The organism is Streptomyces sp. NPDC058663, from assembly GCF_042716745.1.
Lineage (GTDB): Bacteria > Actinomycetota > Actinomycetes > Streptomycetales > Streptomycetaceae > Streptomyces.
Window position 1 is genome coordinate 1 of record NZ_JBHXRV010000064.1, and the last position, 44,741, is coordinate 44,741.

The 44,741-nt window shown below is 71.5% G+C and carries 39 protein-coding genes; 20 read left to right on the forward strand and 19 right to left on the reverse strand.

Annotation, left to right across the window (positions count from 1 at the left end):
• Positions 1-386: 386 nt before the first annotated feature.
• From ACFWVV_RS33475 to ACFWVV_RS33500, 6 genes are all read left to right on the forward strand, one after another.
• Positions 387-1,238 (forward strand): hypothetical protein, encoded by an 852-nt coding sequence (locus tag ACFWVV_RS33475; RefSeq protein WP_384346342.1) that lies wholly within the window; start codon positions 387-389, stop codon positions 1,236-1,238.
• Positions 1,238-3,205 carry a fumarate reductase/succinate dehydrogenase flavoprotein subunit gene (locus tag ACFWVV_RS33480; RefSeq protein ID WP_384346345.1) on the forward strand — a complete coding sequence of 656 codons (1,968 nt, stop codon included), beginning with the start codon at positions 1,238-1,240 and terminating at the stop codon, positions 3,203-3,205. Before ACFWVV_RS33475 ends, ACFWVV_RS33480 begins: the two co-directional genes overlap by 1 nt.
• Positions 3,202-3,987 (forward strand): succinate dehydrogenase/fumarate reductase iron-sulfur subunit, encoded by a 786-nt coding sequence (locus ACFWVV_RS33485; protein WP_384346348.1) that lies wholly within the window; start codon positions 3,202-3,204, stop codon positions 3,985-3,987. Before ACFWVV_RS33480 ends, ACFWVV_RS33485 begins: the two co-directional genes overlap by 4 nt.
• A gap of 90 nt (positions 3,988-4,077) precedes the next feature.
• Positions 4,078-4,956, forward strand: a complete 879-nt coding sequence (locus ACFWVV_RS33490; RefSeq protein WP_384346351.1) for an arylamine N-acetyltransferase — start codon at positions 4,078-4,080, stop codon at positions 4,954-4,956.
• A gap of 333 nt (positions 4,957-5,289) precedes the next feature.
• Entirely contained in the window at positions 5,290-7,338 is a 2,049-nt protein-coding gene (locus tag ACFWVV_RS33495; protein WP_384346465.1) for a TPM domain-containing protein, read from the forward strand.
• Between the two features lie 54 nt (positions 7,339-7,392).
• Positions 7,393-8,103, forward strand: coding sequence for a PspA/IM30 family protein (locus ACFWVV_RS33500; RefSeq protein ID WP_384346354.1), 711 nt, complete (start codon positions 7,393-7,395; stop codon positions 8,101-8,103).
• A 227-nt stretch (positions 8,104-8,330) separates the two neighbouring features.
• Here the strand turns inward: ACFWVV_RS33500 and ACFWVV_RS33505 are convergent, their stop codons facing one another.
• The 6 genes from ACFWVV_RS33505 to ACFWVV_RS33530 form a co-directional block, all read right to left on the reverse strand.
• Positions 8,331-10,853, reverse strand: a complete 2,523-nt coding sequence (locus ACFWVV_RS33505; RefSeq protein WP_384346468.1) for a SpoIIE family protein phosphatase — start codon at positions 10,851-10,853, stop codon at positions 8,331-8,333.
• Between the two features lie 387 nt (positions 10,854-11,240).
• A complete protein-coding gene (locus tag ACFWVV_RS33510; RefSeq protein ID WP_384346471.1) occupies positions 11,241-11,678 on the reverse strand; it encodes an ATP-binding protein in 438 nt (145 codons plus the stop codon).
• Between the two features lie 155 nt (positions 11,679-11,833).
• Entirely contained in the window at positions 11,834-12,226 is a 393-nt protein-coding gene (locus ACFWVV_RS33515; RefSeq protein ID WP_384346357.1) for a (deoxy)nucleoside triphosphate pyrophosphohydrolase, read from the reverse strand.
• A 43-nt stretch (positions 12,227-12,269) separates the two neighbouring features.
• Positions 12,270-12,449, reverse strand: coding sequence for an SPOR domain-containing protein (locus ACFWVV_RS33520; protein WP_384346360.1), 180 nt, complete (start codon positions 12,447-12,449; stop codon positions 12,270-12,272).
• Positions 12,450-12,760: 311 nt separating this feature from the next.
• Positions 12,761-13,513 (reverse strand): GntR family transcriptional regulator, encoded by a 753-nt coding sequence (locus ACFWVV_RS33525; RefSeq protein ID WP_384346363.1) that lies wholly within the window; start codon positions 13,511-13,513, stop codon positions 12,761-12,763.
• A 139-nt stretch (positions 13,514-13,652) separates the two neighbouring features.
• Positions 13,653-14,588, reverse strand: coding sequence for a DUF4190 domain-containing protein (locus ACFWVV_RS33530; protein WP_384346365.1), 936 nt, complete (start codon positions 14,586-14,588; stop codon positions 13,653-13,655).
• 317 nt (positions 14,589-14,905) lie between these two features.
• On the opposite strand from ACFWVV_RS33530, the gene ACFWVV_RS33535 reads away from it, so the two are divergent.
• On the forward strand, positions 14,906-15,727 hold the full coding sequence (locus ACFWVV_RS33535) for an isocitrate lyase/phosphoenolpyruvate mutase family protein (RefSeq protein WP_384346368.1): 822 nt from the start codon (positions 14,906-14,908) through the stop codon (positions 15,725-15,727).
• Positions 15,728-15,882: 155 nt separating this feature from the next.
• Here the strand turns inward: ACFWVV_RS33535 and ACFWVV_RS33540 are convergent, their stop codons facing one another.
• From ACFWVV_RS33540 to ACFWVV_RS33555, 4 genes are all read right to left on the reverse strand, one after another.
• Entirely contained in the window at positions 15,883-17,634 is a 1,752-nt protein-coding gene (locus tag ACFWVV_RS33540; RefSeq protein WP_384346371.1) for a sigma-70 family RNA polymerase sigma factor, read from the reverse strand.
• 120 nt (positions 17,635-17,754) lie between these two features.
• The gene (locus tag ACFWVV_RS33545) at positions 17,755-17,985 is read right to left on the reverse strand and encodes an exodeoxyribonuclease VII small subunit (protein WP_384346373.1); all 231 of its coding nucleotides are present in this window, start codon (positions 17,983-17,985) and stop codon (positions 17,755-17,757) included.
• Positions 17,986-18,094: 109 nt separating this feature from the next.
• Positions 18,095-19,306, reverse strand: coding sequence for an exodeoxyribonuclease VII large subunit (xseA, locus tag ACFWVV_RS33550; RefSeq protein ID WP_384346376.1), 1,212 nt, complete (start codon positions 19,304-19,306; stop codon positions 18,095-18,097).
• A 9-nt stretch (positions 19,307-19,315) separates the two neighbouring features.
• Positions 19,316-20,869, reverse strand: coding sequence for an APC family permease (locus tag ACFWVV_RS33555; protein WP_384346379.1), 1,554 nt, complete (start codon positions 20,867-20,869; stop codon positions 19,316-19,318).
• Between the two features lie 79 nt (positions 20,870-20,948).
• On the opposite strand from ACFWVV_RS33555, the gene ACFWVV_RS33560 reads away from it, so the two are divergent.
• Positions 20,949-21,950, forward strand: coding sequence for a 4-hydroxy-3-methylbut-2-enyl diphosphate reductase (locus tag ACFWVV_RS33560; protein ID WP_384346382.1), 1,002 nt, complete (start codon positions 20,949-20,951; stop codon positions 21,948-21,950).
• Positions 21,951-22,006: 56 nt separating this feature from the next.
• Positions 22,007-22,744 carry a polyphosphate--glucose phosphotransferase gene (ppgK, locus tag ACFWVV_RS33565; protein WP_384346385.1) on the forward strand — a complete coding sequence of 246 codons (738 nt, stop codon included), beginning with the start codon at positions 22,007-22,009 and terminating at the stop codon, positions 22,742-22,744.
• A gap of 113 nt (positions 22,745-22,857) precedes the next feature.
• Here ppgK and ACFWVV_RS33570 read toward each other — a convergent pair whose 3' ends face one another.
• Complete coding sequence (locus ACFWVV_RS33570) at positions 22,858-23,505, reverse strand: DUF6542 domain-containing protein (protein ID WP_384346387.1); 648 nt, start codon at positions 23,503-23,505, stop codon at positions 22,858-22,860.
• Between the two features lie 299 nt (positions 23,506-23,804).
• Here ACFWVV_RS33570 and ychF point away from each other — a divergent pair, with 299 nt between their 5' ends.
• On the forward strand, positions 23,805-24,893 hold the full coding sequence (gene ychF / locus ACFWVV_RS33575; RefSeq protein ID WP_384346390.1) for a redox-regulated ATPase YchF: 1,089 nt from the start codon (positions 23,805-23,807) through the stop codon (positions 24,891-24,893).
• 333 nt (positions 24,894-25,226) lie between these two features.
• On the opposite strand, the gene ACFWVV_RS33580 is transcribed toward ychF, so the two are convergent.
• Together ACFWVV_RS33580 and ACFWVV_RS33585 are read right to left on the reverse strand one after the other, a co-directional pair.
• The gene (locus tag ACFWVV_RS33580; RefSeq protein WP_384346393.1) at positions 25,227-25,643 is read right to left on the reverse strand and encodes a PIN domain nuclease; all 417 of its coding nucleotides are present in this window, start codon (positions 25,641-25,643) and stop codon (positions 25,227-25,229) included.
• Positions 25,644-25,871: a type II toxin-antitoxin system VapB family antitoxin gene (locus ACFWVV_RS33585; protein WP_384346396.1), complete on the reverse strand. Its 228-nt coding sequence runs from the start codon at positions 25,869-25,871 to the stop codon at positions 25,644-25,646.
• Positions 25,872-26,284: 413 nt separating this feature from the next.
• Between ACFWVV_RS33585 and ACFWVV_RS33590 the strand changes: the two genes are divergently transcribed.
• Together ACFWVV_RS33590 and ACFWVV_RS33595 are read left to right on the forward strand one after the other, a co-directional pair.
• Entirely contained in the window at positions 26,285-26,566 is a 282-nt protein-coding gene (locus ACFWVV_RS33590; RefSeq protein WP_384346399.1) for a type II toxin-antitoxin system Phd/YefM family antitoxin, read from the forward strand.
• On the forward strand, positions 26,563-26,817 hold the full coding sequence (locus ACFWVV_RS33595; RefSeq protein ID WP_384346402.1) for a Txe/YoeB family addiction module toxin: 255 nt from the start codon (positions 26,563-26,565) through the stop codon (positions 26,815-26,817). The genes ACFWVV_RS33590 and ACFWVV_RS33595 overlap by 4 nt, the downstream gene beginning before the upstream one ends.
• Positions 26,818-26,967: 150 nt before the next feature.
• On the opposite strand, the gene ACFWVV_RS33600 is transcribed toward ACFWVV_RS33595, so the two are convergent.
• Complete coding sequence (locus tag ACFWVV_RS33600; protein ID WP_384346405.1) at positions 26,968-28,131, reverse strand: hypothetical protein; 1,164 nt, start codon at positions 28,129-28,131, stop codon at positions 26,968-26,970.
• Positions 28,132-28,664: 533 nt separating this feature from the next.
• Between ACFWVV_RS33600 and ACFWVV_RS33605 the strand changes: the two genes are divergently transcribed.
• A complete protein-coding gene (locus tag ACFWVV_RS33605; RefSeq protein WP_384346408.1) occupies positions 28,665-30,617 on the forward strand; it encodes a transglycosylase domain-containing protein in 1,953 nt (650 codons plus the stop codon).
• A 137-nt stretch (positions 30,618-30,754) separates the two neighbouring features.
• A complete protein-coding gene (locus ACFWVV_RS33610) occupies positions 30,755-31,345 on the forward strand; it encodes a malonic semialdehyde reductase (RefSeq protein ID WP_384346411.1) in 591 nt (196 codons plus the stop codon).
• A gap of 77 nt (positions 31,346-31,422) precedes the next feature.
• Here ACFWVV_RS33610 and ACFWVV_RS33615 read toward each other — a convergent pair whose 3' ends face one another.
• On the reverse strand, positions 31,423-32,037 hold the full coding sequence (locus ACFWVV_RS33615) for a DUF4245 domain-containing protein (protein ID WP_384346414.1): 615 nt from the start codon (positions 32,035-32,037) through the stop codon (positions 31,423-31,425).
• Between the two features lie 237 nt (positions 32,038-32,274).
• On the opposite strand from ACFWVV_RS33615, the gene glpX reads away from it, so the two are divergent.
• Positions 32,275-33,306 carry a class II fructose-bisphosphatase gene (glpX, locus tag ACFWVV_RS33620; protein ID WP_384346417.1) on the forward strand — a complete coding sequence of 344 codons (1,032 nt, stop codon included), beginning with the start codon at positions 32,275-32,277 and terminating at the stop codon, positions 33,304-33,306.
• Positions 33,307-33,423: 117 nt separating this feature from the next.
• On the opposite strand, the gene ACFWVV_RS33625 is transcribed toward glpX, so the two are convergent.
• Both ACFWVV_RS33625 and ACFWVV_RS33630 read right to left on the reverse strand, forming a co-directional pair.
• Positions 33,424-33,807, reverse strand: a complete 384-nt coding sequence (locus tag ACFWVV_RS33625; RefSeq protein WP_384346420.1) for a WhiB family transcriptional regulator — start codon at positions 33,805-33,807, stop codon at positions 33,424-33,426.
• A 137-nt stretch (positions 33,808-33,944) separates the two neighbouring features.
• Entirely contained in the window at positions 33,945-34,625 is a 681-nt protein-coding gene (locus ACFWVV_RS33630; RefSeq protein ID WP_384346423.1) for a DUF1707 domain-containing protein, read from the reverse strand.
• A gap of 224 nt (positions 34,626-34,849) precedes the next feature.
• Here ACFWVV_RS33630 and ACFWVV_RS33635 point away from each other — a divergent pair, with 224 nt between their 5' ends.
• Positions 34,850-36,517, forward strand: a complete 1,668-nt coding sequence (locus ACFWVV_RS33635; protein WP_384346426.1) for a fumarate hydratase — start codon at positions 34,850-34,852, stop codon at positions 36,515-36,517.
• 21 nt (positions 36,518-36,538) lie between these two features.
• On the opposite strand, the gene ACFWVV_RS33640 is transcribed toward ACFWVV_RS33635, so the two are convergent.
• Positions 36,539-37,432, reverse strand: a complete 894-nt coding sequence (locus ACFWVV_RS33640; protein ID WP_384346429.1) for an NAD(P)-dependent oxidoreductase — start codon at positions 37,430-37,432, stop codon at positions 36,539-36,541.
• 118 nt (positions 37,433-37,550) lie between these two features.
• Between ACFWVV_RS33640 and ACFWVV_RS33645 the strand changes: the two genes are divergently transcribed.
• Positions 37,551-37,892 carry a winged helix-turn-helix transcriptional regulator gene (locus tag ACFWVV_RS33645; RefSeq protein WP_384346431.1) on the forward strand — a complete coding sequence of 114 codons (342 nt, stop codon included), beginning with the start codon at positions 37,551-37,553 and terminating at the stop codon, positions 37,890-37,892.
• Positions 37,893-38,567: 675 nt separating this feature from the next.
• Here the strand turns inward: ACFWVV_RS33645 and ACFWVV_RS33650 are convergent.
• Positions 38,568-40,115, reverse strand: a complete 1,548-nt coding sequence (locus ACFWVV_RS33650) for a ricin-type beta-trefoil lectin domain protein (RefSeq protein WP_384346434.1) — start codon at positions 40,113-40,115, stop codon at positions 38,568-38,570.
• A gap of 107 nt (positions 40,116-40,222) precedes the next feature.
• Between ACFWVV_RS33650 and ACFWVV_RS33655 the strand changes: the two genes are divergently transcribed.
• The 3 genes from ACFWVV_RS33655 to ACFWVV_RS33665 all read left to right on the forward strand — a co-directional run bounded on the left by ACFWVV_RS33655 (position 40,223) and on the right by ACFWVV_RS33665 (position 44,700).
• The gene (locus tag ACFWVV_RS33655) at positions 40,223-41,614 is read left to right on the forward strand and encodes a class II fumarate hydratase (protein WP_384346437.1); all 1,392 of its coding nucleotides are present in this window, start codon (positions 40,223-40,225) and stop codon (positions 41,612-41,614) included.
• A gap of 218 nt (positions 41,615-41,832) precedes the next feature.
• On the forward strand, positions 41,833-42,537 hold the full coding sequence (locus ACFWVV_RS33660; protein ID WP_384346440.1) for a DUF402 domain-containing protein: 705 nt from the start codon (positions 41,833-41,835) through the stop codon (positions 42,535-42,537).
• Between the two features lie 285 nt (positions 42,538-42,822).
• Entirely contained in the window at positions 42,823-44,700 is a 1,878-nt protein-coding gene (locus ACFWVV_RS33665) for a SpoIIE family protein phosphatase (RefSeq protein WP_384346444.1), read from the forward strand.
• The last annotated feature ends 41 nt before the right edge of the window (positions 44,701-44,741 follow it).

The following is a 44,741-nucleotide window of genomic DNA, read 5'->3' on the forward strand; positions in this document are numbered from 1 at the left end:
CGCCCCGCCCCGCCCCCCCCCGGCCCCCGCGCCAGGGTCCCGCTCCGTCCCCGGGGTGGTCCGCTGCGCGGGGCCTCCCCCCCCCCCGCCCCTCCCCGAAACCGGGGCTCCGCCCCGGACCCCGAGGTGGCAGCCCGGCCACCGCCAGAGGCCATGTGCGGCTCGTACGTGGCTGGCCGCGCAGTTCCCCGCGCCCCTAAAGGGGCACGGAGTGGCAGGCCGCGCCCACGCGGCGGAGCCGCACAGTGACACAGCCCCGCGCCCCTGACGGGGCGCACCTCAGCCGCCCGCGCCCACGCGGCGCAGCCGCACAAAGACACAGCCCCGCACCCCTGAAAGCGCACCCGCACCCACCCCCTCCGACCCCCGTCCCGCTGGAGCCCACGTTGGCCACAGGCACCGACCCCTCTCCCCGCGCCGCAAGCAACGGCACCGGCACCGGCACCGGCACCGGCGTGCACGGCCCCACCCGTGCCGCCATCCCCGCCCGCCACCTCCGTACCGACCGCTGGTGGCTCTCGCCCGCCCTCACCGCCGCCGGGCTCCTCGCCTTCGTCGTCTACTCGACCTGGCGCGCCTTCTCGAATTCGGACTACTACGCGGCCCCGTACGTCTCGCCGTTCTACTCGCCGTGCCTGGCGGAGAACTGCGTCCCGATGAAGGGCGGCCCCAACTGGGAGATCTTCGGTAGCTGGTGGGGCCTCTCCCCCGCCCTGCTGGTCCTGATCTTCCCGCTCGGCTTCCGGCTGACCTGCTACTACTACCGCAAGGCCTACTACCGGGGCTTCTGGGCCTCGCCCCCGGCCTGTGCGGTCGCCGAGCCGCACAAGAAGTACAGCGGCGAGACCCGCTTCCCGCTCGTCCTGCAGAACATCCACCGCTACTTCTTCTATGCGGCGCTGCCGGTCGCCGGAATCCTCACCTACGACACCGTCCTGGCCTTCCGGGACCAGGACTACGAGTGGGGCCACATGGGTCTCGGCACCCTGGTCTTCCTGCTCAACATCACCTTGATCTGGGTGTACACCCTCTCCTGCCACTCCTGCCGGCACATCATCGGCGGCCGCCTCAAGCACTTCTCCAAGCACCCGGTGCGCTATCGCCTCTGGGGCTGGGTCGGCAAGCTGAATGACCGTCACATGCTGCTCGCCTGGGCGTCGTTGATCAGCGTGGCGCTCGCCGACTTCTACGTGTACCTGATCGCGTCCGGCGCTTTCGACGACCCGAGGTTCTTCTGATGACGCAACTGGAACGGCAGGACTGGGACGTCGTCGTGGTCGGCGCGGGCGGCGCCGGGCTGCGCGCGGCGATCGAGGCCCGCGAGCAGGGCGCCCGTACCGCGGTGATCTGCAAGTCGCTGTTCGGCAAGGCCCACACGGTGATGGCCGAGGGCGGCATCGCGGCCTCCATGGGCAACGCCAACGCGGGCGACAACTGGCAGGTGCACTTCCGCGACACCATGCGCGGCGGCAAGTTCCTCAACCAGTGGAGGATGGCGGAGCTGCACGCCCGTGAGGCCCCGGACCGGGTGTGGGAGCTGGAGACCTGGGGCGCCCTCTTCGACCGCACCCCCGACGGCCGCATCTCCCAGCGCAACTTCGGCGGGCACGAGTACCCGCGCCTCGCCCACGTCGGCGACCGTACGGGCCTGGAGCTGATCCGTACGCTCCAGCAGAAGATCGTGCAGCTCCAGCAGGAGGACTTCGCGGCCACCGGCGACTACGAGTCGCGGCTGAAGGTCTTCCAGGAGTGCACCGTGACGCGGGTGCTCAAGGACGGTGACCGCGTCTCGGGGACCTTCTGCTACGAGCGCGAGTCGGGCCGCTTCTTCATCCTGCGGGCCCCCGCCGTCGTGCTCGCCACGGGCGGCATCGGCAAGTCCTTCAAGGTGACGTCGAACTCGTGGGAGTACACCGGGGACGGACACGCGCTGGCCCTGCTCGCGGGGGCGCCGCTGCTGAACATGGAGTTCGTGCAGTTCCATCCGACGGGAATGGTCTGGCCCCCGTCCGTGAAGGGGATCCTGGTCACCGAGTCGGTGCGCGGCGACGGCGGGGTGCTGCGCAACTCCGACGGCAAGCGGTTCATGTTCGACTACGTCCCCGACGTCTTCAAGGAGAAGTACGCGGAGTCCGAGGCGGAGGGCGACCGCTGGTACGAGGACCCGGACAACAACCGTCGGCCGCCCGAGCTGCTTCCCCGCGACGAGGTCGCCCGCGCCATCAACTCCGAGGTCAAGGCCGGCCGCGGCACCCCGCACGGCGGCGTCTACCTGGATGTGTCCACCCGGATGCCGGCGGAGACGATCCGCCGCCGGCTCCCTTCGATGTACCACCAGTTCAAGGAGCTGGCGGACGTCGACATCACGGCGGAGGCGATGGAGGTCGGCCCGACCTGTCACTACGTGATGGGCGGCATCGCCGTCGACTCCGACACCGCCGCCACACGCGGGGTGCCGGGACTGTTCGCGGCCGGGGAGGTGGCGGGGGGCATGCACGGCTCCAACCGGCTCGGCGGCAACTCCCTCTCCGACCTCCTGGTCTTCGGCCGCCGCGCCGGACTCCACGCCGCCCAGTACGCCGCCGGGCTCGCCGGGCCGCTCCGGCCGGAGGTCGAGGAGGCCCAGGTGGACGCCGCCGCCGCGGAGGCCCTGCGTCCGTTCAGCGCGGAGGGCCCCTTCAGCGCACAGGACACCGCGCAGGACTCGGTCACTCCGGGCCGCCCGCCGGAGAACCCGTACACCCTCCACCAGGAGCTCCAGCAGACCATGAACGACCTGGTCGGCATCATCCGCCGGGAGGCGGAGATGACGCTGGCCCTGGAGAAGCTGGCCGAGCTGCGGGTGCGGGCACGGCGCGCCGGAGTGGAGGGCCACCGCCAGTTCAACCCGGGCTGGCACCTCGCCCTGGACCTGCGGAACATGCTGCTGGTCAGCGAGTGCATCGCCCGGGCCGCCCTGGAGCGCACCGAGAGCCGCGGCGGCCACACCCGGGAGGACTTCCCCGCCATGGACTCCGCGTGGCGCCCGGTGAACCTGCTCTGCCGCCCGGCCGATCCGACCGGCGGTCTGGCCGCCACCGACCCGGTGCGCGGTCAGATCGAACTGGTGCGGACGACCACCGAACGCATCCGCCCGGACCTGCTCGCCCTCTTCGAGAAGGAGGAGCTGGTCAAGTACCTCGCCGAAGAGGAGCTGCACGAGTGACCACGTCGTCGTCTGCCAAGTACGTCGCCCATTTCAAGGTCTGGCGCGGAAGTCCGGAGGGCGGCGGCCTGGCGGACTACGAGGTGGCGGTGAACGAGGGCGAGGTCGTCCTCGACATCATCCACCGCCTCCAGGCCACCCAGGCGCCCGACCTCGCCGTCCGCTGGAACTGCAAGGCGGGCAAGTGCGGATCGTGCAGTGCGGAGATCAACGGCCGCCCCCGGCTGCTGTGCATGACCCGCATGTCGACCTTCACGCCCGCCGACACGATCACCGTGACCCCGCTGCGCGCCTTCCCGGTCATACGGGACCTGGTGACGGACGTGTCCTTCAACTACGAGAAGGCCCGGGAGGTGCCCGCGTTCGTGCCGCCGGAAGGGGTCGCGGCGGGCGAGTACCGGATGCAGCAGGTGGACGTGGAGCGGTCGCAGGAGTTCCGCAAGTGCATCGAGTGCTTCCTGTGCCAGGACACCTGCCACGTGGTGCGCGACCACGAGGAGAACAAGGCGTCCTTCGCCGGGCCGCGCTTCCTGATGCGGATCGCCGAGCTGGACATGCATCCGCTGGACGCGGCGGCGGAGGTCGGGCTCGACCGGAAACGGACCGCCCAGGAGGAGCACGGACTCGGCTACTGCAACATCACCAAGTGCTGTACGGAGGTCTGCCCGGAGCACATCCGGATCACCGACAACGCGCTGATCCCGCTGAAGGAGAGGGCGGTCGACCGCAAGTACGACCCGCTGGTCTGGCTCGGCAACAAGATCCGGCGGCGGACGGAGTAGCGGGCGGAGCGGGAGGGCGGCTCGGCGGCGGGGGGAAGGTGACCGCGGTGCGGACGGAATAGCTCCGGGGCCCGGTGCGCTGCTCTCTGCATGACCATGTGGAGCAGTGCAGAACTCGACCTCGGCAGCTATCTCTCCCGGATCGGGTACGAGGGGGACCGCGCCCCCACCCTGGCCAGTCTCCGGTCCCTGCATCGCGGGCACGTCCTGTCCATGGGCTGGCACAACCTCGCCTCGTACCTCTACGGCGAGGCCCCCCTCGACCTCCCCTCCCTCCAGGCCAAGATGATCACCGGCCGGGGCGGTGGTTACTGCTACGAGCACGTGACCCTGTTCGCGGCGCTCCTGGAGGCGTTCGGCTACCGCTTCTTCGCCGTGCAGGGGCGGGTCGTGATGGGTGCCCCTGCGGACAAGCTGCTGCCGGAGACGCACGCGATGCTGGTGGTGGAGTCCGAGGACGGACGGCGCTGGCTGTGCGACGTCGGGTTCGGCATGAGCATGCTGGAGCCGATGGAGCTGGTGGAGGGACCGGAGGGCGTCGAGGTCCGCCAGGACAGCGGGACGTACTGGCTCCGCCACCAGGAGGTCACCCCGGGCGCGAGGGGCTGGGCCCTGCTCCAGCCCGCGACGGACCCGGACACCGACCGCGAGGGGAACGGCTGGATGGTCCGGCACACCACGACGCTCACCCCCCAGTACCCGGTCGACTTCCGCACCGCCAACCACTACATCGCGACCAGCCCCCACTCCCCCTTCACCAACCGGCTGTTCGCCCAGCGCATGCGGCTCGACCGGATGCACGTCCTGGACGGGCTGAAGCACTCGACCTTCCGCCACCACACGGGGCAGCCGCCGGAGACCCGCGAGCTGGCGCCGCAGGAGGTGCCCGGAGTGCTGGCGGAGGTGTTCGGCATCGAGCTGAGCGAGCAGGAGGCGAAGCTGCTCGTCGACCGGCTGTCGGAGCGCTGAAGGGTACGTCCCCCGGAGCGCGTGCGGGCGGGCCGAGTGCGGGCGGACTGAGCCGCCGGGGAGGTGTGGGGCCCGGGAGAGGGGCGGCCCCACCGCAGGTGCGGGAGCCCCCAGGGGCCACCCGGGGTGCGGCTCGCCCATACCGGACATAGCCTCCCCCATGTGACGCCTCCCGAGAGTCGTACCCGGATATCCGGTCCCGCCAGGTCCCGGCCCGCCGCCCTCGCGGCCGCCCTCTGTGCCGTCGCCGCCGTCTGGTCCCTCCCCGGGGCCCAGGTCACCCACGCCGCACAGGTCACCCAGGGCGCACAGGCCTCCCAGACCGTCCACGCCGTGCCGCGTGCCGTCCCCGCCGAGGAACCCGGGCCCCTCTCCACCGACGGGCAGATCACCGACCGGGCCGGTGCCCTCGGCAACGCGCGCGGGGAAGTCGCCGAGGCGCTCGACCGGCTGTACGCCACCCACCGCCTCCAGCTCTTCGTCGTGTACGTCCGTGACTTCTCCGGACGTACCGCCAGGAGCTGGGCCGATGCCACCGCTTCCCGCAACGGACTCGGCCGTGACGACGTCCTGCTGGCGATCGCCACCCGCGACCGGCAGTTCGCCTATTCGGTGGACGACGCGTCCCGCCTCACCGACGCCCAGCTCGCCGAGGTCTCCGGTACCGCCGTGAAGCCCGCCCTGCGTGAGAACGACTGGGCGGGCGCCGCCATCGGTGCCGCGAACGGGTACGCCGCCGTCCTCTCCGGCAGCCCCGTCCCCACCCCGACGATCACCCCGGGCCCCCGGGACCCGGACTCGGGAGCCGAGACCGAGCGGGGCTTCGCGGGCGACCTGGTGCTCCCCGTCGTCGTGGTCGGCGGCGGCGGAGCGCTCGCGGTCTACGCGTTCGGCCGCAGGAAGCGCCGGGCCGGCGCCGCCCCCGGTCCCGGCCGCCCGCCCGGACCTGCCACGCCCGCCCCCACCCCGCTGCCCGAGCTCGACGGCCGGGCCAGGAAGGCCCTCGTCGGGACCGATGACGCGGTACGCACCAGCGAGGAGGAGCTGGGCTTCGCGACGGCCCAGTTCGGCGAGGAGGCCGCGCGGCCGTTCAGCGAGGCGCTCGCCGCCGCGAAGAGCGAGCTGACCGCGGCCTTCCGCATCCGTCAGCAGCTCGACGACGCCTTCCCCGAGGACGATCCCACCAAGCGGCGGATGCTGGAGGAGATCCTCGCCCGGTGCGCGGAGGCCAATGCCCGTCTCGACGCGGAGTCGGCGAACTTCGACCGGCTGCGCGAGCTGGAGCGCAACGCGCCCGCCGCCGTGGAGGCGGCGGAAGTCTCCTTCCGGGAGCTGACCGGCCGTACGAGCACCGCCGAGGCCACCCTCACCGCGATGACCGGCCGCTACGCGGACTCCGCCGCGGCCCCCGTGGCCGGGCACGTCGAGCAGGCCAAGGACCGCCTCGTCTTCGCGACGGCCGCCCTCAACCAGGCCCGGCAGGCCCTGGTGGCCGGGGACAACAGCCAGGCCGCCGTCTTCGTACGCGCCGCCGAGGGGGCCGTCGACCAGGCGGGCACCCTGGTCGACGCGGTGGAGCGCAGGGCGCTCGAGCTGGCCCGGGCGGCCGGGCAGCTGGAGGGTGCGCTGACCGAGACCGAGACGGATCTCGCCGATGCCGGCGGGCTGCTCGGCGGTACGACGCCGGGCACGAGCACCGCGGACCTCCAGGGCCGTATCGCGCGTGCCGAGGCCGTCGTACGCGACGTTCGGGAGGAGGTGCGGGCGGGGCGGTACGACCCGATCGACGCGCTGCGCCGGGTCGAGGAGGCGGACGCCGCGCTCGACGAGGCGCTGGCGGGGACGCGGGAGCGGGAGAGTTCCGCGCGGCGCGCCCGGGACCTGCTCGGGCAGGCCACGCTGACCGCCCGGTCCGCGATCGGCGCGGCCGCCGACTACATCACCACCCACCGCGGTGCCGTCGGCAGCCAGGCGCGCACCCGCCTCGCCGAGGCCCAGCGCCGGCTGGAGCAGTCCGCCGACCTGGCCGGGCGCGACGACGCCCAGGGCGCCCTGGCCGAGGCCCAGCAGGCGGACGCGCTGGCCCGGCAGGCCCAGGACCTGGCGGAGCAGGACGTGCGCGGATTCGGCGGCCCGTACGACGGAGGCGGCATTTCCGGCGGCCGGGGCGGTGGCCTGAACGGTGCGGTCCTGGGCGGCATCATCCTCGGCGGCCTCCTCAACGGGGGCCGGGGTGGCGGAGGTTACGGCGGCGGTTTCGGGGGCGGTTTCGGGGACGGCGGTTTCGGGGGCGGCGGTCCCGGTGGCGGTTCCGGCGGTGGCCCCGGCAGTTTCGGCGGCGGCGGCACCCGGGAGCGGCGGGGCGGCGGCGGCCGGTTCTGACCACACACCCACACACCCACGCACCCCCCACCCCCCACCCCCCAAGGAGCCCCGATGTCCAAGCAGTCCATCCTCGGCCGCGTCACCCAGCTCGCCAAGGCCAACATCAACGCCCTCATCGACCAGGCCGAGGACCCGCAGAAGATGCTCGACCAGTTGATCCGCGACTACTCGGCCCACATCACCGAGGCGGAGGAGGCCGTCGCCACCACCATCGGCAATCTGCGCCTGCTGGAACAGGACCACCGCGAGGACGTCGACGCCGCCCACGAATGGGGCGGAAAAGCCATGGCGGCCAGCAGGAAGGCGGACGAGCTGCGGGCGGGCGGTGCGGGCGAGGAGGCCGACAAGTTCGACTCGCTGGCCAAGGTGGCCCTCCAGCGGCAGCTCCAGGCGGAGAAGGAGGCGAAGACCGCCGAGCCGACGATCGCCGCGCAGAGCGAGGTGGTCGCGGGCCTCAAGGACGGGCTGACCAAGATGAAGGGCAAGCTCACCGAGCTGACCTCGAAGCGCGACGAGCTGGTGGCACGGGCGAAGTCCGCCCAGGCGCAGAACACGATGATGGACGCCGTCAAGAACATCAACGTCCTCGATCCGACCAGCGAGTTGAGCCGTTTCGAGGACAAGGTGCGGCGCGAGGAGGCACGGGCGATGGGCAAGCAGGAGCTGGCGGCCTCCTCGCTGGACGCGCAGTTCGAGGAGCTGGACGGCCTGGGCGACACCGCGGAGATCGAGGCCAGGCTGGCGGCACTCAAGAACAGGTGACCCCGCCGATTGGACGCCGGGGCCGCCCCAGCCCCCTTGGGCGCCGGCGCCGCTCTCACCCCTACCCCCCAGCCCCCTTGGGCGCCGGGGCCGCCCCCCGGGGGCGGAACGGGCGGGCAAGGGGGCGGCCCCCCGGCGGAGCCGCGCCCGCGGAGGGAGGCCCTGCGGGGTGCCCGGCCGCAGGGTCAGCCGGGCGGGCCCGGCATCACGCACGGCCCCCCGCCACCTCAGTACATGCTCAGCAGCTGCTCCACGCTCAGCTCGGCAGGGCCCGTCGGCTCCCCGTCGGGCAGGGCCAGTTCGAACCACACCGTCTTGCCCCGGGGCGTGCGCCTGGCTCCCCAGGCCGCGCTGAGCAGACCGACCAGCTGGAGTCCGCGGCCACCCTCGTCGGTGTCGCGGGCACGCCGCCGCCTCGGCTGGACGAGGCCGGCGTCCCACACCTCGCAGACCAGGGTGCGGTCGCGCAGCAGCCGGAGCCTGACCTCGCCCTCGCCGTACCGCAGGGCGTTCGTCACCAGCTCGCTGACCAGCAGCTCCGTGGTGTCCACGAGCTCTTCGAGGTCCCAGGAGACCAGCTGGGCGCGGGCCAGTTCGCGGGCCCTGCCCACCGAGCGGGGTTCGCGCGGCAGCCGCCAGTCGCCGACCGCCTCGGCGGGCAGGCCCTGGATGCGGGCCATCAGGAGGGCGATGTCGTCCTCACCGTGCCGGGTGTCGAGCGTGGTCAGGACGTGGTCGCAGGCGTCCTCCAGGGGCCGCACGGGGCCGCTCATCGCGGTCCGCAGGTCGCTCAGGCCCTCGTCCAGCGGGTGTTCGCGGGACTCGACCAGGCCGTCGGTGTAGAGCGCGAGGAGCGAGCCCTCGGCCAGCTCGACCTCGACCTCCTCGAAGGGCTCGCCGCCCACCCCCAGGGGCATCCCTGGCGGTACGTCGAGGAGCAGGGGCTCCTCCCCCGGCTCGACCACTATCGGCGGCAGGTGGCCGGCGTTGGCGAACGTACATCGGCGGGTGACCGGGTCGTAGACCGCGTAGACGCAGGTCGCGAGGTACACCTCGGACAGGTCGGCGTCCCGGGACTTGTGGGCGGCCCGGGAGGCGTGCTGTGCGCCGCTGGGGGTGCCGAGGCCCCGGGCGATCTCGTCGAGCGCGGAGAGCACCTCGGCCGGTTCGAGGTCGAGCAGGGCCAGGGTCCGTACGGCGGTGCGCAGTTCGCCCATCGCGACGGCGGCGCGCAGACCGCGTCCCATCACGTCGCCGACGACCAGTGCCGTGCGGTGGCCGGGCAGCTCGATGACGTCGAACCAGTCGCCGCCGACCTCGGTGGCGGTGTTGCCGGGGAGGTAGCGGCAGGCGATGTCGAGTCCCGCCGCCTCGGGGTCGCCGGGCGGCAGCAGGCTGCGCTGGAGGATCAGTGCGCGCTCGTGCTCGCGGCGGTAGAGGCGGGCGTTGTCCATGCAGACGGCGGCCCGGGAGGCCAGCTCGGTGGCCAGCGCCCGGTCACGCTCGCCGAAGGTCTCGCTGCCCTTGGTACGGGAGAACTGGACGAGTCCGATGACGGTGTCGTGCGCCACCATCGGCACGGCGAGCGTGGTGTGCACCAGCTCTCCGTCCTCGCCGGTCACCACCCTGGCCCGCCCGGTGCGCAGCGCCTTCGCGCACGGGGTGCCGAACGGGTAGCGGTGGACGGCTCCGACGGTGATCTCCGCCGGGTCCTCGCCGGGCCCCACACAGCCGGGCGCGGCCAGCGGTGCGTCGGAGACGGCGCTGGCGAAGGCAACCCTGCGCAGTTCGGCACTGCCGTCGGTGACGCCGGGCGGCGCCTCGTCGCCGGTCAGCAGCCCCTGGTAGAGGTCGACGGAGGCGAGGTCGCAGAAGCCGGGGACGGCCACGCCGAGGAGTTCGCGGGCGGTGGTCTCCAGGTCGAGGGAGTTCCCTATCCGGGCGCCCGCCTCGTTCAGCAGGGCGAGGTTGCGCCGGGCGTCGGCGGCCTCGCGGGCGGCCCGGTGGCGCCGGGTGACGTCGGTGGCCAGGCCCGCGACCCCGACGGGGCGTCCTGACCCGCTGTGCACCCGGTAGAGGTTGACCGACCAGTGGCGGCGCTCGGTGGAGCCGGGTTCGGTGCCGGTGATCTGGATGTCGGTGATGGACTCGCCGGTCGCCAGTACGCGGGCGAGCGCGTCGGCCACCCGGTCCGCCTCGGGCGGGGCCAGGTAGTCGTGCACGGTGCGGCCGCGGTGGTCGTCGGCGACGCCGCCGAAGACGGTGGCGAAGCGCCGGTTGGTGCGCTGGACCGTGAGGTCCGTACCGAACAGCAGGAAGCCGAAGGGAGATTGACCGAAAATGGCCTGTGAGGCGGCGAGATCCGTTTCGATCCGGCGGAGGGCCGTGACATCCACCACGAGACAGAGTGCTCCGCGCTCCCCGGCCCGGGTCTCGCTGGGCATCACATAAATCTCGGCCAGCCCCTCGGCGCCGCCCGCGCTGCCGTCGGAGCCCGGCATCCGGAACGGGACGAGGCCCGTCCACTCCTTGCCGTCGAGGATCTCGGCCATCTCGTGATGACCGCGCGCCCGGTGCTCCTCGGGCACGAAGACCTGGACCGGGTCGCGGCCCACGACGTCGCGGGCGGCGATGCCGAATAGTTCCTCGGCCCGGCTGCTCCACTGCTCGACCAGACCGTCGGCGCCGAGCGAGAAGGTCGCCAGCTTGATGTAGTCGTAGACCGACCCCGGCGGACTGCTCTGCCACAGGGCACGCCCGGGGGTGGCCGCACCCGCCGCTCGCGGATCGCCCGCACCTGCCCCACGTCCAGCACCGGCACCCGCATCCGCCCCGGCAGCACCGTAGACGCCCGGGACCCCCGGGGCACCGTCGGCACTGTGCGTGCCGGAAGCGTCGAAGGCGCCGGCTGTGGGCCGCCGCCCCTCCGCTGGTATCTCGTTCACACGACCGTCCCCTCCAGCTCACCTCACCGGAACCGGCCTTGACCGCAGTATTCAGCACTACGGCCCCAGCTGGCACGGCGTTCACGATCGCGGCGTACTCCTGGCGCTCTCTGGGCCCTTTTCGGCCTAGTTCGTCACCTGAATCGACGTCCTGCCGGCTGCTGCCGTGATCGTGTCAGTCCCTTCACACTTCTAACCGGGCAGGGCCAGCTCGAACCACACCGTCTTGCCGGTCTTTCCGCGCCGGGTCCCCCAGCGCTGTGCGGAGCAGGCCACCAGCTGCATTCCGCGCCCTCCCTCGTCGTCGGGGCCCGCCGACCGCTCGCGGGGCGGATCCGGAAGCGGATCCGAGACCTCCACCCGCAGGACGGCGGGCGCGGCACCGGCGGTTCCGGCGGTGCGGGCCGGGGTGGCGAGCCTCACCAGCCGAACACCGATGGGCCCGGACGCGTGCCGCAGGGCGTTGGTGACCAGCTCGCTGACCAGCAGCACGCTCACGTCGACGACCTCGTCGAGGCCCCAGCCGTGCAGGGTGTCGCGGACGGCGTGCCGAGCGGTGCGGACCGCGTTGGGCTCGGCGGGAAAAGTCCATTCGGCGCAGGCGCCTTCGGTGTCCAGCACGCCGACCACATCCCAGAACAGCAGCGGATCCCCAGGAGGTGCGTCCATTTTCAGGGGGTTAATCAGCACATACCCGATATCGACCTCGGACTATCCCGGCAGTGGGCGCACTGTGGCACGAACGGCGTACGGACTCGCCCGTGCGCCGCCCCCCGTTGCCCCGTTCAGCCCCGCAGCAGTCGTACGGCTTCCGCGACCGCGGGGCGGTCCTGGTCCAGCCAGTCCACCGCGTCGCCCTCATCGGGGCGGAGCCAGCGCAGCTCGTCGTGATCCTCCAGCGGGCGGGGCTCACCGGAGAGCAGTCGGGCCGTCCACACCTGGAGCACGTATCCGGGTTTCAGCGGCCACTCGCCGGGGATCCGCTCGACGGCCTCGGTCTCGACGCCCAGTTCCTCGCGCAGCTCACGCACCAGCGCCTGCTCGGGCGTCTCGCCGGGCTCGCACTTGCCGCCGGGCAGCTCCCAGCGGCCGGCCAGCTCGGGCGGTGCGCTGCGCCGGGCGGCCAGCAGCCGCCCGTGATGAAAGAGGGCTCCGCCCACGACCAGTCGATCCGTCATGGGCGGAGCCTAAGGGGGCGGCCGGCACCGCCCCAAAACGCGGCTAAGGCCGCTTCGTCACGGCCTGTTCGATCAGATAGAGCTGCTTGTGTCCGCGGCTGTCGAGCTGGTCGGCCCGCTGCTCGGCCTCCGCGCGTGTCGCATAGGCGCCCACGCGGTAGCGGTTGCCGTTGTCGTCCTGCCGCACCACCAACCACGGAAGCCGGTCGCCACCGTCATTCATCGCGCGCCTCCGTCCGCCGGCGTACACGCCGTCAAGGATCCCCAGGAAACCTCAGTACGCATATGCCCGAGCGTACGCCTGACCTTTACTCACCGGATATGGCTTTTCACAAAGAGGCACCGATCTGGCCAAGAAACGCAGACGGGTTGACGAACCCGCGACGAAACGAAGGGGGCACATCCCGTTGGATGCGCCCCCGAAGGACTTCAACCTACCGCTGTGGAACCCGAGTTGACCCACGCCTCACACGTTCACTCCACGTGCCCGCACCGCCCGCTCAACCGGCCCCGCTGCACACACACGTCCCGCCGTCACTTCACCGGCAGGTGGTAGGCGACCCGGTACCGGTCGGCGGGGACCACCAGGTCCGCCGTCTCGACCGCGCGCCCCGAGGCGTAGTACGTCCGCTCGATGACGAGCACCACATGTCCCGGCACCCCGCCCAACTCGGCCAGCTCGTCGGCGAGTCCGGGCCTGGCGCCGACCTCCTCCGCCACGTTGTCCACGACGACGTCGATGGCGGCCATCCGCTCGACCACCCCGCAACCGCCCAGCGGCCCCTCCTCGGGCAGCATCACCGGAGTGCGGCCGGTGACCGCCAGGGGCTCCCAGGAGGTGGAGAGCATCATCGGCTCCCCCGCGTCCCGGAAGACGTACCGCGTGCGCATCACCCGGGCGCCCGGTTCGATCCCGAGCCGGTCGGCGATCTCCTCCGGCGCGTCGGCCTGCTCGCTGCGCGAGTCCCAGGTACCGCGGGCGCCCTCGGCCGCCTGCTCCTGCCGGAACGGCGTGGTGGCCCCGGCACCGCGGTAGGCGGCACGGGCCACGCTGCGCGGCACCGGCCGCTCCCTCACGTACGTCCCCGAGCCGGACCGGCCCTCGACCAGGCCCTCCGCCATCAGGACCTTGCGCGCCTCCAGGGCGACGGTGTCCGAGACGCCATAGACCTCGCGGATCCGGGCCTGCGAGGGGAGCCGGGTGTGCGGCGGCAGCTTCCCGTCGGCGATCTGCTCCCGGAGGTCCTTCGCCACGCGCAGATAGGCCGGCTGCTCACCGAATGTCACTGGCCACTCCCATCAGGTTGACAGACAGCAACAGCCTGGCAACCGTGGGTTGTTGAACACAAGCAAAGGCCAGAGTTTCACTCGATGTGATGATTCGGCTTTACGCAGGCATGTTCCCCCCGGTAAGGGGCTCGGCGGGTTACACCTCTTCGCCCGCTCCGGCCCCGTCCCCCTCGGAGCCGCCGCCAACCCCACCGGTGCCGCCGGTCCCGCCGGACCCGCCAGTTCCACCCGACCCACCGGTGGCACCCGACCCGCCGCTGTCGCGGAGCGTTCCGGTGAGCTTTTCGCCGGCCTCGTCGCCGAAGACGCAGGTGACCCCGCGGTCGCCGAGCCGCCAGCCGTTCCTGTCGGGCATCAGGTAGTAGGAGTCCGCCGCGCCCGTGGTGCCGCCCGTGTAACTCGCCTCGGCGGTGGCGCACCGCCCGTCGGCGATCGTGCCGATCTTCTCGTCGCCGGGGTACTCCGCGGAGTCGGCCATGTCGAAGGTGCCGAACACCTCGCCGTCGTGCGGCTTCGCGCAGTCGATGATCTCGACGTCGTACGTGGTGCCCTCCAGCGATCCGTCGGGGGTGTCGAAGCACTGTCCGATGCGCAGGTCCTCGACGGAGTGGGAGCCGCCGCGCGCTCCCCGCTCGAAGCCCTCCTTGAACGCGGACAGGCCGCCGGTGAGCAACCCCAGCAGGACCAGTACGACGCTGAGCGAGGACAGTACGATGCCGGCGACCGCCATGCCCTTGCCCGAGTCCCCGCGCTTCTTGATCTGCGACAGGGCGACGAGGCCGAGGATCAGCCCGAGCGGCGGCACGCAGCAGACGATGCCGGTGACCAGGGAGGCGATGGCCAGGCCGTTCGTCTTCGGCGCCGCGGGCGGCATGCCGTAGGGCGAGGAACCGTAGGGCGGGCCGCCGTACGGCTGGCTGCCGTAGGGCTGTGCGCCGTAGGGCTGCGTGCCGTACGGGGACGGGCCCGGGGGCGCGCCGTACCCCGGCTGCGGTGCGGACGGCGGGCCGTGCGGGCCCGGCTGCTGCGGCTCGTTCCAGGGCTGCTCGGGGGGCGGCGGGGGTATCGCCATCAGTACGGTGCTCCTCGTCGGCGGTGCGGGGGGTGCCGCGCAGATCGTACGTGGCGGGCCCCGGGCCGGACCGAATGGTTTGTCGCGCGCGGGCGGACGGGAGAGCGGCGCGCGCTTGCGGGGGGCCTGGACGCCGGCCCCTCCCGTACGTGCCGGGAGCGCGGGGGTCGGTCCGCTTCGTACGTGCCGGGAGCGCAGGGGCGGTCCGCTTCGTACGTGCCGGGAGCGCGAGGGACCGTCGCCTCGCGCGCCCCCGGCCCGGGGTGATGTCGGAAAACCGCGCGCCAGGAGTGCCTCCGAACTGCTGGACTGTGCACATGACTTCGCAGACCGCACAGCACGACAAGGCCACTCTCCTGCACTCCCTGCACCGCAGGCCCGGTGCACCGCTCCTCCTCCCCAACGCCTGGGACGTCGCCAGCGCCCTGGTCATCGAGCAGGCCGGGGCCGCCGCCGTGGCCACCACCAGCGCGGGCGTCGCCTGGAGCCTGGGCTCGCCGGACGGTGACGCGCTCGACCGGGACCGGGCGCTCGACCTGATCGCCCGGGTCGCGGCGGCCGTGCGGGTGCCGGTGACCGCCGACATCGAGGGCGGCTTCGCGGACACCGCCGAGGGCGTGGGCGAGACGGTCGCCGCGGTGATCGCGGCGGGCGCGGTCGGGGTGAACCTGGAGGACGGGCTGCGCACACCGATGGAACAGAGCGGCCGGATCGCCGCCGCCAGGGCGGCCGCCGACAAGAGCGGCATCCCGCTCTATCTGAACGCCCGCATCGACACCTTCCTGTTCGGTCTCGGCGCGGAGTCCGACCGCCTTCAGGAGACCGTCGGGCGGATGCACGCATACGTCGGGGCGGGTGCCAGCGGCGTCTTCGTCCCCGGGGTCACCGACCCGGAGACCATCGCCGCCCTGGTCGCCGCCGTCGACGTACCGCTGAACGTGCTGGTGGGCCCGGGCGCCCCCACCGCCGCCGCACTGGCGGAGCTGGGGGTGGCGCGGGTCAGCCTGGGCGGGGCGGTGGCGGGTGCGGCGTACGCGGTGGCCCGCCGGGCCACCGAGGAGCTGCTGACGTCGGGTACGTACGACTCCGTCGCGGGCGCGGTGCCGCACAACGACCTCAACGGCCTCTTCCGGAAGTGAGCGGCACCCGCTCGGCGGCCCCTGGGCGGGGCTGCCGGGCGGGGCTGCCGGGCGGGGCTGCCGGGCAGGGCTGCCGGGCAGGGCTGCCGGGCGGGAGCCTGCGTGGCCGAGGCGGCGGGCGGCCCCGCACTGCTCGCCGGACGGCCCCGCGGTCGCTAGCGGGCGCCGAACACCTGGGTCCAGTGCGGGCCGCCGGAGGGGCCCGCGATCCCCATGCCGACCTCTTTGAAGGCGCAGTTCAGGATGTTGGCGCGGTGACCCGGGCTGTTCATCCAGGTTTCCATGACCTTCGCGGGGGAGGACTGGCCGGCCGCGATGTTCTCCCCGTAGGTGCTCCACTTGTATCCGGCGGCGGTCACCCGCTCACCGGGGCCGTCGCCGTCCGGGCTGGTGTGGTCGAAGTAGCCGCGCGCGATCATGTCCTGGGAGTGCCGCTGGGCGGCGGTGGCGAGCAGGCCGTTGCTGGTCACCGGGGAGCAGCCGGCCTTCGCCCGTTCCGAGTTGATGAGCGCGACGACCTCCTGCGCGGGCCCGGCAGGGGCGGGCGCGGGCAGCGGCGCGGGACGGTCGGGCTTCTTGGCGGGCTTCGGCTTCGCGGCCGGCGGCGGTACGGGCCTGGCGGCGGACTTGGTGGGGGCCGGGGTCTTGCGGGTGGCGGTGGCGCTCGGGGTTGCCGAGGCACTGGGCGACGCGGTCGTGGGCGAGGACGAGGACGAGGGCGCGGGACTGCTCGCCCCGCTCGCGCTGGGCAGGGCGGGCCCGGCGGTCCGGGCGGCGTCCGCCACGGAGGTGCTGGGCGCCGTCTTCGTACCGCCCGAGAACAGCTGTACGGCGCCGATCCCGCCCCCGACGAGCAGCAGCACGGCCGCACCCCCGACAACCTGCCGTCTGCGGCGGGTGCGCCGACGGCGCAGGTCGGTCCGGCTGGGACGGCCGTCGGTGGGGGCCACGAGCACGGAGGCGGTGGTGGCGTCGGATGCCGGGGCAGGAGCCTGGCCGTAGACGTCGGCGCCCGAAAGGGCGCCAGCAGGGACATCGGCTCCGAAGGGGGCGCCGGCGGGGATCTGGCCCTGAGCGACGGTCGCGGTCGATCCGGTCGCGCGCATCTCGGCGTCCTGCCGCACCGCCAGTCGCACCAGCTCCACGAGCACTCCCACCACCGGCACCAGCCCGAAACCGGCCAGCAGCCCTTCCGCGGGAACCAGCCCGCTGCGGTGGCCGGAGCAGACCCCGCACTCCTTGGCGTGCCGGGATATTCGCTTGCGCCAGAGCGCCGAGGGCACCCCGTCCCAGGGCCCGAGCACCTCCCGCAGCCGCTCGCACGGCGGTACGGCGGTCAGCGCCCGCACCACCACCCGGGCGGCCTCCAGCTGCGACTTCACCCGCTGGATGCGTACGGCGGTGTGGTCGGGCGCCAGTTCCAGCGCGGTCGCCACCTCGGCCCGGGTCAGCTCCCCGGCCGCCTCCAGCCACCACAGGGACAGCAGGGCCCGGTCGTCGGCATCGAGCCACCGGGTGGCCTCGACGGTTTCCTTGCGCTGCCCGGAGAGGCCCATCCGGACGATGGTCAGCCCGACGAAGTCGGCGTCGGGGTCGGCGACCTCACGGCTCTCCGGCAGGGGAACGCCACCCGGCTGCTGGTCCCGCTGCCAGTGCCGGCGCACCTCGTTCATGGCGATGGCCACGAGCCAGGACCGGAAGCTCTCCGGTATGCGGAGCGAGGGCAGCCCGTCGAGGGCCCTGAGCATGGTCTCCTGCACGACGTCGTCGACATCGGCGTGCCCGTTCAGCGCCCGGCCGACGATGTTGTAGACGAGCGGCAGATAGCCCGCCACGAGCGCGTCCTGCGCCTGCGGGTCACCGCTCTGCGCCGCCACGATCGTCGCGACTCCGTGTTCCCTGTTCACGGTTTCCCGCCCCTTCTCCGCCTGCTCGGTCCGTACGGCATCTTGCTCCACCACATGGGAGACCGCGCGCGGAGTGCGCCATAACAAAAATCACCCGGCGACTTCGGGAGACCCTCCGGCTCAGTCCTCGTCGCCCTCCCCCGGCGCCGCCAGCGCGGCGTCCAGCCTGGCCCTGGCACCCTCGAGCCACCGCCGGCACACCTTCGCCAGCTCCTCGCCGCGCTCCCAGAGAGCCAGCGACTCCTCCAGCGTCGTACCGCCCATTTCGAGCTGCCGTACGACCTCGATCAACTCGTCCCGCGCCTGCTCGTAACCGACTTCGGTTGCGGCGGCTTCGTCCGTAGTGGCCATGCGATTCACCTTAGGTCCGAGGCCCGAAAGCACCTGAAAATCCGAAAACGCCTGAAGAGGGGAGGGAAAGCCTCCGCCTGAAAAGGAGGAGAGGGAGCCCCCCTCCCGCTCACTCCACCACCCGCACCGTGAACTCCCCGTCCGCCACCCGCGCCCGGAGCTCCTCGCCCCCGGTGACCTCGTCCGCCGCCCGCACCACCGCCCCGTCGCCCTTCTGGAGCACCGCGTACCCCCGCTCCAGCGTCGCCGCGGGGGACAGCGCCACCACCCGGGCCCGGGTGTGCGAGAGCTCCGATTCGGCCCGGTCGAGCAGGTGCCCCAGGGTCCGGCGGCTTCTCGCCACCAGTGCGTCCACCTCGGCCTCCCGCTCGTCGACCATCCGCTGCGGCCGCTCCATGACCGGCCTGGCCAGCGCGGACGCAAGCCCGCGCTCCTCCCGGTCGAGCAGCGCCCGCACCGTGCGCAGCGCCCGGTCGCGCAGTCCCTGCACCCGGTCGAGCTCCTCGCTCACGGCCGGTACGACCTTCTTGGCCGCATCGGTCGGCGTGGAGGCCCGCAGGTCGGCGACGAGGTCCAGCAGCGGGGAGTCCGGCTCGTGCCCGATCGCCGAGACGACCGGGGTGCGGGCCGCCGCCACGGCACGTACCAGCTGCTCGTCCGAGAACGGCAGCAGGTCCTCCACGCTGCCGCCGCCGCGCGCCACGATGATCACGTCGACCTCGGGCAGCGCGTCCAGTTCCTGCACGGCCTGCACCACCTGGGGCACCGCGTGCACTCCCTGCACCGCCACGTTCCGCACCTCGAAGCGGACGGCGGGCCAGCGCCGCCGGGCGTTCTCCAGGACGTCCCGCTCGGCGGCCGAGGCCCGCCCCGTCACCAGCCCGACCAGCTGCGGCAGGAACGGCAGCTGCCGCTTGCGGTCCAGAGCGAACAGCCCCTCCGCGGCCAGCGACTTCTTCAGCTGCTCCAGCCGGGCGAGCAGTTCCCCGATGCCCACCGGCTTGATCTCCGCGGCACGCAGCGACAGCTGGCCGCGCGGCGCGTACCACTCGGGTTTCGCGTGCACGACGACGCGCGCCCCCTCCGAGACCACGTCCGCCACCGCGTCGAACACCTGCCGGTAACAGGTGACGGACACCGAGATGTCGTGCGACGGATCGCGGAGGGTCAGAAACACCACCCCGGCCCCGGGCCGCCGCGAGAGCTGGGTGATCTGCCCCTCCACCCAGATCGCACCGAGCCGGTCGATCCAGCCCCCGATCAGCCGGGAGACCTGGCCGACCGGCAGAGGAGCGTCCGCTGACGTCGCGTTGAGAGCCATGTACGAAGGCTAGCCGCGACCACCGACAGAGCCCCCGCGTCCACCGGTCCCGCCCCCGCCGGGCCCGCGTGCGCCCTTCACACCGCCCGCACCGCCCGAACCACTGACCCCACCCGGACTGTGCACCCCGTCCACCCCACCCGCACCACCTCGTCGGCCGCGCTGCGCAAACAGCACCACCAGGCCCCCCACCAGCCACACCGCTCCCACCACCTGCGCGGTCCTGCTCGCCTCCACGATCACCGCGAGCGCGATCAGCGCACCGATCACCGGGGCAAGCACATGCCGCCACCAGACCGGCGGCCCCTCCTCACGGCGTACCGCGAACCAGCCGACCACCGACGCGTGCAGCAGTACGAAGGCGGTGAGCGCGCCGATGTCGACGACGGACACCAAGTGGTCCATGCCGTCACCGCGCCGCGCCGCCCAGACCGCCGCCACCAGCGTCACTACGGCCGCGAGCCCGAGTGCCACGCGCGGCACCCCGGACTTGGCGTCCACCCGCGCCAGCACCTTGGGCAGCCGCCGCTCCCGCGCCATCGCGAACAGCAGCCGCCCCGCCGCCGCCTGCCCGGCCAGCGCCGCGAAGGCGGCACCGATCGCCTTGCTCACCGCCACCAGGTCGTGCAGCCACGCCCCGACGGCCCCGTCCACCGCGTCGTAGAAGGCGGTTCCCTGCTTCGATGGGTCGGCCGCGAGGTCTGCCGCCGAAACGGGCCAGAGCAACGCCACCAGGTACGTCTGTACGACGAAGAGCACGCCGACCAGTGCCAGGCACATCAGCACCGCCCTGGCGACCTTTGCGGACCCCCCTGTGACCTCCTCGGCGAAGGAGGCGATCGCGTCGAAGCCCAGGTAGGACAGCACCGCCACCGACACGGCGCCCAGCACGGCGGCCAGTGAGAACGACCCGAGCGAGCCGTCGCCGGTCAGTGGCGACAGCCAGTCCCGCTCGGCCCCGTTCTGGGCGAGCACCACCGCCGCCGCCACCACGAAGACCAGCAGGACGGCGATCTCCAGCGCGAGCACCGCGAAGCCGACCCGGGCCGCGGCCCGTACGCCCCGCATGTTGAGCGCGGTGGTCACGACCACCGCGATCGCCGTCCACACCCACTGCGACACCGAGGGCACCAGCGCGTGCAGGGCGATCCCGGAGAAGAGGTAGGCGACGGCGGGGATCAGCAGATAGTCGAGCATCGCCATCCACCCGGCGATGAATCCCCACCGCTCGCCCAGCGCCACGCGCGCGTAGGCGAAGACGGAGCCCGCCAGGGGGACGACCCGCACCATCTGCGCGTAGCTGAACGCGGTGAACGCCATCGCCACCGTCGCGACGAGGTAGACCAGCGCGACGGCGCCGTGCGACTTGGCGTCGAGGGTGCCGAAGACCCCGACCGGGGCCATCGGAGCGATGAACAGCAGTCCGTAGACGACCAGATCCCGGAAGCCCAGACTCCGCTTCAGTCCGGGACCTTTACCGGCTGTCGCCCCCGTCACTCCAGTGACCCCGGCGCCTCCCTCCGCCTCCGCAGCGCCTGCCGTCCCGTCAGCGGTCCCCGCCATCGTTCCTCCGTACGCTCGTCGAGTGCCCGTCCAGTCTTGCCCCGGACGCGATCTTTGGCCTGTCGGGCACGGCCTTACGATGGGAGGCATGACTTCTACGCCTGCCCGCCCGTCTGCCAAGCGTGTGCTGCTGGCCGCTCCCCGCGGCTACTGCGCGGGCGTGGACCGCGCCGTCATCGCCGTGGAGAAGGCCCTTGAGCAGTACGGCGCGCCGATCTACGTCCGGCACGAGATCGTCCACAACAAGTACGTCGTACAGACCCTGGAGAAGAAGGGCGCGATCTTCGTCGAACAGACGGCGGAGGTCCCCGAGGGCTCCATCGTGATGTTCTCCGCGCACGGCGTCGCCCCGACCGTGCACGCCGAGGCCGCGGAGCGGAAGCTCGCCACCATCGACGCGACCTGCCCGCTGGTCACCAAGGTCCACAAGGAAGCCGTCCGGTACGCCAAGGACGACTACGACATCCTGCTGATCGGCCACGAGGGCCACGAGGAGGTCATCGGCACCTCCGGCGAGGCCCCCGACCACATCACCCTGGTCGACGGCCCCGAGGACGTCGCGAACGTGACCGTCCGCGACGAGTCGAAGGTGGTCTGGCTCTCCCAGACCACCCTCTCCGTCGACGAGACGATGGAGACGGTCGACGCCCTGAAGAACAAGTTCCCGAACCTGCTCTCGCCGCCCAGCGACGACATCTGCTACGCCACCCAGAACCGCCAGATCGCGGTGAAGAAGCTGGCCGAGGACGCCGAGCTGGTCATCGTCGTCGGCTCGAAGAACTCCTCCAACTCCATCCGCATGGTCGAGGTCGCCCTGGACGCCGGCGCCCCCGCCGCGCACCTGGTCGACTTCGCGAACGAGATCGACGAGACCTGGCTGGAGGGCGTCAGCACGGTCGGCCTGACCTCGGGCGCCTCCGTACCCGACGTACTGGTCGAGGGCGTACTGGAGTACCTGGCCGAGCGCGGTTACGGCGACGTGGAGACGGTGAAGACGGCCGACGAGTCGATCACCTTCTCGCTGCCCAAGGAACTGCGCCGTGACCTGCGCGCGGAGGCCGCCGCCCTCGGCAGCAAGTAGGTCCGTGCGCCCCGGCCCTTGGGTGACTGCCGGTGGTCCGTCGTAACGTGGGGGCCATGAACGTGTTCGGAGTGGACATCGGCGGTTCCGGCATCAAGGGCGCTCCTGTGGATCTGGAGCGGGGCGACCTGGCGGAGCCGCGGCACAAAGTACTCACGCCGCACCCGGCCACGCCGGAGAGTGTGATCGACGGCGTCAAGGAAGTCGTCGATCACTTCGGCTGGTCGGGCCCGGTCGGCATCACCTTCCCCGGAGTCGTCACGGACGGCGTCACCCGTACCGCCGCCAATGTGGACAAGGGCTGGGTCGACCTGGACGCCAGAGCGCTGCTGGCCGAGCGCCTCGGCCGCCCGGTGACCGTGCTGAACGACGCGGACGCGGCGGGTGTCGCCGAGATGACCTTCGGCGCGGGCGCCGGCCGCGACGGCACCGTCTTCCTGCTCACCTTCGGTACGGGCATCGGCAGCGCCCTCTTCCTGGACGGCAAGCTGGTCCCCAACACGGAGCTGGGTCACCTGGAGCTGCACGGCCACGACGCGGAGAAGCACGCCTCCACGAAGGCCAAGGAGGACGAGGACCTGAGCTGGGAGCACTGGGCCAAGCGCGTCACGAAGTACCTGAAGCACGTCGAGATGCTCTTCTCGCCGTCCCTGTTCATCATCGGCGGCGGAGTGAGCCGCAAGGCGGAGAAGTTCCTCCCCCTGATCGAGGGCGTCCGCGCGGAGATCGTCCCGGCCCAGCTGCAGAACAACGCGGGAATCGTGGGAGCGGCGATGGCCGCGGCGAAGCACTAGCGGGGCCGCCCGCACCCCGGCTCATCGCTCCGGGGCCGCCCGTACCCCAGGCTCATCACTCCGGGGCCGCCCGTACCCCAGGCTCATCGCTCCGGGGCCGTCCGCACCCTCCGCTAGTCGCTCCGGGGCCGCTGCCGCCGGACGGCCGCCGGCTTCGGACGCGTGCGCAGGGCGGTGGCGGCGGCCCGCGGAGGTACGGCGACGGGTGCGGCGACGGCGACGGGCTGTGCACTCACGGCCTGCTGCCGCCGCTTGCGCCCCATCAGCCGGATCTTCCGTACGCTCGAGACCAGCCCGGCGATGAGCGTGCCCCCGTACAGCCATCCGGCGTGCACGGCGAGGGCGGTCACCACGGCCATGAACCGGCTGCCGAGCCCGTCGCTGCCGCCCGCGATGGGTAGCAGCCCGCAGGCGAAGGCGATCGGCACGCTGATGGGCGCGGTCACCAGGTCGGCGGGCCGCACCCAGAGCGCGGTCAGCAGGCTCACCGGCAGGAACAGCACCCCGTAGACGACGGCCGAGCCGTCGAACAGCAGCTGGACCAGGCAGGCCAGCACGAACATGGTCGCCGCGGCGAAGAGCCCGCTCCCGAGTCCGGTCAGCCGTGGGTTGGGCAGCCGGCGCAGCGCGAGCACCACGGGCGCCACCCGCCGCTCCGGCCGGACCCCCGCCCGGCGGACGCGCGCGGCGGCGACCCCGCGCGCGCTGATCCGGTGCGGCTCGCGCTGCGGGGGGCGGGGACGGGTCTTCGGTTGCTCCACCGGACCAACGTAGGTCGCCGGACCGGCGGAATCCGGGCTTGGACACGCCCTTTGACTGAGCTTGGGCTTGAGTTCGATCCCATCCGGCCACGAACCGCCCGCACGGGACCACCCCCGGGGCCACCGGTCCACTCCCCGAGCCACTCCGGCCCACTCTCCCCCAGCCACTCCGGTCCGCCCCCGAGCCACTCCCCGCCACCCGTACGACACTCCACGGCCCCGCCCGTAAACTGGGGGATCGGTCGGCCCGCCCCGGGCCGCTACCCGCTCCTCTCTCTCCGCAACGGGAAGTCGCCAACGTGTCGCTCACGATCGGAATCGTCGGCCTGCCGAATGTCGGCAAGTCGACCCTTTTCAACGCCCTGACCAAGAACGACGTGCTGGCGGCCAACTACCCGTTCGCCACCATCGAGCCGAACGTCGGTGTCGTCGGTGTCCCGGACCCGCGCCTGGCCGTCCTCGCGGGCATCTTCAACTCGCAGAAGGTCCTTCCCGCGACGGTCGACTTCGTGGACATCGCCGGTATCGTCCGCGGCGCCTCGGAGGGCGAGGGCCTCGGCAACAAGTTCCTCGCGAACATCCGTGAGTCCGACGCGATCTGCCAGGTCATCCGCGCCTTCAAGGACGAGAACGTCGTCCACGTCGACGGCAAGGTGTCCCCCAAGGACGACATCGAGACGATCAACACCGAGCTGATCCTGGCCGACCTCCAGTCCGTCGAGAAGGCGGTGCCGCGCCTGACGAAGGAGTCCCGCCTCCAGAAGGAGAAGGTCGCGGTGCTGGCCGCGGTCGAGAAGGCCCAGAAGATCCTCGAGTCGGGCCAGACCCTCTTCTCCGCGGGCATCACCAAGGGCACGGAGCAGGGCGACCTGCTCCACGAGCTGCACCTCCTGACCACCAAGCCGTTCCTCTACGTGTTCAACGTGGACGAGGACGAGCTGGTCGACGAGGACTTCAAGAACGAGCAGCGCGCCCTGGTCGCCCCGGCCGAGGCCATCTTCCTCAACGCCAAGATCGAGTCGGAGCTGATCGAACTCGACGACGAGGAGGCCCTCGAACTCCTCCAGTCGATGGGCCAGGAGGAGCCCGGCCTGGCCACCCTCGGCCGCGTCGGCTTCGCCACCCTCGGCCTCCAGACCTACCTCACGGCAGGCCCCAAGGAGACCCGCGCCTGGACGATCCCCCAGGGCGCCACGGCCCCCGAGGCAGCCGGTGTCATCCACACCGACTTCCAGAAGGGCTTCATCAAGGCGGAGGTCATCTCCTTCGCCGACCTGGTCGAAACGGGCTCGGTCGCCGAAGCCCGCGCCAAGGGCAAGGCCCGCATGGAGGGCAAGGAGTACGTCATGCAGGACGGGGACGTGGTGGAGTTCCGCTTCAACGTGTGAGGTTTTCGAACAGTGGCCCCCTGGTCTGCGTTTCCGCAGTTCAGGGGGCCTTTTGCGTTCCAGTGCGGTGGAATTCCTGCGGAATGTTCAAGGGTGGGATTCGCGAGATGACCGGATAGATTCCCGCAGTTCAGGGGCACTATGGGGGCTGCGACTTGGCGCCGTTCGGAGAACGGACGCTGGATTCTGGCTGGACGGTGCTGTGCGGCGAGCAAGTGTTCGTGGGGCCGCACGGCTTCGCGGCTGGGGTGTTCCGGCTGACTGCGAGGCCCGGACGTAGATGCCGTGCGGCATCTACCGCCGGCACCGAATCCGACGGCGGAGCGTGGTGCGTCAGTCGGCCGTTCCCGGCTCCACGACCCACTGGCAGCGCTGCCCGGTGATGCCGACGATCATGTCGTAGTCGGCATCGTGGTGGAGGACGACTGCGCCGCTCAGTTCGGCGGTCGCGGCGACGAGCAGGTCCGGGAGGGACAGCGCACGGTGAAAGCCACGCTCGATGGCGGCACGCTGAATCTCCAGGGCGCGATCGAAGACCCGGTCGTCGCCGTAGAGGTAGTCGAAGCCCCGTAGCCATGCCGCAACGGCGGGGGCCTCGCTCTTTCCGCGAATGCTGTACATGAGTTCGTACTCGACGGCGGGGCAGATCGCCAGCAGTCCTCGTTCGTGGAGCGGGTCCAGGGCGGCAGCAACCAGCGGCAGGTGCCAGCGGGCGAGGGCCGACTTGTCGACCAGGAACGGAGCGTTCACTCAGACCGCCCTCGTGTCCTGGCCGGGGTCGATCACCTTCGTGTTCTCGACGATCTCACCGAAGTCGAGCTCACCCGATTTGACGGCGTCGATGAACTGCTGGCGGAGACGGCGCTTCACGGCATCCTCCAGAGCCGCACGCACGGCGGCTGCCTTGGTCTTCGTGCCGTATATCTCCTTGGCCTGCGCGACCATCTCGTCGTCCAGATCGATCATTGTCCGGGACATCCAAGACTCCCCTCAGAGAAACAAGCGACACCAAACGGTAGCACCGAATGGTGTCGTTCTCGTTGCGAGTCCTGCGGCAGGAGAGCAGGGCAGCGGCCGGGGGCGGCTGGTCGCCCCACCGTTCCGGCGGCTGGATTCTGGCTGGATCTACACCGCTGCTCCGGTGTTTCCGCAGGTCAAAAATCTGGTTCCGGTGTTCCGCTTCAACGTCTGAGCGGATGTAATAACACCACGTTGGCAGCCTGGCAAGCATGCAGGTCAGATGGGGTCGGCTCCTCCGAGAGTCGGCCCCTTGTGGTTTCCCGTGCTGGGATGGTGCTGAGTTTTCTGATGGCCCGTCATTGACTTGGCCTCGTCCGAGATGGCCGCGAGTGGTACGTCATTGAGTACCACTTGATGTAGGGAGTCAGTCCATGTCCATAACTGCGAGCGAAGCCCGCAAGGCTCTCTTTCCGCTGATCAAGAAGGTCAACGACGATCACGAGGCCATCGAGATCGTCTCCAAGCACGGCAACGCCGTGCTCGTCTCAGCCGAGGACTACGCGGCGCTGCGCGAGGGCTCGTACCTGCTCCGTTCGCCCACGAACGCACGGCGACTCCTCAAGGCGTACGAGAACGCACTGGGCAACATCAACGTGTCGGAGCGCGAGCTGATCGATCCGGACGCGGCAGATCCTCGTGCGGGTGCCGCGTGAGGCTTGTCTTCGAGGATCAGGGCTGCGAGGACTACACGTCCTGGCTCAAGAACGACCGCAAGATGCTCGCTCGGATCAACAAGCTCATCGCGGACGTCAAGCGTGATCCCTTCACGGGGATCGGCAAGCCCGAGCCGCTCAAGTACCACTTGCCCGGGGTGTGGTCGAGGCGGATCGACGACGAGCATCGCCTCGTCTACTTGGTCACGGACAAGGAGCTCGTGATCCTGGCAGCTCGCTACCACTACTGAGTGCTGCACCGCTGCTGCTCCAGCAGGTGGCACCGAGTGGCGGCCGCCAAGCACCGGCGGACTCGAACAGGTTCAGGTATTCCCGCATCAGCGTGCGGCAGAGATCCGGGGCCCTTTCCGGATGCCCCAGCAGCTGTCGGGTCCGGGCGGTCAACGCCGTTCGAGCATCGACTCGAAGAGGGGCTCCTCCTCGCCGGGAACGTACGGGAGGAAGCCGTGGGGGACGGTGCGGGCGGCCGTGGTGAGGAGGCGGTCCAGCACTTCCTGGTCGGTGGCCGGGGGCAAACGAAGTGCGGCGAGGAGACGGTCGCGGACGGCCGGGTGGTCCGGGTGGTCGTCGAGATAGTCGGCGTTGAGGGCGGGGGGCCGGAAGCCCGCCAGGGCGTCGTGCCAGGACGGGAGGACGATGGCCAGGGTCAGGGCCTCTGCCAGGGACTCGCCGATGAGGGCGGCCCGGCCCTCGGAGTCGGTGTAGAGCACGGGGCGGGGGCCGTCGGGAACGGCCGGTCCGCAGAGGTAGTGGGTGCCGCCCGCGTTGCAGCCGGCGACGGGCTCCACCGTGAGGCCGTTGGGCAGGGCGATCGACTCGATCGGGTCGGCGCGGGCCGGATCGAACTCGCCGTCCCAGGACAGGTAGGAGGCGACCTCCGGATGTGCGGCGATCCTGCGGAGCAGCGCGTCGTCCGAGAGGGCGGACGGGTTGAGGGCATGGGAGAGCGCGGGGGTCAGGGGATGGCCGGCCAGGACGTGGCGAATGGCGTCAAGTGGAACGGGGCGCCCGTAGTAGTCCTCGAAATGGGCCTGAACGCTTTCGGGGGACCTGTCGGTGAGGAGGCGGAAGAGGTGGCGGGAGCCGTCCGGGTCCTCGCTGCCAGGGGGGAAGGCGAGGCTCGTGCCGGTGCGCCAGACGGTGTCACCGCTCTCCCGCCACAGGCAGGCGGTGACCCGGGACGCGTCGATGTCCTCGTCGCGGAAGGCGGGGTCGTCCAGGAGCGGACGCAGCGCGGCCGGCACGTCGTCGATGACACCGGGCCACACCTCCTCGTCGTCCGTCGCGTACGGACTCATCCGCGACTCGTGGTCGAAGCCCCGTATGAGCACGCCGGCCGGGGTGAAGAGGACACAGAAGTCGTCCCCCGAGCCGTTCTCCATCAGGGCCGCCTCCTGGCCAGGACCCCGGGCGGCGTCGAAGGTGTACGGGCAGAACCGCGGATCCTCGCAGATCGCGGCGTCAAGGACGGCCAATGCGCGCAGATGGGCGCGGAGTTGGGCCGGGTCGGGGAGAAGGGTGGCGGTCTCGTACACAGTGCTCATGGCGCCATGGAAGCAGCCACCCGTGTGTCCGGGGCGGGCGGGCAGGCCCGGACATCGGCGCGGGCTGCCCCGGCGGCTTCCGCCGACACCGTCCGGCAGCTTACGCCGACACCGTCCGGCGGCTTCCGCCGACCGCATGTGGTCACGTGGTCCGGCCTCCGCCGTGAGTCCCCTCCGCCGTGAGCCCTCTTCACCACGAGTCCCCTTCACCATGAGTCCCCCACGCCGGCCCCGCCAAGATGTCCCCAACTCCCCGCTCTGGCCTGATTCCTGAAATGAATTTTGGGCCGTCGGGCGAATCCGTGACCTTCCCGGGACAACCTGGAGACCGTTTCGGCACCTCCCCTCAGGTGTCCGCGGCAGGGCGTCGCGGGCCGTGACCGAGGAGTCGCCGGAGCATGGTTCCCCCCACCCACAGGCGTGCACGGTGCGTCGTCTCCCTGCGTCGTAAGAGGGCCGGTACGGACGGAGGGAGGTTCGTTGTCCGGCGGCGGAAGAGCCGCGGGCCGGAGGGGACGTGCGCGGAGCCCAAGGTGCCGAAGGCCGGGTGGCGGCGGTGGGTGCCTTCGCGGCGGGTGGTGCTGTGGTCCTTCGGGGGCGGGTTCGGGCTGGTGGTGGCGGTGTTCACGGTCGGGTATCTCAGCGTGGACATTCCGCTGGAGAACAAGGAGGCCAGGCAGCAGGCCACCGACTACTACTGGGCCGACGGCAGCCACATGGTCAGCGTCGGGGCGGTCCACCGGCGTGACATCTCCCTCGCCGAGATACCCGACTCCGTCGAGCGCGCGGTCGTGGCCGCGGAGAACGAGGGGTTCTACGAGGACATGGGCGTCTCCGTGTCCGGCCTGCTGCGCGCCCTGAAGACCGCCGTCGGCGGTGGCGACGTGCAGGGGGGTTCCACCATCACCCAGCAGTACGTGAAGAACACCTATCTCACGCAGGAGCAGACCCTCACCCGCAAGGCCAAGGAGTTCTTCATCTCGCTCAAGGTGAGCCGGGAGAAGAGCAAGGACGAGATCCTGCAGGGGTATCTGAACACCAGTTACTTCGGGCGGGGGGCGTACGGAATCCAGGCCGCGGCCCGTGCCTACTACGGCATTCCGGCGAAGGAACTCGACCCGAGCCAGGCCGCCGTACTGGCCGCGCTGCTCAAGGGCGCGGAAGAGTACGATCCGGCCGGCAGCGGCAAGAACCACGAGCGGGCCGTCCAGCGCTGGGCGTGGATACTCGACCGGCAGGTGGAGACCGGGAAGCTGCCGAAGGCGCAGCGGGACACGTACACGATCTTCCCCGAGCCGTTGAAGCGGACCAGGCCCACCAGTCTCGGCGGGCAGACCGGCTATCTGGTCGACATCGCCAACAAGCACATCAAGAAGGCGTCCGGGCTGACCGACAAGGACCTCTCCCGCGGTGGCTACCGCATTCGCACCACCTTCGAGAAGGACGGGGTGCGGGAGCTGGAGCAGGCCGTGCAGCGCATGCGCGCCCAGGGGCTCGATCCGAAGAAGCGGCAGCAGGACCAGCACGTCGAGGTGGGTGCCGCGTCCGTGCGGCCCAGCGACGGTGCCGTGACCGCGGCGTACGGCGGCGAGGACGCGGTACGCCGCTTCAGCAACAACGCCGACACGGCCGGCGTCGCGGCCGGCTCCGCCTTCAAGCCGTTCGTCCTGGCGGCCGCCCTCAAGCACGGCACCACCAAGGGTTACGGAGTCACGACGAACAGCTATTACGACAAGAGCGGCATCCGCAACCCGGACGACCCGATGCTGCCGGCCCAGCTCGAACTGGACCCGCAGGCGACACTCGACCGCGCCTCCCGCACCACCCTGCGCGACGCCCTCGTCAAGGGCGGCGGGAATGTCACGTACACCCGCCTCGGCAAGGACGTCGGTCCCCAGAACGTCAAGGACACCGCGGTCGCGGCCGGTCTGCACGAGGCGAGCATGCCCCGCCCCGAGGCGGCGGACTTCCCCCGCGGCACCTCCACCCCCAGCGCGATCCGGATGGCCTCCGCGTACACGACCTTCGGCAACGACGGGCAGAGCGTCGAGCCGTACTCGGTCACCAGGGTCGAGCGGGACGGCCACGAGATCCCCGGGTTCGCGAGGCCGGTCCGCCGCTCCGCGCTGCCACCCGAACTCGCCCTGGAGGTCCACAGCACCCTGCTCGACGTCGGCGGTGCCGCGATGGCCCGCTCCTCGCTCTCCCCGGCCGACCGGCTGGCGCTCGGGCCGGTCGCGGCGGGCCGTACCGGCAAGGACGACCACCTGCAGTCGGCCTGGTTCGTCGGCCGGGCCAAGGACCTCACCACGGCCGTCGCCCTGTTCCGCACCAAGCCGGACGTGCCGCAGCTCCTGCCGATGCGCGACGTGGGCGGGCCGGGGACGGAGCACGGCAACGCACTCGCCCAGCGGGTCTGGGAGACCTACACCTCGGCGGCACTGCGGAGCGGGGGCCCGCAGAGCGACGGCCCCCGGAGCCCGTAATGCTGCCACCCGTGGGACTCGCACGGGTGGGGCGTGTGAACTGCGCCACGATCATCCGCGTTTAGTTGAAACTTAACCTAAAGCTGTTCTACGGTGAGGGCATCGCTTGATCCACTGCATTCCGGAAGGCAGCACGCATGTCCCTCGTTCTTGACCCCGCCGCCCAGGACCTCCTCTTCCGTGAGGCCCGCACCGCCAACACGTTCACCGACGAGCCGGTGACCGAGGAGCAGGTCCAGGCGATCTACGACCTGGTCAAGTTCGGTCCGACCGCCTTCAACCAGTCGCCGCTGCGCGTGACGCTGGTCCGCTCCCCCGAGGCCCGCGAGCGTCTCGTGGCCCTGATGGCCGAGGGCAACCAGCCGAAGACCGCCGCTGCCCCGCTGGTCGCGATCCTCTCCGCCGACAACGAGTTCCACAACGAGCTCCCGGCCCTGTTCCCGCACTTCCCGCAGGCCAAGGACGCGTTCTTCTCCGAGCGTCCGGTCCGCGAGCAGGCCGCACTGGTCAACGCGACCCTGCAGGCCGGATATTTCCTGGTCGGCGTCCGCGCCGCCGGTCTGGCCGCAGGCCCGATGACGGGCTTCGACTTCGCCGGTGTCCAGAAGGAGTTCCTGGACGACGACCACACCCCGCTGATGGTCGTGAACATCGGCAAGCCGGGCGAGGACGCCTGGTTCCCGCGCTCCCCGCGGCTCTCCTACGACGAGGTCATCACCACCGTCTGAGCAGGTCCCGGCCGTACCCCGAAGGGGCCGTCGCACCGATCCGGTGCGGCGGCCCCTTCGCCACGAACCGGAATTCGCTACGAACCGGAAGGCTTCGCCCCCGCCGGCGTGGCCCCCGCCGGCCCGGACCCCGCCGTCTCCGTCGGCTTCGTCCCGTCCGGCTTCGCTTCCGCAGGCTCCGCCTTCAGGGCCGCCGCCATCTCCCGCAGGCGCGCCTGCGGGGCCGTGCCCATGACGACCGTGGTCGCGCCCTTGTCGGTGCGTACCAGGGCGTCGTACTTCTCGCCCTCCCAGACCTGCCAGGTCACCCCGCCGACCGCTTGCGTCCGGCCGCTGTTCCTGGCGGAGAAGGTGACCTTCGGCACGTACTTGGCGGGGTTCTCGACGGACTGCTCGACCGCGACGTACTCCTTCTGCGGGTCGAGGTAGCCGAGGTGCCAGGCCTTGTTCTCGTTGCCGCGGTACGTCACCGAGGTCGCCCGCCACTCCTGGGACAGGCCCTGCGGCGCCATGATCGGGTAGGGCGCGGACCGCTGGGCCGTGCTCAGTTCGACCCGGTAGTCGACCGTCTTGAGCGGGTCGGCCTTCTCGTCGTGCGGGATGACGGTGTAGATGCCGGCGACGACGGCGCCGATGACCGCCATCGAGAGCACCATGTCCCGGACCTTCTGATTGCCACGCTTCGCTGCCACTCCCCCATGGTCCCCCATGGCCTTCCGCGCTCCGCAACGAACCCCCGCGAGGGACACGTCCGACAGACGGCACGTGCCCGATATGCCGCTCATACGTGACCCGCTCTGCTCATTTTGTCGATGTACGGATAGAGTCACAGGACCGTCCCCACCGTCCTGACCCCGGGTTCCACCCGGATCACGTCCCGGATTCTCCCGGCCGTCGCCGCCGTAGCCGTACAGAAAGGTGCGCATCCGATGACCGAGCACCAGCTCCCTTCGCCGCTCGAAGTTCCCGCCGAGGCCCCCGACCGCAACCTGGCCCTCGAACTCGTCCGCGTCACCGAGGCCGCCGCCATGGCCGCCGGCCGCTGGGTCGGCCGCGGCGACAAGATCGGCGCGGACGGTGCGGCGGTCAACGCCATGCGCACCCTGGTCTCGACCGTGTCGATGAACGGCGTCGTGGTGATCGGCGAGGGCGAGAAGGACGAAGCCCCGATGCTGTTCAACGGGGAGCGGATCGGCGACGGCACCGGCGCCGAGGTGGACATCGCGGTCGACCCGATCGACGGCACCACGCTGAACGCCAAGGGCATGCCGAACGCGATCGCCGTACTGGCCGCCGCCGACCGCGGGACCATGTTCGACCCGTCGGCCGTGTTCTACATGGACAAGCTGGTCACGGGCCCGGAGGCGGCGGACTTCGTCGACATCAACGCCCCCGTCTCGGTGAACATCCGCCGGGTCGCCAAGGCCAAGAACTCCACCCCCGAGGACGTCACGGTCGTCATCCTGGACCGTCCCCGCCACGAGGGGATAGTCAAGGAGATCCGGGAGACCGGGGCCCGCATCAAGTTCATCTCGGACGGCGACGTCGCCGGTTCGATCATGGCGGTACGGGAAGGGACCGGCGTCGACCTGCTCATGGGCATCGGCGGCACCCCCGAGGGCATCATCAGCGCCTGTGCGATCAAGTGCCTGGGCGGCACCATCCAGGGCAAGCTGTGGCCCAAGGACGAGGCCGAGAAGCAGCGTGCGCTGGACGCCGGCCACGACCTGGACCGGGTGCTGCACACCACCGACCTGGTCAGCGGTGACAACGTGTTCTTCGTCGCCACCGGCATCACCGACGGTGAGCTGCTGCGGGGCGTCCGCTACCGCTCGGCGACCGCCACCACCCAGTCCCTGGTGATGCGCTCCAAGTCGGGCACGATCCGCCAGATCGACTCCACGCACCGCCTCTCGAAGCTGCGCGCGTACAGCGCCATCGACTTCGACCGCGCGAAGTAGACGTGCAGTAGACGTACCGCGGCGACTGCCGCACGTCGCACGTCGCACGCAAAGGGTCGGGGCGGTCGCCTCCGGAATTCCGGAAGGGACCGCCCCGACCCTTTGCGTATGCGCGCGTCAGCCCGCTATGCGCTGCTCCCCCGCGCCGGGGGCGGCCTTGAGCTCCATCTCGCGCCTGCGCCGCCTGGCGAGCACCACCCGGCGCTCGGCGGCGGTCAGACCGCCCCACACGCCGTACGGCTCGGGCTGGAGCAGCGCGTGCTCCCGGCACGCGGTCATCACGGGGCAGCGGGCGCAGACCCGCTTCGCGGCCTCCTCGCGGGCCAGCCTGGACGCGGTCGGTTCCTTCGACGGGGCGAAGAACAGCCCGGCTTCGTCCCGGCGGCACACCGCCTCCGTGTGCCAGGGGCCGGCCTGGTCCCGCTGATCACGGACCGGCCCCGGCGCGCGCTGCGCGGGCACGGTGGCGACCTGCAAGGACTGATGCGGCGGTTGCAGCACGGTCTACTCCTGACGACGGCTTCGCGAGCGAGCGACGATGCGCAGTCCCTACCCGCTGTGCGCACGCCTATGCACAGGGTTTCGAACCGTGTCCAGTACGCGTACGGCGTGTCGCCCTGCCGGAAGCCGGCGTTCCGTCAGTGGCCGAGGTGCTTGCGCAGGCGATCGTGCAGGTCGGCGATGAGCTTGCCGCGCTTGGGCTTGGCCTCGATGTTGCCGAAGACCGAGATGCCGTTGACGACCACCACGGGGGCCTCGGGGTCGGCCGACTCCAGGGTGCGGACCTCGAAGTTGCCGAAGATCCCGCTGCCGTTGCCGCGCAGGGTGATGTTCTCCGGGACCCGCACCTCGACGTTGCCGAAGACGGAGGTGGCGTTGATGGTGGTGAGCCGCTGGGCGAACAGGGCCTCGGTCAGGTCGATCTCGACGCTGCCGAAGAGCGAGAAGGCGCTGATGCGGGGTGCCACCCGCCAGCGGCCCTTGCGGGTGGAGCTGCTGAAGACCGCGACGAGGTTCTCGGTGGGCTGGGCCGGGGCGCCGTTGTCGTAAGGGTCGTACGCGGCTGCGGCGGCGGGCTCCGGACGACCGCCGGGGGCGGGCAGGTCCCGTACCAGCGGCTCCAGTTCGGCCACGGTTTTGGCGCGGTAGACGGCGTCGATGCGCTCGCCGTGCTCCTCCGCGTCGAGGCGGCCCTCCGCCATCGCGTCGCGCAGGATGTCCGCGATGCGGTCGCGGTCCGCGTCGGAGGCGCGCAGCGCGGGAGCCGCGGCAGGCTCCATGGCCGGAAGGGGCGGCTGGGGCTTCTTCTCTAGGTCCACCCGCCCAGCGTACCGACACGCGATAGATCGCGACAGGGGATGGAGGAGGTTCAGGTACGGGGCGGAGGAGGTTCGGGGTACCGGGCGGAGGGGGTTCGGGAATACGGGTGCGGGTGAGGCGGACCTCACCGGTCCGTCGTCGCGCCCGCGTCATACGCTGGGGGGCGCGCCGCGCCAATGGAGGTGTGTGCCGCTGTCTGCCTGCCTAGTGAGGAATGGCCGAAATGCCAGAGTTTGCGTACTCCGATCTGCTGCCGCTGGGAGAGGACTCCACGCCGTACCGGCTGGTGACCGCCGAGGGTGTCTCCACCTTCGAGGCCGACGGGCGTACGTTCCTCAAGGTCGAGCCCGAGGCGCTGCGCACGCTCGCCGCCGAGGCGATGCACGACATCTCGCACTACCTGCGCCCCGCGCACCTGGCGCAGCTGCGCCGCATCATCGACGACCCGGAGGCCTCCGGCAACGACAAGTTCGTCGCCCTGGACCTGCTGAAGAACGCGAACATCGCGGCGGCGGGCGTGCTGCCCATGTGCCAGGACACCGGCACGGCGATCGTGATGGGCAAGCGCGGGCAGAACGTACTCACCGAGGGCGAGGACGAGAAGGCCCTCTCGCACGGCATCTTCGACGCGTACACCAAGCTCAACCTGCGCTACTCGCAGATGGCCCCGCTGACCATGTGGGACGAGAAGAACACCGGCTCCAACCTGCCGGCCCAGATCGAGCTGTACGCGACCGACGGCGGCGCGTACAAGTTCCTCTTCATGGCCAAGGGCGGCGGCTCGGCCAACAAGTCCTTCCTCTTCCAGGAGACGAAGGCGGTCCTCAACGAGGCCTCCATGATGAAGTTCCTGGAGGAGAAGATCCGCTCGCTGGGCACGGCCGCCTGCCCGCCGTACCACCTGGCGATCGTGGTCGGCGGCACGTCGGCCGAGTTCGCGCTGAAGACCGCGAAGTACGCGTCCGCCCACTACCTCGACGAGCTGCCGGGCGAGGGCTCCGCGACCGGGCACGGCTTCCGCGACCAGGAGCTGGAGCAGAAGGTCTTCGAGCTGACGCAGAAGATCGGCATCGGCGCCCAGTTCGGCGGCAAGTACTTCTGCCACGACGTGCGGGTGGTACGTCTCCCCCGGCACGGCGCGTCCCTCCCCGTCGCCCTCGCCGTCTCCTGCTCGGCGGACCGCCAGGCCACCGCGAAGATCACCGCCGAGGGCGTCTTCCTGGAGGAACTGGAGAAGGACCCGGCGCGGTTCCTCCCCGACACCACGGACGAGCACCTGGACGCGGAGGAGGACGTCGTCCGGATCGACCTCAACCGGCCGATGGACGAGATCCTCGCCGAGCTGACCAAGTACCCGGTCAAGACCCGCCTTTCGCTGACCGGACCGCTGGTCGTCGCCCGTGACATCGCGCACGCGAAGATCAAGGAGCGGCTGGACGCGGGCGAGGAGATGCCGCAGTACCTGAAGGACCACCCGGTGTACTACGCCGGGCCCGCGAAGACGCCCGAGGGGTACGCCTCCGGTTCCTTCGGCCCGACGACGGCCGGACGGATGGACTCCTACGTGGAGCAGTTCCAGGCTGCGGGCGGCTCGAAGGTGATGCTGGCCAAGGGCAACCGGTCGAAGCAGGTCACCGACGCGTGCGGCACGCACGGCGGCTTCTACCTGGGCTCCATCGGCGGCCCCGCTGCCCGCCTCGCCCAGGACTGCATCAAGAAAGTCGAGGTCGTCGAGTACGAGGAGCTCGGCATGGAGGCGGTCTGGAAGATCGAGGTCGAGGACTTCCCGGCGTTCGTGGTGGTCGACGACAAGGGCAACGACTTCTTCACCGCCCCGGCCGCGCCGCCGCTGCTGACGAGCATTCCCGTGCGGGGTCCTGGCATGGCGTAACGGCCCTGCGGCCGGGGGCGGCTACCGGGTGCCCCCTCCGGCGATGGTGTCCAGCATGCCGAGGGTGTTCTCGTCGCCGTGGCCCTCGGCGATCGCCCGCTCGGCGACGGCCTGTGCCGCGCGGAGTACGGAGGCGTCGAGGCCGGCCTCCTCCGAGGCGTGGGCCACATGGGCCAGGTCGGCGGCCGCCGCGACCAGGGTGCTGTCGGTGCCGGGGTGGACCCCCGCGTCGGCTTCCGCGGCGAGCTCGTCGATGACGGAGGTGAGCAGGTTGCCGATGTTCTTGGCGAAGGGGGCCAGGTCGGTGGCGGCGACGCCCTGGGAGCGGGCCAGCGCGATGCTGTGCACGAGGCCGCTGACGGAGGTCCACCAGAGGTCGAGGAGCGCGACGTCGTAGGAGGCGGCGCGGGCGGGGTCGGCGCCGAGGTAGGTGGCCGTCCCCGCGAACGCGTCCAGCGTTTCGCGGTGGGCCTCGTAGGCGTCCTCGGGGCCGCTGTACAGGAGGACCGCGTGCGGGGTGCCGATGGTGACGTTGGGGCTCATGATCGAGCCGTCCAGGTACGTCACTCCGTGGCTCTCCGCCCAGGCCGCGGCCTCGCGGGCGCGGTCGGGGGTGTCGGCGGTGAGGTTGACGACCGTACGCCCCTTCAGTTCGTCGCCTGCCTGTCCGAGGATGTCGAGCGCGGCCCCGTAGTCGCGGACGCAGACGACGACCAGGTCGGAGGAGCGCGCGGCCTCGGCGGGGGTCCCGGCCCGTACGGCTCCCTGGGCCACCAGGGAATCGGCGCGGGAGGCGGTGCGGTTCCACACGGTGGTGGGGTGTCCCGCCGCGAGCAGCGCTCCGGCGAGCGCTCTGCCCATGGGGCCGAGACCGAGGACGGTGACGGGACGGGTGCGGGTGGGTGCGGTATTCATGGTGATCTCCCTTTGGTGTGAAGGCAGGACTGGTGGAAGACACGCCCGGATGAGGGCGTGACGGGACGGGGACATGGCGGGATGAGGGCGTGACGGAGCGAGGGGCGGGTGTGGTGAGTTGAGGAAGCTGCCGTATCAGTGCGGGCTGGACGCGGGCATCGACGTGGTCGACGGCAAGTGGAAGGTGCTGATCCTGTGGGCGCTGCACGAGCGGCCGCGCCGCTTCGGGGCGATCCGGCGGGAGCTGGCCGGGGTGAGCGAGAAGGTGCTCACGCAGCAACTGCGCGAAATGGAAGCGGACTTGATCGTGCACAGGGAGGTGTACGAGGACACCGCGGTGCCGAGGGTGGAGTACTCGCTCACGGAGAGCGGTAAGGAGCTGCAGGTGGCGCTGGAGCCGTTGGGGGTGTGGGGGGCGCGGAGGTTGAGGATGTTGGAGGAGCGGGAGGAGGTGGGGTAGGGCGGGTTCGGTCGGCCGGTCGGTCGGCCAGCCGAGCTGGCCGCCTGGACCCAGGCTCCCCCCAAGGGTGTGCGGGATCAAGTACGCACTAATTGGTGGGTGATTACCGGGAGGTAAGGGGGCGTGGGGGCGGGAGCGGAGCCGGGACGGAACCGGGGCCGGCCCGGCTCCGCCGGGGGGCCGCCCCCTTGCCCGCCCTTCCCCAAGCTCTCGGCTTCGCTCGAGCAGGGGAGACCCCACTCGCCCCCGGGGGGCGGCCCCGCCGCCCAAGAGGGCTGGGTCCTCGGGGGCGGGGCGGGGCGGCCCCGTCAGGGGCGCGGGGAACTGCGCGGCCGGCCACGACGCACCCGCACGGACCCTCAGCCCCGCGGCAGCGGTTCAGGGAAGGGGCGGGGAGGGGCAATCCCCCGCCGAAGGCGGCAGACCACCCGCCACAGCACGACTCGCCCACCCGGCAACGGCAAGGCCCCGGCCCGGCGCCCTCGCGCCGAACCGGGGCCTACGCCGGACCGGGGCCTACGCCGGACCGGGCCCCAGGTCGGACCGGGCCCCAGGTCCCGCCGGGCCCTACACCTGACCAGGCCCCACGCCGGGCCAGGCCCCACCCCGGCCCGGAGCCCACGCCGGACCAGGCCCCACAAGGGACCAGGCCTCACGCCCGCCCCGGACCGCCCCTCACGCGAACCGCTGGCTCGCCGACCCGTCGCAGGCGCGCAGCTTCAGCGGGTCCTTCGCCGACGGGAGAGTGACGCACAGGCCGTTCGCCGCGGCCGGGCGCAGGGTGCCGCCCTGCTGGACGAACTGCTGGTTGGCCGCTCCGGAGCAGTTCCACAGCACCAGGCCCGCACCGGCCTCGTACTTGGCCCCCGGCACGTCCAGGCAGCGGTCGTGGCTCAGTTCGGTGCGCACCGACTTCTGCGCGGTGTCGTACCACCAGCCCTGGTTGCGGCCGCCGTGGCAGTCCCAGCCGCCCACGGCTGTGCCGTTGCGGGTGACGGAGCCCGGCGCGTCCAGGCATGTCCCGGTGGCCTCGTTCCGCAGTGGCCTGAACTTGTCGTCCCAGGCACCCGGAATCAGCACCGCCTTGCCGGTGGACGCCGGGTCCGCGCAACTTGCCTCACGCGCCGAAGACTTGTGGAGCTGGGTGAGGCAGGAGGCGAAGGCGGCGTGGCCGCGGATGTTCGGGTGGAAGGACTGGCGGACCGAGTTCTCGTCCGGGGTGCCCGGCTTGGACAGGTCGATGTACAGGCCGCGCGCCCAGGGGTCCTCGGAGCAGACCTCGTGCCCGTGGAAGAGCCGCGAGTTGTCGAGGTACGTGGCCCCGGTGGAGGCCGCCGCCCTGCGCATGCCCCGCTCGAAGGCCGGGACGGCCACGTTGCGGCCCCAGGCGGTGTCGGAGTCGTAGCCGAGGCCGCCGCAGACGAGCTTGCCGGGGAAGTTCGGGTTGTCCTTGAAGTCGGGGCCGATCGGGCTCGGGTAGCCCATCACGACGAGCTTGTAGTCGGAGTCGGCGTACCCGGCCCCGGTCATGGTGGTGCGCAGGTCGCGGATGGTCTGCTCGACCTTGGGCACCAGTCCGTCGACGCGTGCCTGCCAGCCGGCCGCGTACTTCGGCTCGCAGGGCCCCTGCAGGGTGAGGTAGCGGGTCACGCAGTCGGTCATCACGGGACCGAACTGGAGGTCGTCGTTGGCGCCGGCGACCAGCACCACCATCTTGATCTTCGTGTTGCGGGCCTTGATGGCGAGGTTGTCGCTCTGCACGAGCTCGTCGGCGTACTGCTTGCTGCCGCCGATCCTGATGTTTCCGGTGGCACCGCCCGAGCAGGAGACGTTGTACGTCACGTCGGCGGCGATGGAGGTCTTGTGGATCGCGGCGTCCGGCGAGCGGTGGCACCAGTTGGTGGGGCCGTTGGTGGGCGCCTCGTACGTCCCCGTCCCCTCCCCGGAGATCTCGCTGTCGCCGAGCGAGATCAGCCCGGTCCTGCGCTCGGCCATCGGCCGCTCGGCGGGCGACCCGTACAGCTTGGTGGCCTCGGCGGCGCGGATCGCCTCCAGCTCGGGCGGCAGCGGCGTGGCGGCCCGCGCCACGTCGACGGCCGGTGCGGAAGGTGCGGCGGCGGCCGCCGTGCCGGTGGCCGTGGCGGTCATGCCGCCGAGCGCCGCCGCCAGCGCGGCGACGGCCGCGACGGAGCATCGGATGGTTCTGTGCCTGGTGCGCGCCATTGCGCCTCCCCGGTTGGTTGTTACCCCCGGTATTTACTGGCCGGTAGTGCACTTGGGAATACCCAGAACAAGACAACCGCTCAACTTATCCAGGAGGTAGCGAAACGATGACGACTGACGACTACCGGATCGAACACGACTCCATGGGTGAGGTACGGGTCCCCGCACACGCCAAGTGGCGTGCGCAGACCCAGCGGGCCGTGGAGAACTTCCCCATCTCGGGGCAGCGGCTGGAGCGCGCCCACATCGAGGCCCTGGCCCGCATCAAGGCCGCGGCCGCCGAGGTCAACGCCGAACTGGGCGTCCTGGACAAGGACCTCGCGCGTGCGGTCGCGGACGCGGCGGCGGAGGTGGCGCGCGGCGACTGGGACGAGCACTTCCCCGTCGACGTCTTCCAGACCGGCTCCGGCACCTCCTCCAACATGAACATGAACGAGGTGCTCGCCACCCTGGCCACCGAGCGGCTCGGCTCCCCGGTGCACCCGAACGACCACGTCAACGCGTCGCAGTCGTCCAACGACGTGTTCCCGTCGTCGATCCACATCGCCGCCACGGCCGCCGTGACCGCCGATCTGATCCCGGCGCTGGAGCATCTGGCCGCCGCCCTGGAGCGGAAGTCCGCCGAGTTCGCGGACGTCGTGAAGTCCGGGCGTACGCATCTGATGGACGCCACGCCGGTGACCCTCGGCCAGGAGTTCGGCGGGTACGCGGCGGCCGTCAGGTACGGCGTGGAGCGGCTGCACGCCTCCCTGCCCCGCCTCGCCGAACTGCCTCTGGGCGGTACGGCGGTGGGTACCGGCATCAACACCCCGCCCGGTTTCTCGGCGGCCGTGATCGCCGAGGTCGCCCGGGCCACCGGGCTGCCGCTCACCGAGGCCCGCGACCACTTCGAGGCGCAGGGCGCGCGGGACGGTCTGGTGGAGACCTCGGGCCAGCTCCGTACCATCGCCGTGTCGCTCACGAAGATCGCCAACGATCTGCGGTGGATGGCGAGCGGTCCGCGCACCGGTTTGGCCGAAATCAACCTCCCGGACCTCCAGCCGGGCTCTTCGATCATGCCGGGCAAGGTCAATCCGGTCGTCCCGGAGGCCGTGCTGATGGTCGCGGCTCAGGTGACGGGCAACGACGCGACGGTCGCGGTGGCGGGCGCGGCCGGAAACTTCGAGCTGAACGTGATGCTTCCGGTCATCGCCAAGAACGTCCTGGAGTCGATCAGGCTGCTCGCCAACTCCACCCGGCTGCTGGCCGACCGGACCATCGACGGCATCACGGCGAACCGGGAGCGGGCCCGGGAGTACGCGGAGTCCTCCCCCTCCGTGGTCACCCCGCTGAACAAGTACATCGGGTACGAGGAGGCCGCGAAGGTCGCCAAGAAGTCGGTGGCCGAGCGCAGGACGATCCGCGAGGTCGTGATCGAGGGCGGGTACGTCGAGCGGGGCAACCTCACCGAGGCACAGCTCGACGAGGCCCTGGACGTACTGGGCATGACGCGGCCGTAGCGACGACGGGCACGCAGGCGGGGAGCCGGGACCGGACCGCACGGCGGACCGTGGGGGCCGGGGCGCAACGGCCGGCGAGCAGGGGCCGGGGCACCGCAGACGACGGCGGCACCCCGGCCCCTGCCGTACGCTCACCATCCCGCCCCTCGCCACGCCCCTCGCCCCGCCTCGTGATCCAAGTCGCTGCGCGACCCGGTCCGCCCTCCTAAAATCCGCTCATGACAGAGCACGTGGATGTGAGAAGCGAAGGCGCCGCCGCCGGCCACCGCTGGGCGCCCGGCGAACAGATCCTCTGGCGGTACCGGGACAACGCGTCCCCGCGCATTCACATCTGCCGTCCCGTGACCGTCGTACGGGACACCGCCGACCTGCTCGTCGTCTGGATGGCGCCCGGCACCGAGTGCGTCAAGCCGGTGCTCGCGGACGGCACTTCGGTCCACCAGGAGCCGCTGGCCACCCGCTACACCAAGCCCCGCACCACCACTACGTCCCGCTGGTTCGGCACGGGAGTGCTCAAGCTGGTGCGGCCGGGTGACGCATGGTCGGTGTGGCTGTTCTGGGACCGCGGCTGGCGGTTCAGGAACTGGTACGTAAATCTGGAGGAGCCGCAGGTCAGATGGGTCGGCGGGGTGGATTCGCAGGACCATTTCCTGGACATCGCGGTGGCCCCCGACCGGCGCTGGGAGTGGCTGGACGAGGACGAGTTCGCCGAGGCGCGGCGGGTCGGGCTGCTGGACGAGCGGCAGGCTGCGGGCGTCCGGGAGGCGGGGCGGGCGGCCGTACGGCAGATCGAGGCGTGGGGCGCTCCGTTCGCCGACGGGTGGGAGAACTGGCGGCCCGACCCCCGTTGGGGGGTGCCCGCCCTGCCGGAAGACTGGGACCGTACGCCCCGGATGACCGGGACCGCCCCCCGGCGCACATGACGACGTGAGACTCTTGATGCGCCCCCAGGGGCCAACCGTAGGATCGTCCTCCGGATGGTCCTCGCACCGGTTGGGCCGAGCAGTAACTACCGGGCGTGGAGCAGGACCTGACCGTATGTCACCACAGGGGGGTGGATCTGTGAAGCGGTGCGTGAACCCGCGCGGATATCCGCGGGAGTCTGTAACGTTCACAGGCCACCGTTCTGTCGATGCCGCCCGCAGAGCGGGTATGTCGCAACCAGCGATTGCAGCGCACCAGCTCCCCGGACGGACGGAATCCCACGCGTGACGGAGCAGCAGTCCACCTCGCACGAAGGCCGGCAGCCCTTGGTTGCCAGGCCGCACGAGCGCGCCAGGCCCCGGCAGGAGCAGGGGGAGGAGGGGCCCGTGGGGATGATCGGCGTACCCGGACCGGCGGGACCGCCCGCACCGGCCCGTGAGGGCGACCGGCTGCGTTTCGTCGGCGCCGCCACCCGGAGGATCGCCCGCGGCATCGACCTCGACGAAATAGTGCTGGGTCTGTGCCGGGCGACCGTGCCCACCTTCTCGGACGCGATCCTGGTGTACCTGCGGGACCCGCTGCCGGTCGGGGACGAGCGTCCCGCGGTGCCGTTCGTGCTGCGGCTGCGGCGCACCGACCGGTTGCGCAGCAGCGACCTCGCCGAGTCCGGGGCGGTGGCCGACGAGTTCGACACCGCGCTGGGCGAGGGCTCACCCGCCCGGCAGCTGTGCGAGGTGCTGTCCGGGGGTGCGCTGGCCGAGGTGCTGCGCGGGGTGCGGCCCGTGTTCGGCGACGCGTCGGCGGCCCGGATCGCGCTGCCGGAACTGCTCGGCGGGGACCTCGCGCTGCCGGACGGGCGGCGCGCGATACTCGCCCCGCTCCGGGGCCGCCGCCGGGTGATCGGCGCGGCCGTCTTCCTGCGCAGGCCGGAGCGTGCCGCGTTCGAGGGCAACGACCTGCTGGTGGCCGCCCAGCTCGCCACGCACACCGCGCTCGGCATCGACAAGGCGGTGCTGTACGGGCGCGAGGCGTACATCGCCGACGAACTCCAGCGCACCATGCTGCCGGACTCGCTGCCCCGCCCCACCGGTGTGAAGCTCGCCTCCCGCTATCTGCCGGCCGCCGAGACGGCCCGGGTGGGCGGCGACTGGTACGACGCGATCCCGCTGCCGGGCAGCCGGGTGGCGCTGGTGGTCGGCGACGTGATGGGGCACTCGATGACCTCCGCCGCGATCATGGGCCAGTTCCGGACCACCGCGCAGACCCTCGCCGGGCTCGACCTGCCGCCGCAGGAGGTGCTGCACCATCTCGACGAGCAGGCCCAGCGGCTCGGCACGGACCGTATGGCGACCTGCCTGTACGCCGTGTACGACCCCGTCTCGCACCGGATCACCATCGCCAACGCCGGTCACCCGCCGCCCATCCTGCTGCATCTTGGCGGCCGGGCCGAGGTGCTGCGGGTGCCGCCCGGCGCTCCGATCGGGGTCGGCGGCGTGGACTTCGAGGCGGTCGAGCTGGACGCCCCGGCCGGCGCCACCCTGCTGCTCTACACGGACGGCCTGGTGGAGTCCCGGCTGCGGGACGTGTGGACCGGCATCGAGCAGCTGCGGGAGCGGCTCGCCGCGACGGCCCAGCTGACCGGTCCTGACCATCCGCCGCCGCTGGAGGCGCTCTGCGACGACGTCCTGGACATGCTCGGGCCCGGTGACCGGGACGACGACATCGCGCTGCTCGCGGCCCGTTTCGACGGGATCGCGCCCAGCGACGTCGCGTACTGGTTCCTGGAACCGGAGGAGCAGGCTCCGGGACGGGCCCGCAGGCTGGCCCGCAGGGCGCTGGAGCGCTGGGGCCTTGAGGAGCTCAGCGATTCGGTGGAGCTGCTGGTCAGCGAGGTCGTGACGAATGCCGTGCGGTACGCGGAACGGCCGGTGACGCTGCGCCTGCTGCGCACGGACGTACTGCGCTGCGAGGTCGGGGACGACTCCCCGCAGCTGCCGAGGCAGCGGCGGGCGCGCGACACCGACGAAGGCGGGCGCGGCCTGTTCCTGGTGAACCGGCTGACCCGCAAGTGGGGTGCCACCCGGCTGAGCAGCGGCAAGGTCGTGTGGTTCGAGCTGGGCCTGCCGGGCCCCGCACCCGACGGGCAGGCGCGGGAGAGGTAGCCGTACGGAGCAGGAGAGCGGCGGGCGGCACCTTTCGGTGC

Coding starts and splice junctions, on each gene's coding strand:
- ACFWVV_RS33590 (WP_384346399.1), top strand. CDS start 26,285: ATGTCCATAACTGCGAGCGAAGCCCGCAAGGCTCTCTTTCCGCTGATC.
- ACFWVV_RS33600 (WP_384346405.1), bottom strand. CDS start 28,131: ATGAGCACTGTGTACGAGACCGCCACCCTTCTCCCCGACCCGGCCCAA.
- xseA (WP_384346376.1), bottom strand. CDS start 19,306: ATGGCTCTCAACGCGACGTCAGCGGACGCTCCTCTGCCGGTCGGCCAG.
- ACFWVV_RS33610 (WP_384346411.1), top strand. CDS start 30,755: ATGTCCCTCGTTCTTGACCCCGCCGCCCAGGACCTCCTCTTCCGTGAG.
- ACFWVV_RS33535 (WP_384346368.1), top strand. CDS start 14,906: ATGACTTCGCAGACCGCACAGCACGACAAGGCCACTCTCCTGCACTCC.
- ACFWVV_RS33500 (WP_384346354.1), top strand. CDS start 7,393: ATGTCCAAGCAGTCCATCCTCGGCCGCGTCACCCAGCTCGCCAAGGCC.
- ACFWVV_RS33560 (WP_384346382.1), top strand. CDS start 20,949: ATGGGAGGCATGACTTCTACGCCTGCCCGCCCGTCTGCCAAGCGTGTG.
- ACFWVV_RS33490 (WP_384346351.1), top strand. CDS start 4,078: ATGACCATGTGGAGCAGTGCAGAACTCGACCTCGGCAGCTATCTCTCC.
- ACFWVV_RS33555 (WP_384346379.1), bottom strand. CDS start 20,869: ATGGCGGGGACCGCTGACGGGACGGCAGGCGCTGCGGAGGCGGAGGGA.
- ACFWVV_RS33660 (WP_384346440.1), top strand. CDS start 41,833: ATGACAGAGCACGTGGATGTGAGAAGCGAAGGCGCCGCCGCCGGCCAC.
- ACFWVV_RS33530 (WP_384346365.1), bottom strand. CDS start 14,588: ATGGCGATACCCCCGCCGCCCCCCGAGCAGCCCTGGAACGAGCCGCAG.
- ACFWVV_RS33545 (WP_384346373.1), bottom strand. CDS start 17,985: ATGGCCACTACGGACGAAGCCGCCGCAACCGAAGTCGGTTACGAGCAG.
- ACFWVV_RS33650 (WP_384346434.1), bottom strand. CDS start 40,115: ATGGCGCGCACCAGGCACAGAACCATCCGATGCTCCGTCGCGGCCGTC.
- ppgK (WP_384346385.1), top strand. CDS start 22,007: ATGAACGTGTTCGGAGTGGACATCGGCGGTTCCGGCATCAAGGGCGCT.
- ACFWVV_RS33480 (WP_384346345.1), top strand. CDS start 1,238: ATGACGCAACTGGAACGGCAGGACTGGGACGTCGTCGTGGTCGGCGCG.
- ACFWVV_RS33515 (WP_384346357.1), bottom strand. CDS start 12,226: ATGACGGATCGACTGGTCGTGGGCGGAGCCCTCTTTCATCACGGGCGG.
- ACFWVV_RS33585 (WP_384346396.1), bottom strand. CDS start 25,871: ATGTCCCGGACAATGATCGATCTGGACGACGAGATGGTCGCGCAGGCC.
- ACFWVV_RS33635 (WP_384346426.1), top strand. CDS start 34,850: ATGCCAGAGTTTGCGTACTCCGATCTGCTGCCGCTGGGAGAGGACTCC.
- ACFWVV_RS33640 (WP_384346429.1), bottom strand. CDS start 37,432: ATGAATACCGCACCCACCCGCACCCGTCCCGTCACCGTCCTCGGTCTC.
- glpX (WP_384346417.1), top strand. CDS start 32,275: ATGACCGAGCACCAGCTCCCTTCGCCGCTCGAAGTTCCCGCCGAGGCC.
- ACFWVV_RS33655 (WP_384346437.1), top strand. CDS start 40,223: ATGACGACTGACGACTACCGGATCGAACACGACTCCATGGGTGAGGTA.
- ACFWVV_RS33520 (WP_384346360.1), bottom strand. CDS start 12,449: ATGAATGACGGTGGCGACCGGCTTCCGTGGTTGGTGGTGCGGCAGGAC.